Source organism: Martinezella miluonensis (assembly GCF_900094545.1).
Taxonomy (GTDB): Bacteria; Pseudomonadota; Alphaproteobacteria; order Rhizobiales; family Rhizobiaceae; genus Rhizobium; species Rhizobium miluonense.
In genome coordinates, this window is sequence record NZ_FMAH01000009.1 from 56,290 (window position 1) to 113,960 (window position 57,671).

The following is a 57,671-nucleotide window of genomic DNA, read 5'->3' on the forward strand; positions in this document are numbered from 1 at the left end:
TCCGTTGGCAATCCGGTCGCTGACGACGCGCTGGACTGCGACTTTGTTTTCGGCAGGCATATCGGCCCACTGATTGCCAGCCGCTACCCAGGCCTTTCGAAATACATCCAGCGCGCCGGCCTCACTTTTGGATACCCAAAAATGGACGACGTCCACCGACATAGCATTGCTGGCGAATGCTGGTGCAGAGACATCTGCCACCACCAAAGCAATTGCCAACCATGTCCGGATTATTCCCTTCATGTACAGTTCCTTTTTCAATTAATTTGGCTGGATTCGAAACGTCAGCGCTGTCCGGCAATCCGCAGCAGAGGTCGCGATGAGGAGCTCGTGGCCCGTTTAGAAATGCTCAAACGGCTGATGGCCGCACTGGCAGGTTCAGGCTTGGCAAATAGATAGCCCTGGCCGACTTCGCAGCCCGTTCTGAGGAGGAACTCGCGCTGTGTTTCATTTTCAATGCCTTCTGCGACACATCGTTTGCCCAGACTTCGAGCCAGATCGACCATCGCCCTCACGATCTGCTCGGATCGAATATCGCTGCCAAGATGAGCAACGAAACTGCGGTCGATTTTCAGCTCATCAAATGGGAAATCTCGCAAATGCACGAGTGAGGCAAATCCAGTGCCGAAGTCGTCCAACGACACCGACATGCTCTTATTCCTGAAGCGCGTGATTGTCTCCAGTATCTGGCTGGAACCACGATTGAGAAACACATCCTCTGTCACTTCCACGGCAAAATCGCGCCACTCGAGCTCGTTGGTCCCAATGGCCTCGGCAATGAGATCATAGCCGTCGCCACCGACCAGCAGAACTTCCGGAAGGTTGATGGCCACTGATCCAGGGACGAGGCCTGCGGATTTCCACGCCTTAAGGTCGCGCGCAACAGTGTGGACCACGCAGCGCGTCATACTTCTAAGGAAGTGCGAACCTTCCATGAGCGGTAAGAACCGACCCGGAGGTAAGATTCCAAGCCGGGGATGGTTCCAGCGCACCAATGCTTCGAATCCCAGGTGTTCGCCGGTCTCAAGGTTGACCTTCTGCTGGTAATAGACCACGAACTCGTTCCGGTCAGCGGCGAAGGCCAGCGCAGCCACCAGCTGGTTTTCCTCAAGCCGCTGCGCCAGCGATGCTTCATCGAAGATGACGGCCGTATTGCGCTTGGCTTTTGCGGCATAAAGCGCCAGATCGGCAACGCGCATGAGCGCTGTTTCATCGGTTGCATGCGTGGGTACAGCTGCTCCGCCAATGCTGGCCGAGACCGGTAAGGTCCGCCCGTCAAAACGAAATTCCGTCGCGACTACCGCGACCGCACGCTGAGCGAGCGCTTCCAGCGTCTTCAGATCGGTAAGCTCAGGGAGCAGGATGGCGAATTCGTCGCCACCCAGTCTTGCCACGACATCGCCGGACCGAAAGGTTCCTTTAAGCATGCGCGCGACATGGCGCAGAACCGCGTCCCCTGCCGGATGTCCTAAGCTGTCGTTGATGCCCTTGAAATGGTCAAGATCGACCAGCAGCATCGAAAAGCCCGTACCGCTTCGTGCGAGCGATGCGAAAAACTCATTCAGCATTTCGTTGAAGCAGGAACGATTGTTGAGGCCGGTAAGCGCGTCGGTATGCGCCTGATGAGTCAATCTGCTCTCGAAATCGATGGTTCGCCGATGCTCGTTGCGCAGCTTTTTAAGAAGCGGCATAAATAAGATGGTTGTCGCGAGAATGAGGGCGGTCGCTGTTAATGCGAGTAGCACGGCACTAATCAGGCGCGCATGATCTATACTGCCATCGCTGCGATCATGTGCGCTGTCGATTAGGGCACTGAACTGGCGCATCAGCACGCTATCCGAAGAGACCGCAAAATCGATTGGCCCCCAGAAGGAATAACGCTGACGCCGATCCTCCAATTTTGCCGAGAGGACCCTGTCGGCTCTTGTTAGAAAATCCTCCAGTCGCCCTGTAAGATCGGTCCGCATCTTTTCGGATGTGACGTCATGTGGATTGAGCTTCTCCAAAAGGTTCCGCTCTAGTTTTTTATGCAGTTCGTCCAATTGGCCGCTCATAGCGCGGATGTCGCCGATTGCCTTTCGCGCGTCCTCAACCATGGGCTTGACGATGTAATCAGGCATGTTGGGATTGGCCGAGGCGCTCATGATAGCGCGCGTCTGATTGGTAAGTTGTTGGAAGCGAATAAACTGGCGCCCCGTAAGATAGCTAATGTCTTGTTGTAGCGAATGGCGATCAAGTGCGATTTCGACGGTCTGGTAAGTCGCACCGATCAGCATTGTCATGACGACCACAGCAGCCACATAGTGCCTGCCTATGGTACGGATGTATTCTTCTAAGGACGGGTGGCGCCTGCCTGGGGCAGTTGCATCGTTGGTTCTTGTTACGTCGTTCGAAACGAAGTTCGTGCAAACAGACGGACTGGTTATAGTAAGCTCCCCGTCCAGCGTGCGCTCATGCCAAGCCCCGCGTAAAAGCCCCGGCAACTTCATATAGATCCCCTCTAGCTGCAACCGTAACCAGAAGCATCATCATCTGGTCTTCTCATTGGAAAGGCCGCGCAACTCATTCGAGCGGGATTAGGCACGCTCGACGTCATCGAGGTGCGAGTCTCGGTGGTGGCAAGGTGCAGGACAATTAGGCCGAGAGAAGCTTAATGAAATTCTTCGCAAGTTGACCTAATTCACTTTCATTGCGCGATATGGATTAAAGGTGACAAAACTGGATAGTGTTTATTTCTTCGTGGTCCGTCTGCCATCCGATAGGATCCGCTGCCTTTGGAACATACTGAAGATCGGCCTACATGCGGTCAGACGGTGGGACGGCGCATTCGTTGGTGAGTTCGTGGCAGGAATTCTCATAAACGGCGACCTTGTCTGCTTTTGTTCGGGCCCCTGAGACCACTTCAAGGAGAACAGAATTTTCCATACGCTCAAAACCCAGGCCCGTATCAAGTGCCCGGAACCGAGACGGCTCACACTCTGTCGCGATTTGATAGCGGTCCCGCTCTGGCACTCAAAATGATCGCGGCATTACGCGGTGAGCGGTCTCGAGCAGACGATCGACTTCTTCATCCGTGCAGAGCCCTTTAGCAGATGAAATTTCAAAAGCGGCAAGATCGGTCTCCTTGTTTCGACGGACAATCTCACGATCGCCCTGGCGGCAACTTGAATGGCGGGGACATCATTTCCGAGTCGAGGATAAGCCGCCCGTCCAGTTGCCCATTCAAACGCTCGACGAAGCCGGACGCTTCGTCCATGTGCGCGCGCATGAGGTGACGGACTCTTTCAACGTCCCCCTGTCGGGCCGCCTCGAGTATGTCCGTGTGGCATTTGGCGTTGGCGCATCCGAATTCGGCATGCTCTTCGGGTGGCGTGTGGGTGCTAAAGACAACCAGGCGTCGGAGCATTTCATTGGTCATCTGACAGAGGAAGCGCAGAAACGGGTCCGGATTAGCGGAAGCAAGGATGTCGTGGAAGTCGAGATCTGCCTGCCTTTGATATACGAGCCGCGTTTCGTCACGAGAGGTAGGCTGGCAATTCTCAATGTTTTCTTCCAAAGCACGGAAATGCTTTTCGGTGAGATATGGGACAGCGCCTGCGGCGAGTTCAGGCTCCAGCAAACGCCTGGCGGCGTAAATGTCTTTCATCGTCACATCTTGGAAGAACAGGTAGTTCTGTAAAAAAAGCAGTGTGCGCTCCAAGGGGACCTCGATGATGGTGGCGCCGCCGGTCGGACCGGTGCTGATTGTTATCAATCCTTGCACTTCGAGTGACTTCAGCGCCTCGCGAATGGTGCTCTTGCTCACCCCGAACAGTTTTTGCAGTTCCTTCTCCATCGGAAGTTTGTCGCCTGGCCTCAGCTCGTGCTGAGTGACAAGCCGCTTGATGTCCTCAGCGACCAGGTCGCCCCGCTTTTGCTGCCTTACCCGAGACGTCTGTGATCTAACGACATGTTCCATGGTGCGTCCTCTGTATGTGTCCCCAGCTCCCATACCATCCGTAGCCGTGTCTTCAAATCTGTTAATCGCGATGGATTGAATAATACGGTTTATCATGATAAATACAATAAAAAGCATACGAGGGAGCTAATATGACTGCAGAACCCATCGGCATATGGGCAGCCATACCGACGCCGTTTTCACCGTCTCTCGAACTGGACGAGCCTGGCCTGCGTCACAACGCCCGGCACTATGTTGCCCTTGGCTTACGCGGCGTCTTTTGCAACGGCCTGATCGGTGAGGTCTGGGCCATGACCCTCGCCGAAAGAAAAAGAGTCGTGGAAGTCCTCGTCGAGGAAGGCCAAGGAAGGCTCGGCGTATCGACAGTCATCTCGGCCAGTTCGATCCATGAAACGCTTGAGCTTGGGGCTCACGCAAAAGAAGCGGGCGTGGACCACGCCGTGATCATGGTCCCGACGGCCGGACCCAGGTCCCGCGAGCAGCAATTCGAATATGTGAAATTGATCTGCGACAGGCTTGATATGCCGATCGTGCTCTTCAATGCAGCGGGGGCGACTGGAAGCCCATTATCCCCGGAGCTCTTCTCTGACATCTGTACTTTGCCTCAGATCGTCATGCTCAAGACGACCGCTTACGATCACAATAACGCTCTTCGAAAGGCGGCCAACGGCAAGGTGGTCGTATCCGACCCACTGGAAGAGCACTTTCTCGAAAACCGGCTGCAGAGCCAGCAGCCTATCCTTTATGCCGATCCTGAGCCCTACCTCTACCAGTTTCCCGGGGGCTGCCCGATTGCAGACTATGTCGCCCAACTCGACCGCGGAGAGAACGATGCCGCCCGTGCAGCCCGCGAAAGGATCGAACCGCTGCGGCGTGCCTTTAACAAGTGGGTGATGGGACCATTGATCGAAGGCCACATGCCGAATGCGGCCGTCAAGCGCTGGTCTGAGATGATGGGAATGGCCGGTGGAGCTGTGCGGGCGCCGATCCGGCCGCTCAGCCCGATCGAAAAGCAGACCCTTGAACAAGAAGTGCGGCTCGCCTTCGAACAATCCGGCCTCCCAAATCCGGAGACCGTCTACGCGTAACATAAGTGTTCAACCAAGCAAAAAAAGGGGAACTAGAATGAATAAGACCTTTGCAATGAACCGCCGTGCAGTCTTGAAAATAATGGGAGCTGCATGTGCTGTGCCCTATGGGCTGGGCAGAGCGTTCGCGCAGGAAGCGAAGCCTCTCACCGTCGGCGTAATCTACTCCGGTTCGAAGGAAGACTACGGCTATAACAAGTCGCATGCTTCAGCCGCAGCCCAATTGAAGGCATTGCCGGGCGTCACTGTCATCGAGGAGGAGCGTGTTCCTGAGACGGTCGCGGTCCAACGAACCATGGAGGGTATGATCCAGCAGGACGGCGCCAACTTGATCATCGCGACGTCATTTGGCTATTTCAAACCTCACGTACAGCAGATCGCTGCGAAATATCCCAAGATAATGTTTGCGCATTGCGGCGGTGTGTGGGACGAAACGATGCCAACGAACATTGGCACGTTCTATGCTTACATCTATAGTGCGCAGTATATTTCCGGCATCGTCGCGGCTCATATGACGAAGACGAAAAAGCTGGGAGTCGTTGCGGCCAAGCCTACTCCGAACCTTATCCGCAGCATCAACGCTTTCGCGATTGCGGCACGCTCCGTCGATCCAAGCATCACAGTCCAGGTCATCTTTACCGGTGATTGGGTTCTACCGGTGCGCGAGGCCGAGTCGACCAATTCCTTGATTGACCAGGGCGCCGACGTCATTGCCTGCCAGGTCGACAGCCCCAAAGTAGTTGTCGAAACGGCAGAGAAGCGCGGCGTATACTCATGCGGGTATCATTCGAGCCAGGCCGACATCGCGCCGAAGGGTTTCCTGACGGGCGCAGAGTGGAACTGGTTTGCGCCCTACAGCAACTTCGTCGATGCCGCGCGGGGCGGCAAGCCTCCCGTTCACTATCTTCGCGGCGGTTTCGCCGAAAACTTCATCAAGAACACTCCGTTCGGCTCGGCAGTAACAGCAGAGGCCCGCGCGGCGGCAGAAAAGGCCCAAGCGGCACTCGCGTCAGGGGGCCTGTCAATCTATGCTGGTCCCTTGAAAGACAACAACGGCAACGTCGTCATTCCGCAAGGAACGAGCTTTGCCGAAAACGATCATCGACTGGACAAGATTGACTATCTGGTCGACGGCGTGATCGGTCAGAAGTGAGGTCGGTCCGATGGTCGACCTAACACGAGCTCTGACGGCAGTGCCAGCACGAAAATGGAATCCAAATTACGTCGCAGTGACGGCCCCGCTGGGGGCCGTCATCGTTGCCTCGATCATTTTTGCGACGTTTGTCGGACTCTACGGTTTTGACCCCTTGAAGGTTTTCACCTTCATTGTGGAAGGCGGGTTCGGCAGCGGATTCGCCTGGCAGGATACCCTTTCGCGTGCGGCTCCGCTCATTCTCGTTGGGCTCGCAGTGGCGATACCCGCGCAAGCCGGTATGGTCATCATCGGCGGGGAAGGAGCTATCGTTCTCGGAGGGCTTGCGGCCGCCGTCATCACCCTGCCGTTCATGGGTGCTCCACCACTTCCAATGCAGCTATTGATGATCCTGGCGGGATGTATTGTCGGAGCCATCTGGTTTGGGCTTGTTGGTCTTCTACGGCAATGGCGCGGCCTTAACGAAACGATAACAGGCCTCCTCCTCGCTTACATTGGTCTTGCGATCTTCAATCAACTCGTGGAGGGCGTGCTTCGCGATCCGGCCAGTCTCGATAAACCATCAACGCATCCGATCGGCGCCAGCTATATGTTGCCGACTATCCCAGGCACATACATTCATATCGGCCTGGTAATAGCTACGGGCATGGCTCTTATCGCCTTCGTTGTCATTCGCTTTACGAAATGGGGATTCGCTCTTCGCGTGGTTGGCGGCAGTGAGCGGGTTGCGCGAATGATCGGCCTGCGGGTCAACCGCTGGATCATCGGGGCTGCCGCAGCCGGTGGCGCAATGGCGGGTTTGGCTGGCGCTATCGAGGTGGCAGCCGTGCAAGGCACAGCCAATTCCTCGCTACACGTTGGCTATGGCTTCAGTGGTATTCTTGTGGCCTTCCTTTCTCGCCATTATCCCCTCGCCGTTATCCCAGTGTCGATATTGATCGGCGGCGTTCAAGCCAGCGGCAGTCTCCTTCAGCGTCGCCTGGGCCTGCCGGACGCAACGGTGCTGGTCTACCAGGGCATCATCTTCGTTTGCGTTCTGTTGGGCGACGCGATGGTTCGCAAACTCAGCGATAGTGGGAGGAGCTAGCCCATGGAAATGACCTCTCTCGGCTGGACCGTCCTGCCTCTCGCTATCCTAGCGGGTGCGATCCGGGTCTCGACCCCATTTATTTTCGTCAGTCTCGGCGAGAGCATCACTGAGAAGTCCGGGCGCATCAATCTCGGTCTTGAAGGTAACCTCGTTCTGGGAGCGATGTCCGCCTACGCCGTTTCGTTCCTTAGCGGGTCGCCGTGGGCTGGTGTTCTCGCCGCCGGCGCGGTGGGCATGCTCTTTGGCACGTTGCATGGTCTCCTTTGTAGCGTAAGGCGGGTCAACGACACAGCAATCGGTATTAGTCTCATGGTACTTGGCACCGGCTTGGCCTTCTTCTGGGGAAAGCCATTCATCGAACCGAAAGCGCCGTCACTGCCGACAATTCCACTGGGATTTTGGACTGATATCCCTCAGGTTCAGTCCGCTCTCGACGTAAATGTGCTCTTCTTTGTTGGAGTGGCACTGGCGTTCGTGTTGCGCATCTTTTTCAACCGGACCGGTTGGGGCCTTATGCTGCGGACTGTTGGAGACAGCGAGGACGCCGCGCGTTCCTTAGGTTTCCCAGTTCTGAAAGTACGGATTCTCGCGACCAGTGTCGGCGGATTTCTCGCGGGCGTGGGCGGCAGCTTCCTGTCCCTCTCTTATCCCGGTAGTTGGAGCGAAGGCTTGTCCAGTGGGCAGGGGATCATGGCTGTCGCTTTGGTGATTTTTGCGAGGTGGGACCCGGTCAGAGCGCTTTGGGCGTCGCTCCTGTTCGGAGGGGCCGGCGCAATCGGCCCTGCCCTCCAGGGAATGGGAATTACCGGCTTTTACTACCTTTTCAACGCGGCTCCATATGTCCTGACGTTGGCGATCATGATTGCGTCGACCTCTCGAGTTCAGACGTTCACTGACGCACCGGGTGAACTTAGCCTGCACCGATAAGAACGAAAGGAAAGCAGCATGAATGCGATCAGTTTGGACCTGGTGGACATGACCAAGCGGTTCGGCGCGCTCACGGCACTCGACGGTGTTTGCCTGTCCGTCAGGGCTGGAAGCGTCCACGCGCTGCTGGGCGAGAATGGCGCGGGCAAGAGTACGCTCGTCAAATGCCTTGTCGGCTTCTATCAGCCAGACGAAGGTTCGATCCTGGTTGACGGTCGAGGAGCCAATATCGTAACGCCAAAAGACGCTGATGCCCTAGGGATTGGCATGGTGTATCAGCATTTTACCCTAGTTCCGTCCATGACCGTTGCCGAAAATCTTGTGGTGAGCGAAGCGCGGTTGCCGGGCTTGATTGATTGGCACTCGACCAGCGAACGGTTGCAGGCGCTGATGAAGACCATGCCTTTCCACGTTCCTCTCAACGTCCGTGTGTCTCAGTTGTCAGCTGGTGAGAAGCAGAAAGCCGAGTTGATTAAGCAGCTCTATCTCGGTCGCCGTCTCCTGATACTGGACGAGCCCACCTCTGTATTGACGCCCGATGAGGCGAAGGAGGTTCTGGGCTTCGTGCGGCAACTCACCGGGACCGGAGAACTCAGCGCCATCCTCATCACACACAAGTTCGAAGAGGTGACCCGCTACGCCGACGACGCCACGATTTTGCGTAAGGGGCGCGCGGTCCATACGGGCCGCGTGGCGGAAATGACCACTGCAGAGATGGCAGAGGCGATGATCGGCCATGCATTGGAGAAGAAGAGCGTCAAGGCTCGGGTTCCAATACATTCCGAAACGCTTTTGTCAATCCAGGGTCTCAGCGCACTGGGGGATATAGGCTTGCCTGCAGTCAAGGACGTTTCTCTTGATGTTGGAAGGTGCGAGATCGTCGGTGTCGCCGGAGTATCCGGGAATGGCCAGAAGGAATTGGTCGAGGCCCTGATGGGACAGCGAGATCGCTCGGGCGTTGTCAAAGTATGCGGCAGGGCCTTCCGGGGAACCCGGAAAGAAATCGCCGATCTCGGAGTCTACGGTCTCCCACAAGAGCCCTTGAGGAATGCCTGCGTCCCACGCATGTCGCTTCAGGAGAACATGGCGCTTCGAAACTTCGACAGACCGCCGGTCGCCGTGGGCCAGTTCATCAGTAGCAAGGCAATGGCGAAGCAAGCGCTGAACTTTGTTCAGCAGTTCCGCGTAAAGACAACAGGGCTCGATGCCGAAATGACCACACTGTCCGGAGGTAACGTGCAGCGGGCTGTGCTCGCACGCGAACTGACAAATGAGGTGCAGGTTCTCATTGCCTCAAACCCCACTTTCGGCCTGGATTTCAAGGCCTGCGACGAGACCCGTGAAAGGATTGTCAATGCTCGCAACAACGGCGCCGCCGTCCTGCTACTTTCCGAGGATCTCGACGAGCTATTCGATCTTGCCGATCGCATCGTTGTTATAAGCGAAGGCCGGCTTGTTTACGAGGTTGACGTCGCAACCGCGGACAAACAGACCATCGGCCGACATATGGCCGGTGCAGCCTGACGATCTTGCGACAGGATCCGATAGTGCCGGTCAAAGCGGCCGCTTGCTGACCGCGCCAGCGACAGCCTCCCCTATACCGTGTCGCAAATCGCGGCACTGTAAATTGTGTGCCTCGATAAGTCCGTCCTTCTTCCGGGCACCAAACGAAGGGTCAAGCGAGACTCCACAAAGATGGAACTCGGTGGTAACCATGGCCCCTTGCCTCCACTCACAGGCTTTCGACGCCCATTCCGCCACCGATGCAGAGCGCCGCAGGGCCTTTATTGGCCGAGCGGCGCTTCATCTCGAAGAGCAGCGTACTGAGCACGCGGGCACCGGAGGCGCCGATTGGATGCGCGCTCGGGCATACCGTTGATGACGGCGCGCCGAGTTCGTGCGCCGGCGCGTTGCCGAGAGCACCGTTGAAGCATCCGATCGCAGCACGGCCGGCACTGGCGATGACGATGACGATGACGATGACGATGAAAGGGGTGCTCATCCTGTCTCCTTTGGCTGTGATCTTAACTTTGGCGTTTTGACTTGTCCTCGATGAAACGGCAGATCAGTTCACGATCGTTGCGTCCGTCGCCGTGCGCAGTCCGTCGTCCGTCACGCCATCAGCGAGTTCGACGAGCCTCAGGCCACCGTCGACCACATCCATAACGCCGAGGTTGGTGATGATCCGGTCAACCACGCCTTTGCCGGTGAGTGGAAGCGTGCAAGCCTTCAGCACCTTGGATTCACCTGCCTTGTTAGTATGGTCCATGACGACGACGACGCGCTTGACGCCTGCGACAAGGTCCATGGCACCACCCATGCCCTTGACTAGCTTGCCGGGAATCATCCAGTTGGCGAGGTCACCGTTCTCAGCCACTTCCATGGCGCCGAGGATCGCCATGGCGATCTTGCCGCCCCGGATCATCGCGAAGCTTTGCGCCGAGTCGAAAAAGGCCGAATGCGGCAACGCGGTCACCGTCTGCTTGCCCGCGTTGATCAGGTCGGCATCGATCTTGTCTTCGGTCGGAAACGGGCCGATGCCAAGCAAGCCGTTCTCCGACTGCAGCGTCACATGGACACCCTCCGGAATATAATTGGCCACTAGCGTCGGAATGCCGATTCCGAGATTGACGTAAGTGCCGTCTTGAAGTTCGCGGGCAGCTCGTGCTGCCATCTGGTTCCTGTCCCAAGCCATCCTGTCTCTCCCCTACCCTCAAGCCGCCGCACGCGTCGTATGCTGTTCGATACGTTTTTCGTGCTCACCCTGGGTCAGCCGGTGCACGTAGATCCCGGGCAGGTGGATCTGATCGGGATCGAGACTGCCGGCGGACACGATTTCCTCGACTTCGGCGACGCAGATCTTGCCGCAGGTGGCCGCCGGCGGGTTGAAGTTGCGGGCCGTCTTGCGGAAGACAAGGTTGCCTGTCGTATCTGCCTTCCACGCCTTCACGATCGAGAGGTCGGCGACGATGCCGGTTTCGAGCACATAGCTCTCGCCGTTGAAGGTCTTAAGCTCCTTACCTTCGGCAACGACAGTGCCGACGCCAGTCTTGGTGTAGAACCCTCCAATCCCGGCACCGCCTGCCCGCATGCGTTCGGCGAGTGTCCCTTGCGGGTTGAACTCAAGCTCCAGTTCACCGCTCAAGTACTGCCTCATGAACTCGGCGTTCTCGCCGACATAGGACGAGATCATCTTCCTGATCTGCTTGGTCCTCAACAGCACACCGAGGCCGAAGTCATCGACGCCGCAGTTGTTCGAGGCGATGGTTAGGTCTTTAGTACCGGCCGCACGGATTGCATCGATCAACAGCTCCGGAATTCCACAAAGTCCGAAGCCACCAGACGCGATGGACATCCCGTCGAACAGCAGGCCTTCGAGAGCTGCCTGTGGGTTCTCGTACGTCTTATTCATAATCTCCCCTCATTTTATGTGGTTCACAGGATTTCGGCACGCGCATTTTGGTTTGAAGCCAAGTCGGTTGATGGGACTGCGACTCACCCCCGGTTGATGCAGACGACCTTTGGCTGGGTCATGTCCTCGTAGGCGAAACGCACACCTTCGCGGCCCATGCTGCCGTATTTGAAGCCACCGAAGGGCATGGCATCGAAGCGGTAATCGGACGAGTCGTTGATCATCACCCCGCCGGCTTCGATCCGATTGGCTGCGTCGAGCGCGACGTTGAGATCGCTTGTGAAGATACCGGCATGCAGGCTGTAGTCAGGATCGTTTGCCATCTCGACCGCTTCATCGAGCGTGTCGAATGGCGCAAGCATAACCACCGGTGCAAACACTTCCTCATGCCAAAGACGACAGGTCGGGGGCGTGCCTTCCAGTACCGTCGGATAGTAGAGGCTACCTTCACGACGATGGCCGCAGAGCAGCTTGGCACCCGTATTGATGGCTTCGTCGACGGCACTTTCGGTGCGTTCTGCCACCTGTTTGGAAATCATCGGACCGACGTCGGTACCCTCTTGCAATGGATCGCCGGCCTTGAGCTCGTTCGTTGCCGCAACAAAGGCATCGCGGAATCGGTCGTAGAGCTCGGTTTGGATCAGAACACGCTGGGCGCCGATGCAGTTTTGGCCAGCCGCCCAGAACGCGCCGGAGACGCAAGCCTCGACAGCCTTGTCGAAGTCGCAATCGTTCATGACGATTACGGGCGCATTGCCACCAAGCTCCATCGCGAGCTTCTTCAATCCCGCCGCGCGGCTGATCGCTTCGCCGGTGGCAAACCCGCCGGTAAAGGACACCATGCGCACCTCGCGTGCGGTGATCATCGCAGTCACCAGTTCCCTGTCGCCATGGGAGATGGTGATGACATCCTGTGGCAGACCCGACTCACGCAACACTTCGACCAGCTTGATCGCCGAGAACGGTGTTAGGTTCGATGGCTTGAGCAGCACTGCATTGCCGCCGGCAATGGCAGGACCGAGCTTGTGCGCAACGAGGTTCAAAGGGTCGTTGTAAGGCGTGATGGCGGTGATGATGCCGAGCGGTTCGCGGGTGAACCAACCCTGACGTTGTTCCGAGCCGGTATAGGCATCGAAAGGCACGATCTCGCCGGCATTACGCTTGGCCTCTTCCGCCGACAGCTTCAGTGTATTGACGCAGCGGAGCACTTCTTTCCGCGCCTGAACGATAGTCTTACCGGCCTCGCGAACGATGGTCTCGGCGAAATCGTCACGACGGCTTTCGATGATCCGGGCGGCGCCCTCGAGGATGCTCGCCCGTTTGTGCCGCGGCAGATTGCGTGAGATCTCGGCGCCGCGGCCGGCGGTTGCCAGCAGACGATCGATCTCCGCCGGGTCGGTTGCCTCGACCGTCCCAAGCAGCGCCCCATCGTAGGGGCTATGAACAGAGATCGGCGCCGTGCTTGTCGGGATGTGTAGTTTGGCTGCAGTCATTGGCCAGGTTCCCCATTCGTGATGGACCTCCCGTCCAGAGGTCGAGTTTGTTTGCAAGGCAAGCAATCCCCCTGCCCCGTTCCGGCTTCATGCAGCCGTTGGTGACAAGCCTTCGCCAGCCGGCATCACCGGCCGCCATGGCTTGAGTATCGATCAGACCTTCTGGCCGTCGCGAACCAGTTCGTCCATGACGGAGCGAACGGCCCTCTCGGCAATCGAGATGATCTCGTCGACTTCTTCTTTCGTGGTGACAAGCGGTGGGGCAAAGCCCAGGATGTCGCCATGCGGCATGGCGCGGGCAATTAGACCACAGTCACGAGCAGCCTTCGAAACGCGAGCCCCCACCTTCTTTGACGGATCAAAGCGCTTCTTGTTTTCGCGGTCGCTGACGAACTCAATAGCCCCCATCAGGCCGACGCCGCGCACTTCTCCGACGATCGGCAGCTGGGCGAACTTCTCCGTCAGCTGCGCCTGGAAGTAGGCACCAACTTCGCGGGCATTGCCCGGCAGATCTTCCTTCTCGACGATGTCGAGAACGGCATTGGCCGCCGCCGCACCGATCGGATGGCCGGAATAGGTGTAACCATGTGAGAAGGAGCCGACACGATCCGCCCCCTCTTCCATCACCTTGTAGATCTTTTCGCCAACGATCGCAGCAGAAAGCGGGAAGTAAGCCGATGTCAGTCCCTTGGCGACGGTGATCAGGTCCGGTTCGATGCCATAGTGCTGCGAGCCGAACATGGAGCCGGTACGGCCGAAGCCGGTAATGACCTCGTCGGCGATCAGCAGCACGTCGTGCTTCTTCAGCACCGCCTGAATCGCTTCCCAATAGCCCTCCGGCGGCGGCGTAATGCCACCTGTGCCGAGAACCGGTTCGCCGATGAAGGCGCCGACATTGTCCGGGCCGAGCGTCTCGATCAGCTGATCGAGCTCCGCCGCACGGCGGGCAGAGAACTCGCGCTCGGTCTCGCCCGGATTGGCACCCCAATAGTGATGCGGCACGCCGGTATGGACGACTTGCGGTAACGGCAAGTCCATGTGGTCATGGTAGTAGCTCATGCCGGTCATCGAGCCCGACATGATGCTGCAGCCATGATAGCCGCGTTCACGCGAGATGATCTTCTTCTTGTTCGGTTTGCCACGCAGATTGTTGTAGTACCAGACGAGCTTGGCATGGGTCTCGTTGGCATCCGAACCGGACATGCCATAGAACACCTTGCTCATCTTGCCCGGCGCCATCTTCACGAGACGGTCGGAGAGTATCGCCAGCTCGTCGGTCGTGTGGGCCGCGTAGGAGTGATAGTAGGCAAGGCGATAGGCTTGACGCGAAATCGCTTCAGCGACCTCGGTACGACCGTAGCCGACATTGACGCAGTACAGACCTGCAAAGCCATCGATCAGTTGATTGCCATGCGCATCCTGGATGCGGATCCCCTTCCCCGTTTCGACGATCGTCGGCTCGCCAAGCTTGCCCGAGGCGAACTCCTTCAGCTGTGTAAATGGATGCAAGACTGCGTTGCGATCCTTCTCGCTGATGTCTTGGATGTTGATCGTCATAATTTTCCCTTTCGGTGCGCGCCGACGTTTCGGACTACTCGAGGAATATTTGCATCGGAGGTTCTTGACGAAATCGTCAAAAGGAATTTTCCGAACAAGCGGCAGGCTACTTTGCCCGTTCCCACGACGTTTCCTTCTACAATGACAATATGTTGGAGTGCATGCCGATTGACGGCGATTTACATAATTGTTACGCAGGATTTATGCATATTGGACGTACGCACGCAGGAATTTGTCATGATTAAGCTAGATCGCGCAGACGTCGCGCTTCTTGAAGCGCTGCAAGTAAACTGTCGCCTGACTTCCGAAGAACTCTCTGAAATCGCTCATCTGTCCCCAACCGCATGCCAGCGGCGTTTGAAGCGACTTCGAGCCGAAGGCGTCATCGAAGCCGACATCTCCGTCGTCTCGCCAAAAGCTGTTGGTCGTCAGATCACCATGATCGTCCTGGTCTCGCTCGAGCGGGAGCGAGTCGACATTGTTGATCGCTTCAAGGCTGCCATCCGAGACACACGAGAAGTTATGATCGGCTATTACGTCACGGGCGACGCTGACTTCATTCTGGTTATCACGGCCCGTGATATGGAAGGGTATGAGCAATTTACGCGACGCTTCTTTTACGAGAATCCGGACATCAAGGGCTTCAAGACCATGGTTGTTATGGATCGCGTGAAAGCAGGTTTTGCCTTTCCGATTGATGTCGATTGAAACACTATCTCGTCGGCTTACGGCGAAGCGCGAAGAAGAGCCTTGTAGGGCAAACGTGATCGGCAAATGAGAGCACCTCTTGTTCAAGTCGTAACGGCAGTATTTGAAAGCCTTCTAACCTGCAGCCATTGCCAACGGTGGTTTGGCGTCTGGACCTACTGGGCTTCTAAACTCGTTGCTCTCACGAAATCGCCGGTGAGTATCCTTGGCATCAGACAAAAGTTGAGCGTCGGAAAGAAGGTCAGCGGCAATACCCGACATCGCTTTCGCCGCAAAGTCGATGCCCTTGTGGGCGGCCGGAGATTTTCCTTGGGCGACGAGTTGCCAGGAATGCCCCGGTGTTCCAACTGCGAAAGATGCCACTAAGCATTGTACCGTGGGGACCACCCAGCTTACGGTGCCGACATCAGTGGAACCACTTGCTTCAGAAGTGGAGGTATTCAGTGGAAGGATCCGCTGACTCAGCGGTTCTGATCCCATGGGCAAGCCGCACCGCTCGTAAGCAGATAGAAGATCTTCTTTTGCAAGCGTGTCTTGAATCTTCCGGGCAAACGCCATGTCCGACGCATCGAACGAGGGGCCGCCCAGAGCCAGCAGGTTCGAATGCATGGCCTCTTCCAATGGTTTGTTGCTGACCAGGTTTGCTTCGCCCGAAAGCTGCTTAACTTCCACCCTGGTTTCGGTCATTAGGGCTGCACCTTCGGCAATTTTCTTCACGCGTTCGACCAGCCCCCACATTTCATCAAGCCTAAGAGCACGAACGAGATGGCGCACAACTGCGCGCGGCTGGACCACATTGGGCGCAATGCCTCCAGAGTCGACGACAGCATAGTGCACTCGTGCTGAGGTGGGCATATGCTCGCGCATATAGTTCACGCCAACGCTCATGAGCTCGACGGCATCTAGCGCGCTGCGTCCAAGATGCGGCGCGACAGCAGCATGTGCGGCCCGACCGTGGAAGGTAAATTCCAATTCCGCGCAGGCAAGTGAAGTGCCTGTCCATACGCCCGTAAAGGCAGACGGATGCCAACTGATTGCAACATCTACGTCATCGAACACGCCGGCGCGCACTAGAAAGCTTTTTGAGGATCCTCCTTCTTCAGCAGGACAACCATAGTAGCGCACTCGGCCGGGAAGGCCGTTTTGTGCGAGCCAATTCTTGACAGCGACCGCAGCCAAAAGCGACGCCGAGCCAAGCATGTTATGGCCGCAGCCGTGCCCCGATCCGCCCTCAATGAGGGGACGTTCTTCTGCAAGACCTGCCTCTTGGCTCAACGCCGGCAAGGCATCATACTCGCCAAGTATCGCTATCACCGGGCCGCCGTTACCCGCCTCTCCCATGACAGCTGTCGGGATCCCGCCCAAAGCTTCTTTGACCGAGAAGCCCTCAGAATTCAGGACGCGACCATGTTCTTTCACGGCGAAGAACTCTTGGTAATTTAGCTCCGGGTTGTCCCATATGAGATTGCTCAGTTCGCAGAACTTCTCTTTGTGGGCATCAACTTGCTCCCAAACGGGCTTCACGTTCTTCAGCATCAATTTTATCTCCTCAAACGACGTAGTCGCACTTCCACGCATGAACTCTCACGACTGAAGCTGAAGTGCAGGTGTGACCCTCGCGCCAAGCGGCCGAGCTGGTACGGTGCCCAACCATCCACTGCCGCAGAAAGGTCAGGAAGGCACCAAACCGAGTTTGCCCATGCAATATCAATTCGATGAACGCTGGTGCAGTGTCAGGGAGCGACGCGAATAATTCCAATGTTGTCTTCGATTTCGATCACGGTCTCGAACGGCTTGGAAAGCCTCTGGAGCCTCTCCAAAACCGTCTTTGCCTTTGCCGGGGGCGCCAGACACGGAATTCCTCTATTCGCCAGTCTCCTGGAATGGCCAAGTTCAATTGGGAAAAGGCGAACTTCATTGAGCCGGTTATTTTCGAAACGACTAAGCGCGACTATGCTTTCATAGAAGATGGGGTCGGAAAACCCGGGATCCGTACCGTATCCACCCGACATTTCCGCAGCGGTCACTTCGGCGTCCGTATGTACACGAGGATCCTTGCCGTGCGATTCGAACATGTCCGCGCCCACCGGCGATCGAAGGTCGTCCATGATGAAATTTCCTAGGCTATAGAAAATCGGACGACCTCGATAAATCTCAATGCCACGCAACTGGTGCGGCCCATGTCCGATATACGCATCCGCCCCGGCGTCGATCAGCCCGCGCGCAAACGACTGTTCGTAATCAGCGGGCTCCTGGCTCCAGTTTCCTGGTTCATGGCCATGATTGGTTGCAATGCAAAAGTCTGCGAACTGTTTGCCTCGGCGTACGTTCCTGCAAATATTTTCAACATCGCGTGAATTCGGCTCGAAGCTGTAACCGGGCGTGTCACCCGCCCTGAACCGCACACCGGCAACTGAAACCTCGTTCAGGTCGGTGGTGTCGTTTCTGAACCCCGGCAAACCGTTGCGTATCGCTTTCAAACCTTCGAACATGTCGCTGTTGACGACGACAGTGCGTCTCAAGCGGAGGCTGTTTATTCCGGGCCGACCGGGCGCTTCACCAGCAGGATCCGCCGCCCGGGACATCGGTGTGAAGGTGGTCGCAGATGACACCACAGCAACGCGCCCACGCGGCGTGTCCAGGAAACGCGCTGCTCCCGCCTGGGCATGGTTCTCGCCCGCACCGGCATAGACGATCCCCATTTGGTCAAGAACACGGGTCGTCTCCCGCATACCTTCAAGACCCCAATCGAAAGTGTGGTTGTTCGCGTAGCTCACCATATTGAAGCCCATAGCCTTCAAATCGGGCCCAAGTTCGGGGAGGCTGACGTGATACGCTCCGCCATATTCGGCTTGCGGACTTCCATTGAATGAGCGGATGTCAAAAATGTTGGTCTCGAGATTGCCGAAAGTGACATCCGCCGCTCGAAGTAGCTGAACGACTTCGCCGAACCCCGGATGATTGCCATTCGTCAGCGCCCGCGTGACGATAAGATCGCCGACCGACACCATGGTGAAATCGTCCACCACGTTCGTTTCAATCGAACCGACGGCGTCGAATCCGTCAATCTGCTTGTCTTGACGAGAACTGCAACATAGTTGGTTCATTTCAATAGGTCCCTCCGCCGGCCGATCAGACCAGCACTTCTCATGGCTTAGCCGCTTGTCGGTTCTAACAACGATCAGTCTGCAAGCGCGGTCTCAACGAGACGAATCCAGAAGGACACTCCATGCGGAATTGCCTCGTCGTTGAAATCATATGCGGGATGGTGGAGCCCTTCACTGCTTCCGTTGCCGCAAAAGAGGAATGAACCGGGACGAACCTGCAACATGAACGAGAAGTCTTCGCTGGCTATTTCGATAGGTTTTTCGCTCACGTTTTGTTCACCGGCTACTTCACTGGCTACTCTGATAACAAGATCGGTTTCCTTCTTATGGTTGTACGTGACCGGATAACCATCTTCGATCGTGACCTTGATCTTTGCGCCGGTCATTGTTGCCACGCCGGCGGCTATTTCCCGAATGCGGACTCGCACCGCTTCGCGAACCTTTTGGCTCGCGGTCCTGATGCGACCTTCAAGTTCGGCTGTGGGTGGAATGACGCTGCCGGAGACACCGGCCTGGAACACACAAATCGAGATTGTGGCCATCTCTCGTGGATCGACATTGAAGGCCACGATTTGCTGCAGAGCGCTGACAAGGTGAGTTCCGACCAATACCGGATTAATGCACTCATGCGGATTTCCGGAATGTCCGCCCAGCCCTTCAATTGTGATGCGAATAGGATCGGCGGCCCCCAGGACGGGCCCATGGCGGGTGGCGAAAGAGCCAATGGGGAGGCCTGGCAAATTATGCATGCCGTAGACTTCTCGGATGCCGAAACGCTCCATCAGTCCATCTTCAAGCATGGCTGCCGCGCCGGCGCCGGCTTCCTCCGCCGGCTGGAAAATCACAACTGTTGTTCCGCAGAAGTTTCGAGTCTCAGCGAGATACCGGGCTGCGCCAAGCAGCATGGCCGTATGGCCATCGTGACCACAAGCATGCATGGCTCCAGCCGTTCTCGACGCATATGGCAAGCCAGTTGCTTCTTCAATCGGCAGAGCATCCATGTCAGCCCGAAGCCCGATGACAGCCGACCCCTGACCTGCGCCGGGCTTTGCACCCCTTATCACCCCGACGACACCAGTCTGGCCGATGCCGGTCACCACTTCGTCGCATCCGAATTCACGCAAACGGTCGGCGACGAAAGTCGACGTGCGGTGTTGATTGTAGCCCAACTCCGGGTGAGCATGGATTTCCTGACGCCACGCCTGAATCTCGGGGAGAAGATTGACAACTCTATTCACGATAGGCACGGCGTTTTCCTTCATTTGCATCATTTGAACGCTGAAATACGATTGATGTGGACGCCTTTCGCAAATTGGATTGGCGCAGATCGCGCGCGGGGCGGTTCATGACAGGGTGTTCTAGTCCGCTCCGTCACCGGCGGGGGCTACGCAGTCAGCGGTATGGTATTCGAAATTCACCTTTGCCGTTGAAGGAATTAAGGAACCCATGCTCGGCGGAAGTGAACGGTTCGGCAGTTGTCTGGCCCGCTCTGCTTTCCCCAATCCAGACCGAACTGGCCAGATAAGGCGCTGCAAGCTTGGTTTGATTCACAAATGCAGGGTCCGTGGTCGTAACACGCAGGACGTTTCCATTTGGATCGCAAAAAACAGCGTCTTCCGCTCCAAGAGCGATCGGCGTTCCGGCCCTGATGGTGACAAAGCCATTGGACGCCGCGACCTCAGCCATGGTCTCGATCGCGACGGCTGCAGCAAGTTCCGCCACCGCGCCGAACGGATTTATGGAATTGTGCAGCACACCGACAGCACTTCCGGTGACCTGATCTTCGCGTAGCAACGTGGCCACATCCGGGCGGCGTTTAACCCGCTCCGTGTTGCAAACGCCAATCCGTCCGGCGACATCAACGCAGATGAGCCCGCAATCGGCTCCAGGACTCTCGTCGGTCACGCTGTGAGCAGCAGTGACCGCGGACGATCCCGCTTGCATTCGCGTAAGCGCATCCAAATTCATCTGAATCCCGTTCGTTCCTTTCGTCAACGGAATACGGTGGCCTGTTACCAGGCCTACCGCAGGGTTCGTTGGAATCAGTCTCGTGAGATCGCCGGGCCGGTCTGGGCCCGACGATATTACTGCGGCCACTCTGGCCGACGCAAAGTCCGGCCACGGCTCCACCCCAGTTATTTCGCCGTCGGTGAAAGCCGTGGAAGCACCGCCTCGCTGGGTTACAGAATACAGCACGCGGCCGTCTTCGGTGATGGCTGCAAAAGTGGCGAAGCCACCAATAGCTCCGGTGCCGACTTTTTCGGCGGCGCGGAGTGCGCGGTAAACTGCAAGGCCAGCGTTGGGGCCAAAGGCGCCGATCCCGATCGTCAACCGAGTATTCTCCTTCCGGCGTTATTTGAGCCCTTGGACGTTGTTGAACAGTTGCAGGACTCCTGCTTTTGCAAGGTAACCGTTCGTATCGTCCAGCGGCGGCAACTGTATGATCTTATCGTCAGCCGTGTAGAAGGTATTGATATTCTCAGGTGTTAATACCACCTGGGGGCATTTCGTCAGTTTCGGTGGCTGCGCGCCTTCAAGGATGGCGACCGCCATGGCGATCAAGAATTGCCCCCACTGGCTCACGAAGGTACTTCCCTCGGCCACCCAGCTGGGGTTTGTCCGAAGCTCTTTGAGCGCCGCAGAACTCCCGCCCAATCCAGCTACCAGCGTATTTTCGGCTCGGCCTGCCTCCTGCAACGCCCGCCATGCACCGATCGCGGAGTCGTCGTTAACAGCATACACCAAAATCTTGCGATCTTGGGGAAGTGTCTGGATTACATTCTTGACTGCGGTGTAGCTCGCCTCCAGAGCACCCTTGCCATCAACCTGAATGCCGTTCTTGCTGATCGTGGTCGTCAGCGGATTGATGTCTCCGGGCGCTACGGCCGGCATGCCCATCAATTCGGCCGCTGTGATATAGAAGTATCGAACGCAGTCGTTTACCTCATCACCAGCGCCGGCGCTTTGGGCGATGATGACAGTCGTGTCATCCGCGCTCCACCCTTTTTTTTGGGCCACCTTGACAACGGCGCGCGCCGTGTCGGACCCAAGATCCTTGTTGACCAGATTAAACCAGTGTCCACCGGGGACTGTGACGTTGATCGCGATGAAAGGGATTGAAGCTGTCTGGAAGACCCGCTCGAGCGCCGGCCCGATGCCCTCAACTCCGTTGTATTCCAGGATGAGGTTGGGCTGATCCTGAACCATGAGTTGGGCATTACGCAACGTCGTCTGGCTATCAAATTTGTTGTCATACCGACGAAGCTCGATTTTCGCTTTTTCCGCTGCGGCTTCGATCCCATCGCCGAGTTGCACAAAAAGCTCGGCGGCCTCGGTCAGATTAGCAAACGCAATCTTATAGCGCGCATCCTTTGCAAACGCCTTGGAGCCCCAAACACCAGCGATGCTACTCGCCGACGCAGCCGTCAAACCTAAGGCCGCCAGAGACTGCGCGAGTTGCCGACGGGTCATTTCCATACGCTTCTTGGTCATTGAGGGTTCCTTTCCCTGTTCCCCGATGTTGATTATTTTGTTGCGCGTTTTTCACGTAATTTTCCCAGGCCAACCGCAAGCAGCAGAATGCCTCCGTTGGCCATCTGTTGGTAAAATGACGGGACCATCATCAGCGCCATCCCGTTGGCAATCGTTCCTAGGATGAGCACGCCCATGAGCGTGCCACCGACCGTGCCCACTCCACCCATGAGAGAGGCGCCACCAAGAACAACAGCTGTAACGGTGCTCAATGCTAGGTCTGCCCCGACATTGGCGGACCCGACAAGCAGTTGACTGGAAACTACGATCCCTGCAAGAGCAGCAAGGACGGCACTGGCGGTGTATACGGCGATGGAGACACCCTCCACCCTAATGCCGGCCAAGCGACTGGCGTCAGCGTTGCCTCCAACTGCATAAATCATGCGTCCAAGGACGGTGTAGCGCATCAGCACGTGCGCAAAGGCGGAGATAAAAAGGAGGACGATTACGTACCAAGACACCCGGCTGAACGCGAATTCCGAAAGAAAGCCTGCTGCGAGATCGTTCATCGGGATGGTCACCCCTCGCGAAATCGTGAGTGCGAGGCCGCCGGTCACTGACAGTGTGCCTAGCGTTGCGATTAGCGGCGAGATGTCGATTTTGTTGACCAGAATACCGTTGATTACGCCCACAAGCATTCCGAGCGCGAGAACAGATAGAATTGCTGCTGGAATTGGCATTCCCGCATTGCAAAGGATCACATATGCCACCGCCCCTAGGGGAGCTGTGCCGCTGACTGACAAGTCAAAGCCACCTGAAACGATAACAAGCATCTGGCCCAAGGCAACGATGCCGAGCACGGTGATGTTACTGAGAATATTCACGCCGTTGGACCAAGAAAGGAACATTGGCGTTGAAAAGGAGAAGATGACGACCAAGCCGGCGTAGAACGCTGCAAGCCCGAGGAGTTGCGCGTCAATTTTAGGCCAGCGGTAGTTCAAAGATGCCATATGGACCTTACCTTCTGTCACACTGTTCGTCATAGTCTAATCCTCCGTCGCCAAGGAAATGGCATTCGCTTGCGTCATTGAACTGCCGGATAGTTCACCAGCAATTCGACCGTCCTTGATCACAATAAGCCGGTCTGGCACGGTGACGGCCTCTTCCACGTCCGAAGTAACGACGAGTGTTGCGCATCCCTCATCGGCGATACCTGCAAGAAGACGATGTATCTCCACTCTCGCGCCAACATCGACGCCTCGCGTCGGCTCATGCAAGACCAAGTACCTTGGCTTTGCTGCGATACGGCTGGCAAGGAGTATCTTTTGCTGATTGCCTCCGGATAAGCGGCCGACCGGTTGGTCCTCGCCTCGAAATCTAACGTCGAAGCGGCGAATAAGGTCGTCTGAGATCGCCTTTTCGGCTGCAGCGTCGACAAACCCGAAACGGGAGAGAGACCGCAGCAGCGTCAAAGTGATATTGCGCCTTATCGGAAGGCCTAGAACGAGACCATTCCGCTTACGCTCAGCAGGCACGAATGCAACGCCCGCGTTGCCGGCATCATAAGGAGAGGCGAATGGCTGCCGCGTTTTCCCGCCAATTGTAATTTCACCAGACACGGTCTGAGCTAATCCGCCAAGTGCCTCAGCGACAAGGTCTGCTCCGGAACCACGAACCCCGTAAAGTCCGACAATTTCACCTGCCTGCACCTCGAGACTGACATCCTGAAGTGCAGGCAAGCCAGAACTGTGCCAACTGTGCAACTGGATAGCTCCACTGCCACTATGAGCCACAGTTTCCCGGACAAACTCTTCTTTTTCCTGTCCGAGCATGTGAGCAATGAGCTCGCGCGGACTCGTTTCTTGCGGACGAACCGACGCGACACGATTTCCATTACGAAGAACGTCGACTCGATCCGAAAAGCGGTACACCTCATCCATTCGATGGGAGATATAAAGAATGCCGACGCCTTGGTCGTTGAGACGACGCAGGATACCGAAAAGTGTGGTGCTCTCTTGCTCGTTAAGGGCGGCTGTTGGTTCGTCCAGCACGATCATACGCGCCTCTCGCATCAGCGCTTTCACGATCTCAACGAGCTGTCTCTCTGCCAGCTTCAATTGATGCATTTGGGCATCGAGATCAAAGTCAATGCCGTAACGCTCGCATACGTCTCGAGCCCGTGCTCGAATTCGTCCGGGGCTAGTCCAGCCTGATTTGCCGGGCCACTGCCCTAGGACAATGTTTTCGGCAACCGTTAGATGCGGCACATAGGCAAGTTCCTGAGGAATGAATGCCAGGCCTGCGGCCAACGCATCCCGAGGCGCTGTAAACACGACGTCTATTCCATCGAACGCCAGCGTGCCGGTATCCGGCTTGATCACACCCGTGATGATTTTGGCGAAAGTGGACTTACCTGCCCCATTTTCTCCAATCAGAGCTACGGATTGCCCTTTGCCTAGCGTGAAATCCACGTGTGACAAAATGCGGTTTGGCCCATAGGATTTGGTCAGGCCGCGAGCCTCAAAGAGATAATCGCCAACCGTCGTCATCGAAATAACTCGATGTTAAGAGCCGTTCCGGAACTGGCTCCCGGATGACGAAATGGCCGCAGGCGCTTGGTCCCGCGCCCGAGAATGGACAAGGAAGCTTCCATTTTTTTGTTCCCACTCGCACGGTAGATCCGCGTCGCTTTGGTTATGTCTGGCATTGGAAATTTCACGCCGAGGTCGTTTCCGCCTAAGCGCCAGATCGAACTTAGAAAAGTTTCGTCCTGCCTTAATGCCAGTCGATTTCATTAGTATCGCATGGCTCTAGCTGCGCAGCAATTTCGCTGCGTGACGCATAGTGACGCAAAAATTGGGACAGATTGCGCCGTTTTCTCGGTTTGCCTGGAGGATGCGACATGACCCACGGCTGACGAGATCATTTGCATTAACGCGGCCGAATGCCTCGCATTTTGACGAGGCAGGCGGCATCGAAAAAAACGTCAAGAACAGACTTCAGGACAACCTAACGTCTTCGAGCTTCGATCAGTTGAAGTGATCACCTGTGATGGGTGCCGCAGGGTGTGGAGAACCGAGCGAAAGCCGCGATCATCGGGGAGGGTTTCGAGCTTGGCGAAACGGCATCGTTGCCCACTGGCCGTCAGTGGCGTTGCGCCCGACCTTTTCTATCGATGAGCACCGGCCACTGGGCGAGGTCGGCATGGCAGCGGTGGCTTTATACGCGCCCAATATGGGCAATTTGGATGTGCCGGAGTAGAGAGTTACGTCCGCGTATCCGCGCGCGGCCTTTGGGCTGCAAGCCGTTGGCCACTACCGCTCCAATCACAATCACGTCGAAATCTGACGAGCAGGTGGAAGCGACCGGGGTCGCTACCAGAAGGCCGAAGACGCTAGGTTTCGTCTACTTCCAGCACCGACCAGGGGGCGTGCACCTCATTTCCAATTAGGTCGAGGATTTTGGGGTCGATTTCTTCAGGATCAAAAAGACCACATTGTGAAAGGGCAAGCTTAACATCAACTTTTGATCCGAGATATTTTTGCAAGAATCTGGCAGCGCCAGGCTTTCGGCCCCTTTTGACGGGCCCCCCAATATGCACCCCCAGGAGACAATCTATACTGGCTTCGTATGAAGGATATAGCATAATTTGCGAAATAGAGGAGTATTGTAATGCATCATACATGATTACATTAATTCTCTCTCGCAAAAGAAAGGCAGCTCCTTCATATTTGTAGACGTCAAAAGACCTGTTTGGGCCCTTTTCTCTTTCAACAAACTTCCAGAGGTAATCGTAATTCTTTCTGGACAATCTGATAAGTGAGCGGATTACCTTGCCGGGGTTGCTAAATGAATATGAGTACCCGAAGTAAAAGCCACAGTATCTATCCAATGAGCCAGAAAGCTGACGCATTCGTTTGAGCGCCGGGCTTAAGGGGGACGCGTCGAGCGAGTTTTCTGGAGCGCGGCGAACTGACATGATCTCGGCGAAACGTGAGGGCTCCGAAAGTATCTCGGACTCGGTGACACCGAAAAAATTACAGATTTTATGCATGTTGTGCCGAGATGGCCGAATGGTTCCACTTAGATATTTGTTGAATTGTTGGCGATTAATTCCAATCTTGCGACATGCATGCGCAACAGATGGAAAGAGACTGCACGCGTATTCGAGATTATTTTGAAGGTTATCGTTTTCCATGAGGCGCTACTGCAATCTAGTGAAGACAAGATCGCGGTCATAGATCGTACGCCTGCGACCACATCATCTCGCGCGTTTCGAACGCTATCGATGCGTATTTCTCGCACGTTCCTAAAAAATTTCAACTCTTTAGCGCTTGCAGGATGAGTGGTTCCCCGCCCCGCATCCGCGGCGCCGACTTCCGGAGAATGGGCGGCGGCTACTCGCTCGCTTCGTACGCAGTGCGATGTTAGAAGTGCTCGGGCAGCCGTGCGGCCTCCGGGCGGAACGCCGCATGTGTGCTGCTGCCGGCGCTCTCGCCTGAGGCAAGTTGCACGATACCGTCATTCGTCCAGACCGCCTTGACGACATTGATCTTCGGGCTCCCATGAATTCGGCGACACGCAGAACCTGCGACATCTGATGGACCTGATCCGGTGTATCGACCTGCAGGATCTCGCCGCCCATCATGACGGCGATGCGATCCGACATGGTCATCGCCTCGGCTTGGTCATGGGTTACAGTAGATCCCAACTGGCGGTGTAGAGTCGCGATCTCTGCCCCTGCCTGCACCCGCATCTGGGCGTCCAGGTTGGATAGCGGCTCGTCGATCAGGAAGGCGCCCGGTTTGCGCACCATGGCCTGGGCAAGGGCGACACGCTGTCGTTGTCCCAGGAAAGGGCAGCGGGCTTGCGATCTTTCAATGTGGAAATCGGCAGCGCGTCGCAGACTTTGTCGACCTCAGCAGCGATATCCTTTCGCTTTGCTCTGGCGGACGGCAGGACACTGCTGAAAACCGAGCGTTGGAGTGTCGACAAACGGCGCATGCTGAGCGACATGGCGACGTTTTCCGCCACCGTCAGGTGCGGATAAAGCGAAGAGGACTGAAACACCATGGCAAGATCGCGATCTCGTGGGCGCACGGTGTCCAAGACCTCGCCATTGAGAATGGATATGGCCCACCGTCTGCTGCTCAAGACCGGCAACGATACGCAACAGGGTGGACTTGCCGCATCTCGACGGACCGACGAGGGAGATGAACTCACCATCGCGGATCTCGAGTTCGATACGTTTGAGAACGCTCGTCTGCCCGAATTCCTTCACATCCGCTTGAAGCGATATCCCTGCCATAAACTTACCACCTAAATGTTTCGGTGGCGGCTAACTAAACGCGTATCGGCTGACAATAGGCTTGGACAAAGCGAGGATGGAACAACGTAGCGCCCGCCGGCGCTGAGAAAGTCAAACACCGCATTTTATCAGTCGGGAACGCGCTTAAAGTTTGCTTTCCAATCAGGGAGCGTGGCTCTTAGCATGTTGAAGACGCTGTCGTTGACTATGGAACCCGATTCGACGATAGCATCGAGCGCCGCGCCTGCTATCGACGGCAACGCGCTCAATCTAGGATTTGCTGTAGGAATCGTATTCGCGATGGCAGTGATTAGTTCTTCAGTAAGGGGAGAACTCGCGGCCATTAGGACGGATCCAGCTAGGACGACGGGAAAATGGTCTCCCCGGACGTTATATCCAACCGCCTTTGCACATACTGCTGCATAGTCGGCGAGTCCAAGGGCCTGTTCGCGGATAATGGCTCGAGCGACGGGATCCTTTTCGCGCGCGATCTCCAGGACGGCCGGCGCCAGTTGTGCGAGCTCGCTCGCGGGCCGGCGCCCCTCCAGACGCGTGAAGGCGTGCAGTAGAGCTTCTACGCTGCTGGCTTTGAAACTTTCCAGCAGCACTGGTTTAAGCGCCGTTTTGGGACCAAGACCGATTTCGCTCCGGCATACGGCACGCATCGCGGCCCGCCCAATAGACGCGCCTCCGAACGGCTCCTGCAGCCAGAAGGAAAGCGCCGACGTGCGATTACCACTCGCTCGCGCGGCGACGGCTGGACCGGTCCCGACCACGATTGCGACCCCCAAGCCATCCTGCGGACTGGCGCACCGAAGCGGAGCAAACCCGTCGTTTCTGATCGAGACCGAATTTAGACTTGGAAGATGAGAGGCAAGAACGTTCTTCCAGTAAACCTCGTCCTCTGGCCAGTCCACACCTGCGAGGCTAAATACCGATGATTGGACGGTATGCTCATCGGCACCGCTAGTTGCGAACGCGGCCGACACGGCCTCTATGACAGCGGCGACGGCGTGTTCAGGACTCGACGCGCCATAGATGTCGCCGCAGCCACTGACCCCAGTGCCAAGAACCTGACCCAAACCGTTGCACACGATGGCAACGGTCTTGGTATTGCCGCCGTCGACGGCGAGATGCAAGGACCTCATGGAACGAGACGCTCGGGCAGGTACTTGGCATGGGCGTAGGCCATCTCCGTATAGAGCGCCTCGGCAACAGGAAGCGATGGCACCAAGGGATTGGCCGTAAGCGCTCTTATTCCGTCGTTCACATCACCTTTCCAGGCGGCATGAGCTGTCAGAATTTGATATTCAGCAAGCGCATGCACCAGCCCAACCGTCTGATGTGGAAGGCGTGCCTGCGGAATAGGCTTGAACCCGGAACCGTCCACGATCGCTGGCATCTCGACCACGAGCTCGGAAACAAAGCCAGGTACGGCGCCATCCGTGTTGGGCAGGTTCACCGGGAGGACCGCTCTCTCATCGTTGAAATAAGCCGCCATGGCGTCAATCGCTAACTCCAATTCGTGTATACCGCCTCGGGACCGAGCCGGATCTAGAGTTGGCGGCGAGGCTTCAACCTGTTCTCGATAGTGTTGCCAATAGCCAGGAGCAAGGCCCATTATTTCCTCTGCGCGGGTTTTGGGCGCGGCCTGCAAGTGACGGAGGATTTCATCTTTGAAATAGTAATACAAGAAGTAGGAAGATGGGACGCTCTCCATTCGGACGGCCAGTGAAAGAAGGCGGCGGTCGTCTTCAGTCATCTTCAAATCGCTGTTGGCCAAAGCAAACCTCAATTTAGTGATGAAGTCCTCACCGTCATGAATGTGCTTCGTGCTCCAGCAGTTATGATTGACGCCGGACATTTCGACATGCAACTTTTCCGGATCCAGGCTGGCAGCACGGGCAAGGCGTTGCGGAAAAACGATCGGGCCTTCGCAAAATGAAATTGTCGGAATGTCGGTGAAGGACGTCAATGCTTGGGAGACGATGTTCACGGGATTGGTATAATTAAAGATAATTGCTTTTGGGCAAACTTCTGCCATCTCCGCGGCGACCTCTTTCATCACGGCGATTGAGCGAAGCGCCATAAAAAAGCCGCCTGGTCCCTGAGTCTCTTGCCCGATCACGCCATGTTTCAGCGGAATGCGCTCATCAAGCGCGCGCGCCTCGAATCCGCCCGGCCGAAAGCTACTGAGCAAAGCCTGGCAATCGCGAAGCCCCTCGCGCCTATCAGTAGTTGCAGTGATTTTTATGTCGACTCCCGCGTGGAATGCCATGCGTGTGCCAAGACGTTGCACCAGCGCCAGGGAATCATCGTTAAGGTCGATCAAGACGATTTCGGAACCAGCAAATTGATCGCCTTTCTGAATGAACGAGGCCACGGTTCCAACGGCACGGGTCGAGCCTCCACCGAGGTAAGCGACTTTGATGCTAGCCATATCATTTCTCCTTTAGAACGTTGAAGGTTCGTTTGGTGGTATTCGACGCGACAGTGCCACTGCGGGAGCAACGTGGGCTCCTGGCGATAGGTAACCGTTGAGAGAGTCTTGTAAGCCTGCGGAGCAGTACGTCCGCTTTTCAGTTTGCTTAACCCTTGAGCGCGCCAGACATTATGCCTCTGACAAAAGCCCGCTGAGCAAGCAGGTAAATCACAACCACCGGCAGAGCTGTAATAATTGCGGCGCTGGCCAAATAAGCGTAATTGGTCATATGCTGTCCTTGGAAATAGGTCAGAGACATTGGCGCTGTCTGAAGGTCCGATCCCGAAAGCATAACAAGCGGCATGAGGAAATCATTCCACGTCCACGCAAAGATGAGCACGGCAAGGGTCAGCACCATGGGTCGCACCAATGGGAACAGAACACGCCGCAGAATCATGAGAGTGCCGGCCCCATCCATCCGAGCCGCTTCAACTAGCGTTCTTTCGCAATTCAAGAATGCCGCGCGCATCCAGAAGATGCCAAAAGCCAACGAAAGTGCGGTGTTCGGAAGGATGACGGCCCAGTATGAATTAGCGAGTCCCAGGGAATGAAGATCGAAATACAGCGGGACGATCATTCCCTCCAGCGGGATAAGCAAGCCGAGAAGAAACAAATAAAACACGATGCCCGCGCCGCGAAACTGAATCAAGGCGAGAGCGTATCCCGCTGGCACTGATAGCATGACCGTGAGGATCACCGTCGTACCCGTCAGTATCGCACTCGTTCTCATTGACGCTCCAAAATTCGCCGCTTCCCACACCTGTGAAAAGTTCTCGATGTGGTGCGCATCCAGTAGCGAGAGCGATGCAGCGGATCCGTCAGCGGGCTGTAGGGCCATGATTATGACGCCGATTATCGGCACGATCGCAAACAAGGAAGCGACCACGAGCACGGCGTAGCCAGCCAATTTTTCGAGTTTTCCGATCATCTGCTTACCTCCGACCTAATCTGGTGATGACAACGTTCGCAAGGATGACAGCCACAAGCAGCACGATACCAACTGCTGCCGCTGCCCCTACTCTGCCGGCCACGAAAGCTTCATTATAAACCAACCAAGAAGGCACAACCGTTGAGCCACCCGGGCCACCCTGGGTCAGAACGTAGATTGTGTCGAAACTTCTGAGCGCCGCTGTTGTGGTCAACACTAGAACCACCGACACCTCCGCCCTTAGGCCGGGCAATGTTACAGTCATGAATTCGCGAAATGCGGAGGCGCCATCGACGCGCGCCGCATCGTAAAGTTCCTGCGGGATTTTCTGTACACCCGCTAAGAGCATGGAGAGGGCTACCCCCAAAAGCGTCCAGGTGCCGACCAGTCCCACCGCCGGGAGGGCAAACGTGAAGTCCCCAAGCCATGGACGCGCAAGGTTTCCGAGGCCGACAAGGGCAAGGAACGAATTCAAAGGCCCGTCCGGCGACAGGATCCAACGCCAGATCGTTGCGACCGCAGTGGGAGCGATGATGTAGGGAATAAAAAGCAGGGTCTGAAAAATACTCGCTCCGCGCACTCGGCTTCTGGCCAACACCCCAACTAGAAGCAGCGCCAGGCCCGTCGTAAGGATCGAATAGAAGAAGATCAGCACGAAAGCGTGCAAGAATGCCGCGCGAAGCTTATCTGTCTTGGCAAGCGCTACAAAGTTCGCCAGTCCGACGAACCGCCGTTCACCCAACCCGTCCCAAGAATAGAAAGCCAGGCAAAAGGATTGCAGGAAGGGAATGAGGACCAGTGCTGAAAACAGAATTAGTGCCGGGGACACGTAGAGAACGCCGATGTATCGCGTGCCAAATGGACTGAGATCATCCCTGGGCGCTATCGATCTTCCGCCTTGCTTCTTGGCGAGGCGAGCCCAACCTGTTCTTCTGGCACGGTAGTTCGACAGGCCGTCACGAACTTCGTTACCTACGTCCATCACTCAACCTACTCTTTATCTGATTGGAACGCCGCGTAGTCGTCCTGCAGGAGTTGCGTGTACTGCTCGGCGGTAATACGGCCTGTTCCGAGTTCGGCGGCTCCCGAGAGCAAAGCGTTAAGGAACGTAGGGGTCGCCCAATCCGGATAAGGCGCTGGCGTGCCGCCGTTGAGTACCTTGGACCAGCCAAGAATGGCATCCCGCGATGGCCCCTCTAACTTTGCAGCATCGAGCGCTGCTTCGATATTGACAGGGAGGGTGACCGGCACGCCGCCCTTAGCAATCCATCTGTCGGCAATGTCAACGCTCGTCCAAAGGTCGATGTACTCCGCGGCGAGATCCTTGTGAGCGGACTTGGTCGGGATTGACCACGGAAGGTTTCCGGTCGCTATCGCAATTGGTTTCGCGTTTGGATCAACTGAAGGAAAGGTGAGCATCGTGAAATCCTGTGCCCTCGTCTTCTCAGGCAGCGGCAATCGCCAGGAGCCGTTGATTGCAAACAATCCGTCTCCGCCGAGGAATTTGTCGAATGCTTCATCACCTTTGTAAGCGACCCAGTTGGGTGTGAAATAGCCCTTCTCGGCCCACTCTCGAAGGGTTGAAGCGGCTTTCACAACCGGGGCGGATGTAAGGGATATGTCTTTATTGCCTTTGACGATGTCCAGGATGAGATCGGGGTGGCCTTGTGACTGAACCAGCAAAGTTAAAAGATAGTGAGATTGGCCATCTGCCGAGTCGCCAGAGAACTGCATCGGCACGACACCCTTCTCCTTAGCTATTTGCATGTCGTGCTCTAGTTCAGCCAAGGTGGAAGGTGGCGATGTGAAGCCGAGTTGTTGCCCGAGCTTCTTATTCATCCAAAGGCCGACCCACGCGCCTGTGGCTGACATGCCGTATAGCGGCCCTTCGGCGAAGGTCCTTCCATCACTACTGAATCGGCCGTTTACTGCCAGCTGTGCGTTCGCCTGTCGGCTTCCCCAGCCGAACTTATCCGCGTAAGGCGAGAGGTCTTGCAGCAAATTCGCTTTGACCAAGGCGCCCATGGATGCGTAGCCTTGGTTGACTTGTGTGACGTCAGGCACCTTGTCGCCCGAGAGCTGCAGTTTCAATGTCCGTGTCAGGTCGCTGAAACTCTTTGTTTGCAATCGGATTTTAACTCCTGGATGGGCCGCCTCAAATTCCTTATTGACGTGGTCGGTCCATTCGATGAACGGCCCAGACTCAGCCTGAGCCTGGACAACGAGAACGGTCGCTTCCTCCGCTGGCGCTCCAGTGGCACCGAGACCCAAAGCCAGCAAGATCGATGCGATAGAAATCTTGCTGAGCTTCACGCCGGCGGCACGATCCAACTGGCGAGAGATGATATAAAGGGATGTTCGCAATGGATTTGACATGGTTCGCCCTCCCGTGGCGCTTGGTTCATTTTGTCAAAGTGTCAGCAAACTAGCCGCGGACCTCGGTCGATTGTGAGATTAAAGCCGCGGCTTCCTCGTCGGCATAGATCGCTGCCTGTCTGCATACGGCCAACACTGTCGATGGCCAGTCGGGCTCGTAGGACTTGGCTGCCGCAACCCGAGCAACCGCAAGCTGTTTGTCTTGACCATTGGCAACAAGCACAGCCCGCAAAGACAAGGACGCGATCGTGGCTATCCCGATGGTGACGCCATGGCGCGGCACTTCTTGGATGTTCGCAAATCCCGGGAATGTCATGAGGTTGTCCCGTCGAGTCGTTTCAGCCAACTGAACTACACGGGTTTTGCTTTCGCTACTTGTCCCCGGCGGGTTGAATGCCACATGGCCATCAGTAGCGCCGCTCGCTAGAATAAACAGGTCGATTCCGCCCGCGGCCTCAAGGGCTTTATCATAGTCATCGGTCGCTCTGGGATCAGGGATCCAAAGCTGATTAGTGGGAATTTCCTTTCCCTGCGAGGCTGCGGCATTGAGTCGGTCGAAAACCTCTTGGGTTGCGAACCGCCGCAAGCTGCAATGTGAGATTACGGGAACTTCTGTAAATTCACCTTCAGCGGTTACAACGTATTCGTCCATCATCACCAGAACGAGGTGACGAATATCCAAGTCACGCTGTCGGACCTCATCTGCCAAGGCCCGATATGTTGGCAGGGGGCTTCGCCCGCCAGGGCAGCCCAGCAGATAACGTCTGTTAGCTCGGCGAGCATCCTCGATGCCGTCAGCAATCTCCCTAGCCAAGACGCGACCCGCCTCATCCGCGCCGCCAAACACCTCTATTTTCATCCACGCGACTCCAGTTCCCTTTCGCTAGGGACGTTCGCCCGAGCTTCGTACGGACCTGAAGGAAGCCCACAATGGACCAGATGTCAACAACTGGTCTGTATTAAAAACCACTTTTAATATTTTTAGACCAAAATATCGGGCTGAGGATGACTTTGACGCCGTTCACGAAAGGCGGAGCGGACCTGCGAACATATGCCGTTGAACTTCACTGACACTGCTCGTGATGGCCTGCGGGAAGCGCTGTCGGTGCCACTTTAACTGCCACTTTAATCCACTCCACCCCTAGGTGGCCTTGAGCTCTCGGAAATGTAGAGAGACGTGCGGAACCGATAGGCGTTCCCGCGATAGATGGTCTGGCCGGTGAGGATTGGCCGCTCGTGCTGGTCGTAAGTAATCTCGGCGCCAATGAGCACTGGCGAACCCGGCTGTATTCCCAGCAATTCGGCTGTCTCATCATCTGCAGAATCCGCTCTTAACTGATAATCACATCTCGTGGGGAAAACGTTGAAGCGCTCTCGCAACGTTTCAAACAAAGATTTGTCAGTCAGATCGATAGTTTCGAGACCCGGAACAATTTGCTCGGGAAGATGAGCGATCGTGAGGCCAACGAGAATGTTGTCCATGCCCCGAAGGCGCCGCAGCTCGATAATTGGAGCGGTGGGCGGAATACAAAGCGTTTCGGCCTCGTCTAGCGTTGCCGGTCGGACGCGCTGAACTAGGGTTCTGCTGGTTGGTTTAAGTCCTTTTTCGAGAACTTCGAGGCTGAAGCTCCGCAGTATGTTCTGCCCTTCGCTGTAAGTCCGCAGACTGACAAACCAGCCACGGTTCGGTAACGTATAGAGCATGCCTTTTCGAGCCAGCGAAGCTAACACCTGACGTATGGTGGTTCTGCTGACACCGAGAGCACCGGACAATGTCCGCTCACTTGGGAGCTTGGATTCAGGGCGAAATCTACCATCTTGCAGGGCGCTCAGCATGCTTCCATACGCCTGCAATGTGGGATTTCCCAAGTCAGGATCAATCGGGGTTAGCCAACCGGCTTTCGAATTCAATTGCATTGCTCCTAGTGTTTCCTTACCGCCCTGCCCGCCGGCGGCGGGCACCCGAGCGATCTTCAGGAGTCTGCGAGGACGCTGCCGTCGCACAATGCGCATGCGTCCAGCGCCAACCAGCAAAATCCCAGTCTCCTAAAGCACTAGACCAAATCGCATCCCGCCTCAACATCGTAGACAGATCAAAAAGCGTGGGCTATGATGCAGACCAATGGTCTTGCATACATACCACATCGGCACCGATGGAATGTCTGCGGTTGTCGGCGTCCTAGAAAAGGCAGGCAAAATTGCCCCCGCGATTGCAGAAAATACTGCTCAGAAACAGGGGAAACAAACCCGTTCTACTAAGACTGGCTATCCGGGATCAGCGAGGGGAGCGCAGCCCTGATCCAGGCACTCCTTCGGCAATATGCCGCCCGGACGGAGTATCGTTCCCTCTTAAAAGGAAAGGCGAGGAGAGATAATGAATCGACTGCAACTGAAACATCTAACCAAGCGCTTCGGGTGCTTGGAAGTTTTGCACGACGTTAACCTCGAGATCGCGAATGGCGAGTTTGTGGTTTTCGTGGGACCTTCCGGGTGCGGAAAATCAACGCTGCTGCGTTCGATCGCGGGTCTCGAAAATGTCACGAGCGGCGAGATTATCATTGATGGCATGAGGGTCAATGGCGTGCCGCCCGTCCGCCGGGGCATTGCTATGGTTTTCCAGTCCTATGCGCTGTATCCGCATTTGAATGTCTTCGAAAATATAGCCTTTCCTTTGCGGGTCGAACATCGACCTGATTCAGACGTAAAGAAAAGAGTGGCCGCAGCCGCCGAGATTCTCCATCTTCAAGAACGGCTATATCACAAGCCTGGTGAACTTTCTGGCGGTCAGCGCCAACGCGTGGCAATAGGGCGCGCGATTGTGCGCGAGCCCAAAATCTTTTTGTTCGATGAGCCTCTATCTAATCTTGATGCCGCATTGCGCAGTAACATGCGCTTCGAACTGACGAAGCTGCATGCCGAATTGGGCGCAACCATGATCTACGTCACCCATGATCAGACCGAAGCTATGACCATGGCCGATAAGATCGTGGTGATGAACTCTGGCAAGGTCGAGCAGATTGGCGGTCCAATTGAGCTCTACCAGCGCCCCGCAAACGAATTTGTCGCCTCGTTCATTGGTTCGCCGAAGATGAATCTCTTGAAGGGCCGGTGTCTGTCTGCAGGTGGCGCCCAAACCGAGGTTGAGATTGAGATGGCTGGGCGTGTAGTTCTGCCGGTTTCGGCACCAGGAGCACTCTCTGGTAGTAATGTCACTGTCGGTATTCGTCCCGAGCAACTCAGGCTTGGGCCGGGGGAACACACCATCTCGATGAATGCTACCGTTGTCGAACGACTAGGCCTGCATACAGTTATTCATGACACATTTGACGCGGAGGCAATACGTCGCGCGATGTTTACCAGTCTCTTCACAGGTAATCTTAAGATCTCGTCTGGCGACAAATTGAGAGTTAGTTTCGATCCGGGCGATTGCCTGTTGTTCGATGCAAACGGTATTCGAATGAATGGGCACGTGTGTAACTGACGCTCGACGGCTGCCGTCTCCTAACAAGTCCGATGCAGCCCGGTGGCATCTCTCCACCGGGCCTCGCCTCACCATTGTGGCCTGTCCCGCTGCACTAGGCTGCGAAGCGTTTTCAAGGCATCGATGGCGTGTGTCGTCCCGATTGAGCACCGCTTCCCGTCGCCAGCAGATGGTGGCGATCCCTTGTCCGGCGTCTGGACTGCCGTTGCGTATCGCACTGCAAAGCACTCTTCGTCATGGCCTTGGAGGTTGGAAGGACGTAGCCCGCGCGAAGCGGGCTGGATATTGTCATTCGGCAACGTTTTCAGTCTTCGGCTTACTTGTCCGTTTTAGGCTTGTTTGCTCTCGCAAGTGGCTTTGCGCGCACAGCCTTCGTGGGAGCCTTTGCTAAAGCAGGCTTGGTTGTAGTGGGCCGCGACTTTGCTGCATTCAATAACGCGGCGCGACGCCCGCGATTGTCCTCGATCGCTTTCTGGAAGCCGAGATCGTGCTCAGCGAGGTGATCGAGAAACTCGGCGACGTCTTTCAAGGTCTCAACGATGACGTAGTTCAATCCTTCGCCTGCGCTGATCGCGTCGCGGCCAATGCTAACGCCAAAACCGCCGGGGACACGCTGAAACCACGTCGAACGCCGTTTCTTAAAGCCTGCGGTGTCGCGCTCATACTCTTCTAGATATTTCTTCCGTTCTTCGATCCTTAAACGAAAGGTATCGATCGCATTCTTCGCGCCAGCCTTTGGCTTATCGGCCTTCTTGGGAGACCACTTCTCAATTAGAATACTCTCATTCGCGATCTCACCTCTCGTGCCCCCTCCACTTGAGCAAACGCGAGGTCTGACCGATTCCGGGGTTGAAGCAGTTGCAGGGATCGAGGGATTGGTAGTGCTCGACGACATCCGTCGGTGCGGCGTAAAGGTGACCGAAGTTGTGTTCGGCCGGATATTTCGCGCCGCGAGCAGCTAGAAGCCGGAGAAGTTCGTGTTCCACGTCAAGCCAGTCATGGCTGGGACACACAATATAGTCCTGATGGAAGACGTGACAGAGGAAGTGACCATAGTAGAGGCGCTTGAGAGTCTTCGCCTGCGTGACCGCGGGGAGTTGCTCGAACCACTCGACCGTGTTGCGAGGAAGCGCGACATCCAGTGCTACGATGCCTCCAGCCTTCTTGTGACGTGTGATGTTATAGCGAACCGCGGCTCCGGCGGTCGCGAAGCGATGTAGAAAGGCTGCATTGCCCTCCTTCGGCGTGCATAGGAAGAAATCGCCGTCGCGGCCCGCTAGCGTCTTTTGCAGTAGCGTTTGAGTCGCAGCGGCAGCCGAAGCCGACACCTTCAGCATCAGATGGTGCTCGTACCGGTCGCGGCAGTTCCGGAGCCGTTCAGGCAAGTGCCTCGGAAGCAGGCTGCTGCACCATTGCAGCATTCGATCCGTCATATTGTGAGGAAGAAACGACACGCGCTCCAGGAGTGCGTCGATGCGGCTTTTTGCTTCAAAGAAGTACGGAAGCCGGCGCGTCCCCAGCCGCTTCACCATCAGATAGGTGTCCTTGCCATAGGTCTCCGCTATGTCGAATGCGTCCCGATGGATATACTCTCCGGCGATAGGAAGCTCGCCCGAACCACCCAGAATGGACCGCCTGATGTCCGACAGGATCTCCGGCTGATTGGTGCCGACGTAGAACACCTTTGCATCCTTCTCCGCCTCGAATGTATCGAGACGGACGGCAAAGACCGCTAGCTTACCTGCGGAGCCGGACGCGCCATGAAGCTTCCGGACGTCAGCATTGTATCGCGCAGGCGTCTCGGCTTCGATGTCTCTTACATGATCCCGGTATTCGTGGTCGGAGCCTACGCCCGTCCATTCGACCGCGGCTTCCTCGAATCTCCCCCGCTCAATTGCATTCAAAACCTCTTCAGGTTCGCCTGAGAGCACGATGCCCAGATCGTTTACCAGGCACAGGCGTCCATCATCGTCAAGTTGGGCGTATAGCGCCATTTCGGTGTAGGACGGCCCCCTCCTGACGAGCGATCCTCCGGAGTTGTTGCAGACTCCCCCAATGACGGAAGCTCCAAGGCACGACGAACCAATCACCGAATGTGGCTCGCGACCGAGTGGCTCCAGCGCGATTTCCAGCTCATTCAGCGTCGTCCCTGGAAACGCCACGACCTGCCGGCCATTGCCAAGAAGGTGTTGCCCTTTGATGCGCATTGTGTTCACGACCACAACGGGACGGTCGTAGTCGGAACCGAATGGTGTCGAACCTCCGGTCAAGCCGGTATTGGCCGCCTGCGAAATCACGATGGCGCCTGCTTTGACGCATGTCTCAACAACCCGCCAATACTCGACTAGCGAGCCCGGCCGCGCCACGGCCACAGCGTAACCGTTGCCGTAACGAAAGCCACGCAAATGCCGCCGCATTGCCGAAGCGCTTATGAGTACTTGCCGCCTGCCGACAACGCGCCTGAGCTCGTCAATAAGCTTGGGCGATGAGCGGCTGGATATAGAACCTTTCATAGCTGATCGCCTCCAAATCGCCGCGCTAATAGTTAGTCCCACCGGCCTCACTAGAAGCGAGGCCCAGAACACCCTGGCCGGTGCGCCGTTCTTCAACCGTCTTGGAGAATTGGGCGATCGAACCTTCGAAAGCCAGTTCGACCGGGAATCCAGGTGGCACTTAGCTATCTCCTTCCTCTCATTCACTGCAGGGGTATCTGCAATTGACGGTGACCATCGCCACTCCGAAAACTGTCTGTCAGCTATCCCGGCCGCTAGCTGTTTCAGGTCCTCGCCGATGCGTCGGATTTTCCGCTGGTTCCCACCGCAGATTGGCACGGGGCGAATCCTTTTGTGCCAGGTTGTCGCCCTTTGAGCCTCGACGTCAGATTTTCACCACCTCCATCGGCGGGCGGATCTTCGAACCGATGGAGAAGGCCAGTATCGAAGACAAAATCATGACAGCACCGACGATATACATCGGGATTTCGTAGCCCCCGGTCGCATCCTTCACCACACCGGTGACGTAGGGCGCTGCAAAGCCGGCGGCGTTGCCTATCGAGTTAATGAGCGCGATACCTGCTGCAGCACCTGCTCCGGAAAGAAATCTGCTTGGCAGGGCCCAGAAGTTGGGAAGCACGCAGAATATCGAGCATGCTGTGATGGTTACAACAGCGATTGTCGTCTCCGGTGAAGTCATGAGCAATGCTACCGGAACGCTGACTGCGCCTATCAGTGCCGGTATACCGATATGCCAAGCCCGAACACCGCGCTTCGTGGCGTCGGCGCTCCAGAAATACAGTGCGATGGCAGCTGCCAGATACGGAATGGCGATGATCAGGCCTTTCTCAAAGACATCGAACTTTGTGCCGAATTTTGTCTCGAAACCGGCGATGACGGTCGGCAGAAAGAAGGCGAGCGCATAGAGACTATAAACCATACCGAAATAAATGGCAGACAGCAGCCATACGCGCCCATTGATCAGCGCACTCATGACGCGATGGCTTTCCGGATCATGAGATTTGGACTTGCTTTCGGCCTTGAGCTGACCATCGAGCCAATTCCGTTCCTCATCCGTGAGCCAATGGGCATCCTTCGAGGAATCGGGAAGGTAGAACAGGGTGGCGATGCCTACTATAATCGCCGGAACACCGACGCCGAAGAACATGATACGCCAGCCTTCGAGGCCGAAGAGCCCATGCGCTTCAATCAGTAGCGACGCGAGCGGTGCGCCGATCACCGTGGTTAGCGGTTGGGAGAGATAGAATAGCGACAGGATCTTGGTGCGCTGCGAGGATGGCACCCAGGTGCTGAGATAAAGAATGGCACCAGGGAAGAAACCGGCTTCCGCAATACCCAGGAAAAACCGCAGCCAGTAAAGGCCGGAAATGCTGCTAACCCAGGTAAAGAGCACCGCGACCATGCCCCACGTAATCATAATACGAGCCAGCCAAATGCGTGCGCCGAATTTCTGAAGCGCCAGATTGCTCGGAACTTCCAAGAAGATGTACCCAATAAAGAAGATGCCTGAGGCAAAGCCGAACTGCGCGGCGGTCATGCCAAGGTCCTGCGTCATGCCGTTGGGACCAGCGAACGAGATCGCGGTGCGGTCGAGGAAGTTGATGAAGAACATCAGCGCGATGAAAGGCACCAGCCGCCGGCAAATCTTGCGAATGGTTCTCGATTCAATCACACTTGGTTTCGCGAGCGCGTCTGTTTTCATGTTCATTAGTCATCCTCCCCATTAATAAGAATGTTCACCCAGCTTCCTCAGAAAACACAACGCAGCGCTTTCCAACCGGCAGGCAGGTTTACAATATCCTCGCACGCTATCGGACGCCGAGAGCCTTGCTGCCGCCACCGCGGAAACCCGTTACAAGCGATGCTTCCAGAAGCGATCGAGAACTTCATCAGCGCGACACAGCGGCGAGCAACAGCTAAACGCTCGACAGGGCCCTCACGCGCTCCCGCCGTAGTCGAGATCTGCGCCCGTATGAGGAGGCCGGCCAGTCCAACCCTCTTATGTCACGGCACGCCGCTCTGCCGGTGCCTGAGCATCGAGAGGCGCTCCGGATGCGGTAGAATCTGCACCTTCAGGCAAGTTCGGGTCTGACCGATCCGCAGATGCCGAACGGCGGTGAATAATCGGCACTCCGCTGGCCAAGAAGAGAACCGCCAGCACGAAGAAGCCCTTGAGGACATTTTGTCCGGCATAGTTCCAGCCGATGAGATTCAACAGGCCGTCCAGCAGGATAAAGAACAGGGCCCCACCCCAGATACCGGCCGGCTCGGATCTGCCCCCCGTGATAAGCGTGCCACCTATCACGACCACTGCAATAGAATCGAGGAGGTAATCGTTACCCAATTCGACATTCGGCGCCGAAAACGAGGCCCGCAAGGCGCCCGCAAGCGCCGCGAGCACACCGCTGGTCAAATAGACGATTGTCAGAGTTTTCGTAGCGCTGACACCTGCATATTCCGATGCTCGACGCGCCTGTCCGAAAGCAAGAGTGTGCGCGCCCAAAGTCGTCCTTTTAAGCATAAGTGAGACAAAGATAGTGAAGAGCAAGACGACCAGCGCAAACGCCGGAACGCCCATCGGAGCCCATCCAAGGAAGCTTTTGAGAACCGGATCCGCCGATCCCTGGAACCCTTGAGCGAGTGTCAGCGAGATGGCAGACGTCAGCAGGCTCGTCGCGAGTGTCGCAACGATGGGTGGGATACGAATAAGAATGATTGATGCTAGGCTGACGCAGGATAGTGCAAAGCCAGCGGTCATGGCGGCCGCCAACCCCAGAACCCAGGACCCAGTGGCATCGCCCACCGCGATCGAGAGAAGGCCGCCGAGCGAAAACACCTTCGCGACCGAGACATCGATATTGCCCGGTCCGGTGCTCATGACAAGCATTTGCCCGATCCCCACGAGCACAAGGTAGGGAGCGATCGTAAATGCAAGTGTCAGCGTCTTGGTCCCGCCTCCGGCAACCAGGAAGGTCAGTATCAGAACCACGAACGCAGCGAGAAATGACCACGTCCAGGCGGGAATTGTCAGATTGCGAAACTTCATCATTTCACCACTCGCTCAACGACCAGCCGTCCAGCGAGAACGGCAATAACGATGGCGCCTTGGACCGCGGGCTGCAAGTTCGACGACAAGTTCAAAAGTGTGAGCAGGACCGTCAGAAGGCCAAGCGTGACAGCACCGAACAGGGTTCCCCAGGCAACGGCACGCCCCCCTGTGAATACCCCTCCACCGAGGATCACAGCAGCGATCGAACTGAGCGTGTAGCCGGGCACGGCATCGATGTCGCCCCCGCCGATCTCGGCAGACAATGTAATTCCGGACAGTACGCCTAAAATGCCAACAGTCGCGTAGGTCAACATTCTAGTTCGCAGTACCGACCCTCCCGAACGGATGAGGGCATAGGGGTTGCTCCCAAGGCTGCGAAACTGGACGCCAAGCCAAGTCCGCTGCATAACTAACCAAGTGATGACAGTGGCTGTGAGCATCGTGATCACGGGGGCCGGTATCGACAGCGGCGGCGTCCAGAATGCGTAGCTGCTCAGCCAGTCCGGCACTGAGCCACCTGGAACAGGAAGGGCGAAAAGCCCAAGGCCCAGCCAGATGAACGACCCGCCCAGCGTGGCGATGAGGGAAGGAACTTCGCGGAGTTGGACGAGGGCGCCCATCAGGGTGTAGCCAAGAACGCTAGCACCCAGGGCAAGAAGACCAAGGGTCGGGGTGTTCGGAAGAAGCGTTGCAACGATGGTGGTGACCATGCCGATAAAGAAGCCAATGCTGAGGTCAATATCTCCAATACTCATCATGACCATTTGCGCCTGCGAGGCGATGACCAGCGCCACGATGGGCGATAAAATGAGAGTTATGCCGGATTGCGACCAAATTCGAGGCTGAATGGTCCCGCAGACGATCAGGATCACGATCATCGCCGCAAGCGTAATGGCACCGGGGAATATGCGGCGGACGAGCCCCCTTGGCAAAGCGTTTCGGGGTCGGATGGGGTTCATACTAGTCATGCAGCGTTGGTCTCCGATTCCGCGAACGACATCGCGATGATCCGATTGTCGGTAATTTCGGTTCCGTGCAACACGCCGGCAATGCGGCCAGCCCTTAGGACATAGACGCGGTCGCAATGCTGCATTTCGGAGTTTTCGCTTGAGAACCAGACAATTGTCCGACCCTTCGCGGCTTCGTCCCGAATAAGTTGATAGAGTTCTGCTTTGGTATGCACGTCGACACCGCGGAAGGGATCATCCAACAGGATCGTCTTTGCATTCGACGCGAAAGCTCTCGCGGCAATGACCTTCTGTTGATTTCCACCTGACAGGCCGGTGATGGCCGCGCGTGCGCCACCACGGATTTTCAGCTTCTTCACCCATTTATCGACCAGCAATTCCTCTGCATCAAATTGGCGAATACCGCGCCGTGAGAGGCTGGAAAGCGCAGATATTGTCAGGTTCCGGTCGACATTCCACAACGGCAGGATGCCAGAACGCTGCCGGTCACCCGGCACATAGGCGCACGTCGCGTCGACTTTGATATCGCCGCGCTTTCCGTGCCAGATTCGATCAAGTACCTCTTCCTGGCCCTGGCCGACTATCCCAGCCAAGCCGATGACCTCTCCCTCGCTAGCCATGATCTCGGTCGCCTCGCCGCTAACTGTCGTCATCGGGACGCGTACCACAACACTCCGGCTACCGGCGGCGGAGGGTCCAAACGGTGTCGCCCTTGCTTCCATGACGAGTACCTCACCGCCCATGGCCAGCAACAGATCGTGTTCCGAAACGTCACTGGCCCTGTGGATCGAGACGACAGCGCCATCCTTCATCACTGCTACCCGGTCAGAAACTGCCAAAATCTCCCGGATCCGATGCGAGACGAGGATCGTGGCAACACCCTTGGCCTTGAGCTTGCGCACATAGTCGTAGAGATGGTCGACCGCGCTGCCCGAAAGCGATTCCGTCGGCTCGTCGAGGATCAGAAGTTTAAGATCGTCGGTGATCGTCGCCCGTGCGATCTCTACCCGCTGACGGTCGGCTATCGGCAGATCATCAATGTACTCATTCGGCCCGATACCGTGACCGGGAAAGATCTCACCCAAACGCGCAGTGGCGGATTCGGCCGCAGCCTTGTGCCAGCGCCAGCGTGGCAACCAACGGGCGCTGGAAAGATAGATATTGTCCCGTACCGTAAGCTCGGGGGCAAGCGAACTTTCCTGGTATGCCATGCGAACGCCAGAAAAACCAAAGGCTCCCGGCGTAGTCATCCCGCCGATGTCGACCGTTCCGCTGTCAAGCCGCTCGAGCCCACAGAGGAGCCGCATCAAGGTGCTTTTCCCAGCTCCATTGTGGCCAACGAGGCCGAGAACCTCGCCAGCATTGACTTGTAATTCTACACCGGAAAGGGCGCGTGTGTGCCCATAAGTCTTGACAGCCTGACTAACCCGAACGAGCGGTCGATGGCCTGTGTTGGTGGTCTTCATTGTCATGGCCGCGGTATCCACCCCTAGTTCACCTTAATTTGAGGGGGACCAGCGCCCTGATCGGGCGCTGGTCGCTGGTATGCTCAGTGGATTGGAACCGGCGGAAGAGCAGCTTCGCCGACGGTGCCAGCGATATTCGCTTGGATCTGCTTGTCGACAAGCTCCTTAGTCCACTGCCACGAAGCGATTTGGTCGTCGCCGACGGCAGCGATCCACGCATCACGCGCCTTGTCGCTGACGACGACAGGCGGGAAGACCGTGACCCTAGGGACGTCCTGACCGTTGTAGATGTCGATGGCCGCGAAGAGCGCTGCAACACCCTGCCCCGGATCGGACATGACCGCAACCGAACCCGGCCCCCCGTTGCCTTCGCCCCAGAATTTCAGGGCACGACCGCTCGGTGCAAAAGCAACAACCGGGGCCTTACGTCCTGCCGCCAGGAATGCCTGGACTGCGCCCAAACCTTCGCCACAGCCAACCACTCCGTTGACCTCCGGTAGGCTTGCAATGATGCCCAACAGAGCCTCTTGCGCTTTGGAGGCGTCGCAAAAAGTGAAGACCTCTCCAACGACTTTGATGCCCGGCTGTGCATCCAGCAGTTTTTTCTGGACAGCGTACATCTCCTTCTCGGGCGGCGACCCCTGGACACCGCGTGCTATGAGGACATTGCCTTTGCCACCGATGCCATCAATGATTGCCTGCGTCGACAACCGAGCCCAATCGCTAAAGCTGTTGGACACGACATGCGCACACTTCAGATCTGTGGAGCTGTCGAAAATGACGACGACAGTACCCTGGTTGCATGCCTGCTGCAGCGTGGGATTCAGCGCTTCCGCACTCGCAGGGTTGACGATCAGGATATCGGGCTTGTCAAGCAGCAGAGCCTTGAGCTGTGCGATCTGCTCGGTCGCCGAGTTTTCACCCGGGGCGTTCGACACCTGCCAAGAGCTGATGAGCCCATCATCTTTGGCCTTGGCGCCGGCTTTCTCGAATGCCGCGACCATAGAGCGGCGCCACGCGTTGCCCAGATAGGCATTACTCAAAGCCACGCGTGGCGCGGGCTTCTTCTCTTGTGCCGCGCCCACTGAAGGCATTGTGACAGCCGACATTGCCAAAATGGCCAAGAGCGCAAGGCATTTGAAAATTCGCATTTGTTCCTCCCTATTTTGTGAACTGAGTAGCCCTGTTCCATGGATCAGGCGCAGGGCGCGGTTGCTCCTACCCCGGAACTATCAGGCGACGCGTTCAAGTCGTGGTTCTGTTGCATAGCCTCCTCCCAGGGCTTGTGTTTTGCTGCGGTTCAGCGGCGCGCCTTTTGGGCGCTCTTTGCCAGTTGTTGCGCGCAAGCGGCCGTAACACCAGGCCACCGCTGGTATAGAGAAATGTCTCCCAACGTGGCAAACGACTTTTCCGCGTCTATACGTGACTTTTTCTCCTAAAGGCGCCGCGCCAGACAAGGGAAAGGAGCACATATGAGTGCGCTTCCATCATTGAGCGCATTGCGTGCTTTCAGTGGCTGTGACGCGTCACAGATGTATCTTTGCTTCCGGCTGCCGAACCCGACGTCACGCACGGGGGGTAAGCCGGCAGGTCAAGGTCCTGAACGTGCCATTGATTGTTTGCAAGATGCGCTCGACGAAGGTCACCTCCGAAGGAGCAACTCTCGCTGAGGGGTTGGCAGCGGCCTTACTACGATCCATGCGACAGTCGAAGTTCATGCAGCCAGGACGGCTTTCGCTGTCCTGTTACACCTCCAGAGGGATGCGCTGGTTGATACCCCCGAGCGCTGGAGCCGAAGAACCTCGCGCTTGGCCATATCGGCTTTCATCTACTGGGGACAAGATGGGCACTGCCGTATCGAAAGCCGGGGCCTTGCTGGGTCGGGCCGATGACGGCTCGAGCCATGCCGTGCACCTTCAGACTACGTAGCTTTGTGACGACGGGCTGCGCTAGCAGGATGATGACGCGTGGCGGCTTCCTGCGATCCGGGTGCGTTGACCACCATAGTGTTCGACATTCGCTTTGGGTTCACGCAGCCTCCGCTAGGCAAGGACTTTTGGTATGGCAGCGAGACGGTCGGAAGCAGCCATCCATACGGCCTTTGATGGCGGCCGATCGATGCTGCTGACCCTGATGAGGGTCGCAGATCTGGTCCCATTCACTCCTACGCGCTCTTGAGCGCATCACCCCAATGGCGGGCTTCCAAATCCGGCTCGACCGTTCGCATCCGCAGATGCCTTGACGCATCACAATCCCAAACTCAGCAAGATGCGCTCGCAAAGCATTGATCAGCATCGTCCACTGTTACGCTAGCAGTCCCGAGTACGATGGAGCATCAGGATGCCTTGCGGCTCTTCAATTTTACCCGACCACGAAGCGCATTGTCGGCCAAGTCGCCGCCATCAGGACGCGAGCCTTGGGCAGTTGCACGAGCCTTTATTCTCCGTAGCTTGCGCTGTAGTATTGCCGTCTCGATCGACCCCGTAAACCTAGGCTCACGACCTATTAATTTGGTTTGACTTGTGATTCAGAACTTTCTTTCGAGGAGGCTGTGAATGGGTGATCTGTTTCTGCTGAGCGAGCGTCAGATTGCGCGGGTCTCGCCGTACTTCCCGGTGGCTCACGGCGTATCACGCGTGGACGAACGGCGGGTGGTCAGCGGGATTGTTTATGTCATCCGCAACGGCCTGCAGTGGAAGGACGCGCCCAAAGAGTACGGGCCTCACAAAACGCTCTACAACCGGTTCATCCGTTGGAGCCGACTGAGCGTGTTCGACCGGATCCTTGCGGCTCTGGCAAGTGAGGGGCCTAAGCCCGATCGGATCATGATTGACGCAACTCACCTAAAGGCGCACCACACGGCAGCCAGCCTGCTCAAAAAGGGGATGTTCCCCGTCGTATCGGGCGCACGAAGGGCGGCCCAAACTCCAAGCTCCACGCTGTCTGTGATGCGGCGAGTCGGCCCATCATCCTGCCGCTGTCGGAGGGCCAGATGAGTGACCATAAGGGTGCCAGGCTCGTGCTCGAGGCTTTGCCTTCCGGCTCCACGCTGATTGCCGACCGAGGCTACGACAGCAACTGGTTCCGGGAGGCACTCGCGGAGAAGGGCATCGAGCCCTGCATTCCGCCAACCAGAAACCGGAAAACTCCCATCGCCTATGACAAGGCGCTGTACAGTCAGCGTCACAAAGTCGAAAACATGTTCGCCAAGCTCAAGGACTTGCGTCGGATTGCCACCCGCTATGATCGTTGCGCCGACACCTTCTTCTCAGCGATCTGCATCGCGGCAACAATGATTTTTTGGCTTTGATCCACAAGAGCCGCCCTCACGCTTTCATGGCGGAAAAGAATAGAAATCGCGGCTTGGTTGTCAGGTTATGATATGCCTCTGGGAAGCGCGAGCGGGCCCCGGGATCGGGCTGAGGTTCGTTCAGTAACTCGAGTTGGAATCCTGCCGACTTCAACGCATCAAGCATGGAGTGAAGTGGGCGATGCCAGAAGCGCATTGTCATGGACTTCCCGCCACGCTGCCACGTTTCGCTGAAGCTATAGGTCTCGAAATAGTTTTCGTGGCCCTCCAGCTGGTGATCCATAAACGGGTGATGCGTGGAGAAAACCAAGCGGCCGCCTTGGGGCAGCAGACGGGCGAATTCCGAAAGGGGGGGTGCCCAGTCTGGCAGATAGTGCATGACAAGGGAGGCGAGGATCAAATCGAAGCAGCCATCGTCGAAGGGCATTGGTTCGTTCAGATCCGCCACCAACAATCGCGCCCGACCCTCCAGGCGACGTTCTGCGATCTCGAGTAATCCCGCACTTGAGTCGATACCAGTTAGAATTGCCCCTCGGTCGAGGAGTGCCGCAGCATGGGCTCCGCCGCCGCACCCTGCGTCAAGCACCCGAAGCCCAGTGACATCTCCAACCATCGAAAGAATGGCTGGGCGTTCGTAATAGGCATTCCAGGAATTGTTCTCGTTGTCAGCGTCATAGGCCGCTGCAAACGCATCATAATCATTCTCCGGCAATACTTGCTCCTGTGCCAAAGATCTCGTCCGAAGACGAGTACTTATCGGCTTCTGATACCATTGATATATCGGTCATGTCGAACGACTGACCCACTGACAAGGCCATGCGTTCGGCTTTGATCAATGAGATGCTGTAACGGGGCCTGCGCCGTGCACCATCGGCTCAAGCATCTTGCAATTGCTCGCGGCAAGCTGTCGCTGTTCCCGTATCAGTCTCAATCGGAGGAATACGGGATGAAGCTGTTTATCGGACTGGATGTATCACTGGCGAAGACCGCCGTCTGTGTGATCAATGAGCATGGCAAGATCGCAAAGGAAGCGCAGGTTCCCAGTGATCCCCAGGCGATCGTGGACTTTGCAAACACCCTGGAGGGAGCGGTCGCCATCATAGGGCTGGAAGCCGGACCGCTGTCCCAGTGGCTGCATCGCGGTCTGGCCGATGCCCGACTGGACGTCGTTCTGATGGAAACCTGACAAGTGAAGGGCGCACTGAAGGCAATGCCGATCAAAACGGATCGGCGCGACGCTGAAGGGATTGCCCGACTGCTTCATCTGGGCTGGTTCAGGCCTGTACATTGCAAATCCGTGTTGGCACAGGAGGTTCGCGCGCTTTTGGCCGCCCGCAAGGCGATTCAGCAGGGCATGATCGCGCTGGAGCTATCGCTGCGCGGACTGCTGAGAAACTTTGGCCTGAAGGTTGGCGCCATCTCACGCGGCCAGTTCGACGCCCGGATCAGGGAATTGGTGGAAGGCAATTCCATGCTGCAAGCAGCCGCCGGGCCGATGTTACGTGCGCGCACCAGCCTGCGCCATGAACTAGCCGGGCTCGAACGTCAGGTCCGTCTGCTTGCAAAGGACGATGCGGTGTGCCGGCTGTTGATGACGATGCCAGGTATCGGGGCGGTCGTCGCCTTAACTTTCCGATCCGCTGTCGATGATCCCGCGCGGTTCTCATCGTCCAAGAAAGTTGGTCCATGGGTTGGCCTTACACCGTCGCGCAACCAGTCCGGGGAGCGCGACGTGATCGGCGGCGTTACGCGGGCTGGGGACGCCAATCTGCGAAGAGCCTTATGTCAAGCGGCTACCGTCATGATACATCGGGGGCGCTCGACATGGCCGAGAAGCTGGGCTGCGCAAGTTGCCAAACGCCGAGGTGCGAAGCGTGCGATGGTGGCTTTGGCAAGGCGCATCGGCACGATCCTTCACCGGATGTGGAAGGGTGGTACAGAATTCTCCACAGTCCCGTTGATCGCCAAGTCGGCCAGAGCGTTACAGCAGAACCATATCGTTGACGTCGGCCTGAGCGCAGACCTTCGAGGTCCCAACCGGGACGCGGTTCCGATAATGCCGTGGTCAGGACTGTCGCCGGCCTCGGGTCGAGCACGCCAATGAGATGGGCACATCGGAATTGCCGCACTGAACCAGCATCATGTTGGCAGCCATCGCGCTGACCACGGACCGAAGCATGAACCCGGGGCGACCTCAAACGAAGGGCGAAGCGAGCTAGGTATCGGCGATAGGGAATCTATAGGAATTATTTGCCGCACTGGCAGCATGACTGCGCTGCTGCGGTCGTCACTTTTTGCTTGACTGGAACGGTCCCGTTACCGAAGTCCTGGCCCTAAAGATGGGCTTGGCGATTTCCGGGCCGACTGTGATGGACGGTTCTCCCGATTGTGACCTTGGCCACAGTATGGCACAACAGCGCCGAGTGCGGACGCCGTCCCTTCTTCACTCCATAACCGGCTCAGCTCTGCGCGAAAATCAATATTTATGGGCTTCCAGCAATGCCGAACCTAGGGTGACGAAGGCCGCTGGTGTTCCTTCAACGCCCCTTTGGAGTTCCGCCCGCACGTCACATCGGGATTTCGCCCAGGCGCCAAGTCTTGCCGACAATCCGGTCATGGGCCTTTGCTACGATGTCGGTAATAGCACTGCACCACTCCACCGCGCATACGGCGAGTATGGCAAGACGGCGCCACGGCTACCGCAGAGATGTCCTCGAGCGCCCGTCGCCGGCCATCTCCAGAGCCGCATCGACGATGCTCATGCCTTGGAGCTATCACGAAGTCCCGGCCAAATCATCGGCACACCGCTTACTCTGGAGCCCCGTTGTGCAGCGGGAGGCCAGCAATCCCAACCTCAAATTTCTGCAACGTACCAGTTTCAGTTTCGGTCACGTAGACAGCCGTCTCGTCTCCAGCACCGAAAACGAGGTTTGTCGGCTGGTTACCATCTGTCGCGATCCGCTGTTTGACACGCCCGGACGGATCCAGCACCACGACCTCGCCCTGAGCATAGACAGCCACATAGAGATCACCATTCTGGGCAAATTTCATTCCATCCGGTCCATGGAAGGTGAGCAGAGGCTCGTCCGGATCGGTGTTGGCCCATAGCTCAAGCGGACCGACGCGCTCGGGCGACCACTCACATCGCCAGATATTTCCGCCTAGCGTCTCCGCGATATAAAGATGCTGATCCCGCGGGCCGAAGGCGATTCCGTTGGTGAAGCGGATCCCAGTGAACAGTTGTTTCATTTCGCCGGTTTTCGGGTCAAGGCGATACACGGCGCCTTTATATTCCACCTCATTCCAGTCCCGGCGCACGAACCCGTCGGGCGAAAGCTCCGTCACACTGATGCCGCTGTCGGTGAAATAGAGCATGCCGTCAGGTCCGAAGCATAAATCGTTGGGGAAAAGCAAAGGCGAACCGAGATAGCTGGTGCAAACGACTTCTATATTTCCGGACATGTCCATCTTCAGGACAGCCGGCGGATTGGTTTCTGCTATCCAGATCGCTCCATCCGCGTCAGTGGCGAGACCGTTTGGCCTGCCGGTACGCGCAATCTCTCTGCGTTGCTGCGCGTTCTCCGTCAAATGGCTGACACACCCACGTTCCGCTCCCATCTCGACCACAAGAAACTCGCCTTTCGCCAGGGCAACGGGGCCTTCGGGCGCGCTCAGGCCTGTACAATATTCCATTCTTGCCTCCCAAATTTGTCTGCCGCGCAAGCATCACCGCGATGCGCTGCGATCTTTGTTTTCAGTTACTCATTACGAATTCACGCAGAGCGGATATCCTTCGAAATAGATGGTCGCCGATCTGCAAACCCTCGATCACTTCACGCTCGCCACCCAGGGCGCCTGCCGGCTTCAGGTTGACTTTGAAGCTGCCACCGGACAGTTCGTCGATCTTGGCGGCAAAAGCCTTGGCCCCGTCGTCACAGTGCGACTCGAGCGGCGCAGTGGAGGCAAGGTTGAACTCTTCCGCCATGGCAGCAAAGTTGAAAATCTCTGCTGCGAGAATGATGCTGGCTATAGTTCCAGTGACAATGCGTCATTTGGTTTTCCTCCTGATGCGCATAGAGATGAGTTGCCAGCTAGTTGGTTGCGAATGGATTTTCGCAGATCTTGAAATCAGGAGCTTCGGTCAGCGGCGGTCATTGTTGGTGGATACTTCGCCAGCGTTTCCGAAAGCGGCGACCCGGGCTTAACGCCCCGCGCCTGCGCAGCCTTGTTGGCGAAACTGATCACACCATGCTGCAACATGTCGCGAGGATCGCCTATTCGACCGGTCATGCAGTCGATGGCAGCTGCGGCCAAGCCTTCAGCATCCATCCGGGTCAGCGCGGCGATTCCTGCGCGGTCGCAACCGACCCCCGCATCGTTGAAGACCGTAAGGCCTGGACGGAACCGAATGGCATATTCACCCGCGGGGATACCGCCATGCGATCCGGTCACGACGATCTTGTCGGCGTCCCCCGGAGTCAGCATTGATACGGAGTCCAGCACAACAATATCGTTGTCACCGCAGGTGGCACCGCATCGCAACAGGGTAGAGACGTTATCGTCTTCGATTTCTCGTTCCACCGGTGCGTCCCCGTACAGAAGCTCAGCTGCTTCCAACAGTTTCTGGTCGCTGCGAACACCAAGGGCGGTGGCGGCAGGATTTGCATGGCTAATGCGGCCATGCACCCACATGTGTTCGCCATTACCGATTCGCGCTGAGGTGCAACCAATCGTAGCTGCGGGCAGTCCCGCGCGCTCCAGCACGTCCAACCCCGCAATGCCGGCCCCGTCCTTGCCACCTCCGGCGTCGTTGAAGATCACTCCGAGAAGGCCCTTGCCAAGAACGAATTTGGCCGAAGACAGTCCACCGTGCGATCCCGAAACCACCACCGACCCTGCATGACCTTCGGAAATGATCGTGATCGTGTCACACACGAAAATCTTGCAGTCGCTACTGGTCTTCGGCCAAACGTTCATGTTTCAAACCGCCTGCGTTATCGACTTGATCGACTTGACCATTTCGTCTTTTTCGAAGACCTGACGCCACTCGGGGTTCAGAAGTTTCGGCTTGGCGTCCTCGATTGCCTTCAGGCACCCGTCCGACATCGCCGTCCCCTTGATGTGCCCGAAGATGATGGCGGATTCCGCGTAGATGTGTCCCAGTGTGAAGTCGCGAGCCATCACATAGGGAACACCGCGCTTCTCCGCTTCGAGAATGGCTTCGTTGATGAGAGTCAAGCATGTAGCGACGACCGTTTCCGACAACACGGGCTCAAGAATGGCCATCTGTTCGACGGTCGCACGATGCACCTGCGATACCGGAGCATAGAAGCAACTGGCTAGATCGGCACCAAACGCGAAATGCTCTTCCGGGCCCTGCATCAGGGCGCAGACGATCGCCTGTCTTGCTCCAGCGCCGCCGAATGTATCGCGTGCTGCAGTCTCGTCGGCTTCCCAGTTGAACATCGACGGATGGCAGGGATGCGCAATGAAATAGCTCAGATCCGAACGATCGGGCATGTCCCCGGCGTAGGGTGCCGCAGCATCCAGAACGATAACCACCGTGCCGGCGCGCAGTTCGGGCGCGATCTGCGCGGCGATGCGACCGATGGCGTTGTCCGGGACCGCGAGGATCACCGCATCGCAATCGGAGAAGTTGACGTCTCCGGTGCAGGTCCGCCCCAATTCGGCTTCGAAAGCGGCCCGACGCTCGGCGTTCACTTCGGCATAGATAACTTCATAGGCGGACCGGGACAGATTGCGAGCCAGCCGCATTCCCATTTTTCCGCCCGCTCCCAACAGGATGACCTTGTTCATTTCCTATTCTCACCTCCGAGTTGTTCAGAACCGGGTTCTGAAATTGAGCTTTTCTGGATGAAAAACCGCGATTTTTGCGTTCAGCCGCAACACTTTGAATGCTGAGGAATTTCGACTGTCTGACTGTGGCATCAGGCGGCCCTCCCCCCGTTGCGAACGATAGAGAAGAATTCCGGTGGCCCCATCTGGCCCCCTTTGAGTGCGACCTCGTAGTTGGACTCATGCGAATCTGAGGAATGCGCGCGGCACAGCGGCACGCCCGGCGCGATCGGAGCGAGGAACGTCAATGCCTGGATACCCAGCTTCAGGGCCGCATGGCCCGATGTGTCGCCGCCGGCAATTGCTGCGCGCGCGACTTTTCCGTCGTGCATGACGCGAAAAACCGTCTCGCCCAGCCCTGCGCCGATGCGTTCGTTTGCTATCTCGGTCGAGGTGCCACTTGTCCGGATTGCATCCTTCATGCGGACAAGTGCCGGATCATCCGGTCCGACTGCAGTATACATCAGCGGCGAGCGCCCCGCACCCAGCGCTACCAAAGCCAGATCCCCCGCGCGACCAAGCTCGCTTTGCCATGCTTCAGGATCAACAGCGAGCGCCGCATCAAGCCGGATCAGCTCGAAACCTGCTTCTTCGGCATGCGCGATCTGTTTTGCCGTGACAGGCGAGCAGGAACCCGATGCGCAAACAATTTCTTGGGCCATGCCTGCGTGAAACTTCTGAGCGGGATCGGTGGGCAGCAGGCCCTCTGATCTCCAGTAGGCAATCAGGGCATGTTCCAGACCTTGCGAGCCGACAGCAAACTGCCGTGCGCCGCGGTAGGTCCAGATCAGTCGGCCAGCCTCAGTCAGCGTGTCGTTGTCGATCACATCAAGCGCGACGATCTCCGCACCGCGATCACGTTCCACACACAGGGCTTCATCCGATCTGCCGTGCTTCATGGCGACGAAGTCTATCAGACCGATCAGGCGATCTGTCTGCCTGGCTAGGTGAAGGCGCACATCGGCCTCGCTCATCGGAGTGACCGGATGGTGAGCCATGGTAGGGTGACGATCCAGCCGATGAACCCTGTCGCCTGCGAGAGCAAACAGATTGCCGAACGTCTGGTAGCGCCCGATATCCGGCGAAGCCACGACGAGCGGGATCCAACCGCTGCTAAAGATCGGGGCCGCCAAGTCGATCGCGTGACCGATCGAGCCAAGCTCAGCGGATGAATCAAAGGTCGAGCAGACCTTGTAATGCGTGATCGCAGCGCCCAGGTCGGCAAGGACGTGATAGATGGACGGCAGATGCTGGCTCATCCAGGCCCGGTTCTGAGAGCGGGCAATCCCCGCAATCCCGATCGCACGGCAATCGCTGAAGTGGGAAAGCAGCTCGGCATCAGGCGCTTGCAGGAACAGCACCGCAGGCAAACCCGCGAGGGTCATCGCCTCAAGAACGGCGGTTGACCCCGTGAAGTCGTCACCATAGAACCCGAGCAACGGGCCGCTGGGTAAACCGGGCGCTGTCATGCCGCTTGGCCCATCAAGGACCGCGCCAATGCGGGATGGTCCCGTGCGGCCTCTTCAAGGCTGATCCCAGCAATGGACGCTTCATAAGCCCGACGCAAGCTGCTCACGCCCGCGGCTGGTCCGTCCGGATGAGCCATGATTCCGCCGCCGGCGGCCACCATGAGGTCCGCACTACCCAATCCCGCATAGGTTGCGGGAGCTTGAAGAGCCGTTTGCGCGGAAGAGAAGACCGGCATGGCGATACACGACTTGGCGTCGAACATCGGCGTCAGGCACGTTTTTGCCGACGCGATGACACTGTCGTCGTTTTCGGAGAACTTGCTCTGCAGACCGTTCACATGCATGTGGTCCGCCCCTGCCAGACGCCACAACTTCTGCCAGGCGACGTAGGACCAGCCTAGCATGGGATGACGGGTAAGATAACCCCAACCGTTGCGATGGGCGTGGATCGGCAGTGCGTTGTGCCGACCCAGCTCGATCATTCCGACCAAGCCAACCGAGTTGAGGCTCGCCATGACGCAGGTACCGCCGTGTTCGACCACCACATCGTGACGACGGCGCATTTGATCAAGATCCCCCGTCAGGTTGAAGGCAAACATCACCTTCTTGCCAGTCCGGTCGGCGTGGCGGTTGATGGTGGCCATAACGGCGCGAACACGATCGTTGAATGGGCAAGTCGGACCGTCCGCTTGCAGCTCGTCATCCTTAATGAAGTCGATGTCGGCCTCGCACAGTGTCTGCACGAGATCCGCGGTTTCCTCAGGACTGAAACCAACAGACGGCTTCACGATAGATCCGATCAGCGGTCCTTGCGTCACCCCAGTCAATTCCCGCGTCCCCGCGACGCCGAAACGCGGACCTGGGTAGGCCGAGGCAAAGGCTTCGGGCAGGCGCATGTCAAGCAGGCGCAAGCCGGAAAAGTCACGCAATTCGAAAAGATTACCAGCCACGGTCGCGACAAGGTTGGGCAGGGATGGCCCAATATTGTCGATCGGCCACGACAGCGTGACGCGGGCTCTCTTGATCGGTGCGCTGTCATAACCCGCCGCCCCCGGAAGCGAAGGCAGATCGGCTTCGGAAATGACCTCGACGGACTCGACCCGGGCTGCGGCGCGCGCTTTCAGCTCAGGCGTCTCGCCGGGGACCTTGGCAAAGGTGCCACTGGACTGTTCACCCGCCATCACCTCCGCGGCCTTGTGCGGATTGTTCGCGGTTTCGATGATGTAATCGGCTTCGATGCGTTGAAGGGCCATTCTCTTGTCCTTGTGCGTAGCCGCCTTTCAGGCGACGGATCTGCTGCCAGTCGACGGAGACCGGTAAGTCACCGCCCCACCGTCGTTCGGTCGGACCGAAGACAGTCTGACGTGATGATTGATTGGTTTGCCCATGCCCTGAGGATTACGGCCGATGCAACCAAGGCATCTAACCCGCGCTCGGCCGAACGCACGGCGGCGGTTGTCAGGCACGTGACGACACAGACTGGATGTGTGCAATGCTTCTGCAGAAGTCTTTTATCATAGCCCCTCCCAAGGTCCGTGTCTCACGGGTTCGAGCACCGCACATGCGCCGTTCAGTTCCGGTTAATGCGTGCAGCCCACCAGTCCTGAGGCGATATTGACGGGCGACGATGCGGGTGACAAACGACTTATGTTCGTCTATATATGATTTATTGTCACGCGTGAGCCCGGACGGTCTGTGGAAATCTGATGAGTGTGCTTCCATCACTGAATGCCCTGCGAGCCTTCGAGGCTACTGCGCGGCACAAGAGCATTTCTCTTGCGGCAGCCGAACTCAACGTCACACACGGAGCTGTGAGCCGGCACGTCAAGTCACTGGAAGCGGCGCTGGCCCAACCGTTGATTATCCGCAAGGTGCGCTCGATCGACATCACACCTGAAGGGGTCATACTCGCTGAGGGGTTGGCGGCGGCATTCAAGACTATCTATGCCACACTCGAAGACATGCGGCCGGGACCGCTCTCGCTTTCCTGCTCCTCCTCCATGGCGATGTGCTGGTTAGTTCCGCGAATGAGCCTGTTTTACAAACAGCACCCCGAAGTCGAGGTTAAGCTCGACATGAACCACGACCGGATAGACTTTGGTCGTGACAACACCAGCATTGCCATCCGGAATAGCACGATCAAGCCCCAGAGGAATATCATAGTCCGCGACCTTGGTGTGGAATGGATCGGCCTTGTCTGCTCGCCTGAACTTGCTCAATCGCTAGATATCCGGAACCTATCAGATATTCCGAAAGCACGACTACTCAGGACACAGACCAGGCCGACGGCCTGGCTCGAGTGGCTCGAGAGTTCTGATGCTGGGGAAGCATATCTGCCTCCTCAGACGGAATTTGCGCATTTCTATCTCATGCTTCAGGCAGCCTCCTCCGGTCTGGGCCTCGCTGTTGCGCCTTACATGCTCGCACTTCAGGACTTGTCACTTGGACGCCTCGTCGCGCCGTTCGGATTTGTTCCAGGGCCGCGAAAGACAAGCTTGTGG

General features: G+C 57.0%; 49 protein-coding genes and 4 pseudogenes (2 of these 53 only partly in view). 11 read left to right on the top strand and 42 right to left on the bottom strand.

All coding sequences use genetic code 11. The features are described from left to right. The 4 genes from GA0061102_RS10755 to GA0061102_RS10770 form a co-directional block, all read right to left on the bottom strand. Window positions 1–243, bottom strand: partial view of an ABC transporter substrate-binding protein gene (locus GA0061102_RS10755; protein ID WP_092846705.1) — the start only. The gene continues 1,005 nt to the left of window position 1, outside the view; the window shows 243 of its 1,248 coding nt (coding positions 1–243); the start codon lies at window positions 241–243; its stop codon lies beyond the left edge, outside the window. Window positions 244–284: 41 nt separating this feature from the next. Then, window positions 285–2,282 (bottom strand): putative bifunctional diguanylate cyclase/phosphodiesterase, encoded by a 1,998-nt coding sequence (locus GA0061102_RS10760; protein WP_342588033.1) that lies wholly within the window; start codon window positions 2,280–2,282, stop codon window positions 285–287. Between the two features lie 514 nt (window positions 2,283–2,796). Continuing rightward, window positions 2,797–3,012: a tautomerase family protein gene (locus tag GA0061102_RS34040; protein ID WP_092846709.1), complete on the bottom strand. Its 216-nt coding sequence runs from the start codon at window positions 3,010–3,012 to the stop codon at window positions 2,797–2,799. A 130-nt stretch (window positions 3,013–3,142) separates the two neighbouring features. Beyond that, a complete protein-coding gene (locus GA0061102_RS10770; protein ID WP_342588032.1) occupies window positions 3,143–4,075 on the bottom strand; it encodes a FadR/GntR family transcriptional regulator in 933 nt (310 codons plus the stop codon). A gap of 14 nt (window positions 4,076–4,089) precedes the next feature. Here GA0061102_RS10770 and GA0061102_RS10775 point away from each other — a divergent pair, with 14 nt between their 5' ends. From GA0061102_RS10775 to GA0061102_RS10795, 5 genes are read left to right on the top strand one after another with little or no spacing between them, the layout of a single operon-like run. After that, window positions 4,090–5,046, top strand: a complete 957-nt coding sequence (locus tag GA0061102_RS10775; protein WP_092846711.1) for a dihydrodipicolinate synthase family protein — start codon at window positions 4,090–4,092, stop codon at window positions 5,044–5,046. 37 nt (window positions 5,047–5,083) lie between these two features. Then, a complete protein-coding gene (locus tag GA0061102_RS10780) occupies window positions 5,084–6,199 on the top strand; it encodes a BMP family ABC transporter substrate-binding protein (protein WP_167667961.1) in 1,116 nt (371 codons plus the stop codon). A gap of 10 nt (window positions 6,200–6,209) precedes the next feature. Beyond that, window positions 6,210–7,286: an ABC transporter permease gene (locus GA0061102_RS10785; RefSeq protein ID WP_092846713.1), complete on the top strand. Its 1,077-nt coding sequence runs from the start codon at window positions 6,210–6,212 to the stop codon at window positions 7,284–7,286. Between the two features lie 3 nt (window positions 7,287–7,289). Then, window positions 7,290–8,216, top strand: a complete 927-nt coding sequence (locus GA0061102_RS10790) for an ABC transporter permease (RefSeq protein WP_092846715.1) — start codon at window positions 7,290–7,292, stop codon at window positions 8,214–8,216. 18 nt (window positions 8,217–8,234) lie between these two features. Next, window positions 8,235–9,740, top strand: a complete 1,506-nt coding sequence (locus GA0061102_RS10795; RefSeq protein WP_092846717.1) for an ABC transporter ATP-binding protein — start codon at window positions 8,235–8,237, stop codon at window positions 9,738–9,740. A gap of 208 nt (window positions 9,741–9,948) precedes the next feature. On the opposite strand, the pseudogene GA0061102_RS10800 reads toward GA0061102_RS10795, so the two are convergent. The 5 genes and pseudogenes from GA0061102_RS10800 to GA0061102_RS10820 all read right to left on the bottom strand — a co-directional run. Further along, window positions 9,949–10,074, bottom strand: a pseudogene (locus GA0061102_RS10800) (hypothetical protein); the annotation flags it as partial. Window positions 10,075–10,281: 207 nt separating this feature from the next. Beyond that, the gene (locus GA0061102_RS10805; RefSeq protein ID WP_092846719.1) at window positions 10,282–10,911 is read right to left on the bottom strand and encodes a 3-oxoacid CoA-transferase subunit B; all 630 of its coding nucleotides are present in this window, start codon (window positions 10,909–10,911) and stop codon (window positions 10,282–10,284) included. A gap of 18 nt (window positions 10,912–10,929) precedes the next feature. Further along, a complete protein-coding gene (locus GA0061102_RS10810) occupies window positions 10,930–11,628 on the bottom strand; it encodes a CoA transferase subunit A (protein ID WP_092846721.1) in 699 nt (232 codons plus the stop codon). Between the two features lie 83 nt (window positions 11,629–11,711). After that, window positions 11,712–13,121 (bottom strand): aldehyde dehydrogenase family protein, encoded by a 1,410-nt coding sequence (locus tag GA0061102_RS10815; RefSeq protein ID WP_092846723.1) that lies wholly within the window; start codon window positions 13,119–13,121, stop codon window positions 11,712–11,714. 153 nt (window positions 13,122–13,274) lie between these two features. Next, a complete protein-coding gene (locus GA0061102_RS10820) occupies window positions 13,275–14,678 on the bottom strand; it encodes an aspartate aminotransferase family protein (RefSeq protein WP_092846725.1) in 1,404 nt (467 codons plus the stop codon). A 237-nt stretch (window positions 14,679–14,915) separates the two neighbouring features. On the opposite strand from GA0061102_RS10820, the gene GA0061102_RS10825 reads away from it, so the two are divergent. After that, a complete protein-coding gene (locus GA0061102_RS10825; RefSeq protein ID WP_092846727.1) occupies window positions 14,916–15,386 on the top strand; it encodes an Lrp/AsnC family transcriptional regulator in 471 nt (156 codons plus the stop codon). 114 nt (window positions 15,387–15,500) lie between these two features. On the opposite strand, the gene GA0061102_RS10830 is transcribed toward GA0061102_RS10825, so the two are convergent. From GA0061102_RS10830 to GA0061102_RS33475, 9 genes are all read right to left on the bottom strand, one after another. Then, complete coding sequence (locus tag GA0061102_RS10830) at window positions 15,501–16,919, bottom strand: M20 family metallopeptidase (protein WP_208858640.1); 1,419 nt, start codon at window positions 16,917–16,919, stop codon at window positions 15,501–15,503. Window positions 16,920–17,119: 200 nt separating this feature from the next. After that, window positions 17,120–18,493, bottom strand: coding sequence for a CapA family protein (locus tag GA0061102_RS10835; RefSeq protein WP_092846731.1), 1,374 nt, complete (start codon window positions 18,491–18,493; stop codon window positions 17,120–17,122). Window positions 18,494–18,567: 74 nt separating this feature from the next. Continuing rightward, complete coding sequence (locus tag GA0061102_RS10840; protein ID WP_092846888.1) at window positions 18,568–19,740, bottom strand: M20 aminoacylase family protein; 1,173 nt, start codon at window positions 19,738–19,740, stop codon at window positions 18,568–18,570. A gap of 145 nt (window positions 19,741–19,885) precedes the next feature. After that, window positions 19,886–20,824 carry a DUF6963 family protein gene (locus tag GA0061102_RS10845; RefSeq protein ID WP_092846733.1) on the bottom strand — a complete coding sequence of 313 codons (939 nt, stop codon included), beginning with the start codon at window positions 20,822–20,824 and terminating at the stop codon, window positions 19,886–19,888. 21 nt (window positions 20,825–20,845) lie between these two features. Continuing rightward, entirely contained in the window at window positions 20,846–21,985 is a 1,140-nt protein-coding gene (locus GA0061102_RS10850) for a sugar ABC transporter substrate-binding protein (RefSeq protein ID WP_092846735.1), read from the bottom strand. A gap of 32 nt (window positions 21,986–22,017) precedes the next feature. Then, window positions 22,018–23,007, bottom strand: a complete 990-nt coding sequence (locus tag GA0061102_RS10855) for an ABC transporter permease (RefSeq protein WP_092846737.1) — start codon at window positions 23,005–23,007, stop codon at window positions 22,018–22,020. Between the two features lie 3 nt (window positions 23,008–23,010). Beyond that, on the bottom strand, window positions 23,011–24,513 hold the full coding sequence (locus GA0061102_RS10860; protein ID WP_092846739.1) for a sugar ABC transporter ATP-binding protein: 1,503 nt from the start codon (window positions 24,511–24,513) through the stop codon (window positions 23,011–23,013). An 845-nt stretch (window positions 24,514–25,358) separates the two neighbouring features. Then, the gene (locus tag GA0061102_RS10865) at window positions 25,359–26,162 is read right to left on the bottom strand and encodes a helix-turn-helix domain-containing protein (RefSeq protein WP_092846741.1); all 804 of its coding nucleotides are present in this window, start codon (window positions 26,160–26,162) and stop codon (window positions 25,359–25,361) included. A 720-nt stretch (window positions 26,163–26,882) separates the two neighbouring features. Continuing rightward, complete coding sequence (locus tag GA0061102_RS33475; protein WP_245297980.1) at window positions 26,883–27,179, bottom strand: ATP-binding cassette domain-containing protein; 297 nt, start codon at window positions 27,177–27,179, stop codon at window positions 26,883–26,885. On the opposite strand from GA0061102_RS33475, the gene GA0061102_RS33480 reads away from it, so the two are divergent. Further along, window positions 27,096–27,287, top strand: coding sequence for a hypothetical protein (locus GA0061102_RS33480; protein ID WP_245297984.1), 192 nt, complete (start codon window positions 27,096–27,098; stop codon window positions 27,285–27,287). The genes GA0061102_RS33475 and GA0061102_RS33480 overlap by 84 nt on opposite strands. A 113-nt stretch (window positions 27,288–27,400) precedes the next feature. Here GA0061102_RS33480 and GA0061102_RS10875 read toward each other — a convergent pair whose 3' ends face one another. From GA0061102_RS10875 to GA0061102_RS10905, 7 genes are all read right to left on the bottom strand, one after another. Beyond that, window positions 27,401–28,411 carry an N-acetylglucosamine kinase gene (locus GA0061102_RS10875; protein ID WP_159432153.1) on the bottom strand — a complete coding sequence of 337 codons (1,011 nt, stop codon included), beginning with the start codon at window positions 28,409–28,411 and terminating at the stop codon, window positions 27,401–27,403. A 5-nt stretch (window positions 28,412–28,416) separates the two neighbouring features. Further along, window positions 28,417–29,712, bottom strand: coding sequence for a family 4 glycosyl hydrolase (locus GA0061102_RS10880; RefSeq protein ID WP_092846745.1), 1,296 nt, complete (start codon window positions 29,710–29,712; stop codon window positions 28,417–28,419). A 148-nt stretch (window positions 29,713–29,860) separates the two neighbouring features. Beyond that, complete coding sequence (locus GA0061102_RS10885) at window positions 29,861–30,682, bottom strand: carbohydrate ABC transporter permease (RefSeq protein WP_092846747.1); 822 nt, start codon at window positions 30,680–30,682, stop codon at window positions 29,861–29,863. Window positions 30,683–30,686: 4 nt separating this feature from the next. Continuing rightward, complete coding sequence (locus GA0061102_RS10890) at window positions 30,687–31,664, bottom strand: carbohydrate ABC transporter permease (RefSeq protein ID WP_092846749.1); 978 nt, start codon at window positions 31,662–31,664, stop codon at window positions 30,687–30,689. 8 nt (window positions 31,665–31,672) lie between these two features. Next, window positions 31,673–33,058 (bottom strand): ABC transporter substrate-binding protein, encoded by a 1,386-nt coding sequence (locus GA0061102_RS10895; protein ID WP_092846751.1) that lies wholly within the window; start codon window positions 33,056–33,058, stop codon window positions 31,673–31,675. Window positions 33,059–33,107: 49 nt separating this feature from the next. Then, window positions 33,108–33,917 carry a 6-phosphogluconolactonase gene (locus GA0061102_RS10900; RefSeq protein WP_092846753.1) on the bottom strand — a complete coding sequence of 270 codons (810 nt, stop codon included), beginning with the start codon at window positions 33,915–33,917 and terminating at the stop codon, window positions 33,108–33,110. Between the two features lie 266 nt (window positions 33,918–34,183). After that, window positions 34,184–35,092: a GntR family transcriptional regulator gene (locus tag GA0061102_RS10905; protein ID WP_139115046.1), complete on the bottom strand. Its 909-nt coding sequence runs from the start codon at window positions 35,090–35,092 to the stop codon at window positions 34,184–34,186. Window positions 35,093–35,432: 340 nt separating this feature from the next. On the opposite strand from GA0061102_RS10905, the gene GA0061102_RS10910 reads away from it, so the two are divergent. Further along, window positions 35,433–36,539, top strand: coding sequence for an ABC transporter ATP-binding protein (locus GA0061102_RS10910; protein WP_092846757.1), 1,107 nt, complete (start codon window positions 35,433–35,435; stop codon window positions 36,537–36,539). Window positions 36,540–36,855: 316 nt separating this feature from the next. Here GA0061102_RS10910 and GA0061102_RS33485 read toward each other — a convergent pair whose 3' ends face one another. The 9 genes and pseudogenes from GA0061102_RS33485 to GA0061102_RS32580 form a co-directional block, all read right to left on the bottom strand. Further along, window positions 36,856–37,092, bottom strand: a complete 237-nt coding sequence (locus GA0061102_RS33485; protein WP_245297973.1) for a hypothetical protein — start codon at window positions 37,090–37,092, stop codon at window positions 36,856–36,858. Window positions 37,093–37,333: 241 nt separating this feature from the next. Continuing rightward, window positions 37,334–39,052: a D-lactate dehydrogenase gene (gene dld, locus GA0061102_RS10920; protein WP_092846759.1), complete on the bottom strand. Its 1,719-nt coding sequence runs from the start codon at window positions 39,050–39,052 to the stop codon at window positions 37,334–37,336. A 25-nt stretch (window positions 39,053–39,077) separates the two neighbouring features. Further along, a complete protein-coding gene (locus GA0061102_RS34045; RefSeq protein ID WP_425348526.1) occupies window positions 39,078–39,212 on the bottom strand; it encodes a hypothetical protein in 135 nt (44 codons plus the stop codon). Window positions 39,213–39,416: 204 nt separating this feature from the next. Further along, window positions 39,417–40,754: an MFS transporter gene (locus GA0061102_RS10925; protein WP_092846892.1), complete on the bottom strand. Its 1,338-nt coding sequence runs from the start codon at window positions 40,752–40,754 to the stop codon at window positions 39,417–39,419. 297 nt (window positions 40,755–41,051) lie between these two features. Next, on the bottom strand, window positions 41,052–42,101 hold the full coding sequence (locus GA0061102_RS10930) for an ABC transporter permease (RefSeq protein ID WP_092846761.1): 1,050 nt from the start codon (window positions 42,099–42,101) through the stop codon (window positions 41,052–41,054). Beyond that, window positions 42,098–42,979, bottom strand: a complete 882-nt coding sequence (locus GA0061102_RS10935) for an ABC transporter permease (RefSeq protein WP_208858637.1) — start codon at window positions 42,977–42,979, stop codon at window positions 42,098–42,100. The genes GA0061102_RS10930 and GA0061102_RS10935 overlap by 4 nt, the downstream gene beginning before the upstream one ends. Before the next feature lie 86 nt (window positions 42,980–43,065). Continuing rightward, window positions 43,066–44,541, bottom strand: coding sequence for an ATP-binding cassette domain-containing protein (locus tag GA0061102_RS10940; protein WP_092846765.1), 1,476 nt, complete (start codon window positions 44,539–44,541; stop codon window positions 43,066–43,068). Window positions 44,542–44,618: 77 nt separating this feature from the next. Then, window positions 44,619–45,686, bottom strand: a complete 1,068-nt coding sequence (locus tag GA0061102_RS10945; protein ID WP_092846767.1) for a substrate-binding domain-containing protein — start codon at window positions 45,684–45,686, stop codon at window positions 44,619–44,621. Between the two features lie 1,075 nt (window positions 45,687–46,761). Further along, window positions 46,762–46,883, bottom strand: a pseudogene (locus tag GA0061102_RS32580) (IS110 family transposase); the annotation flags it as partial. A gap of 207 nt (window positions 46,884–47,090) precedes the next feature. On the opposite strand from GA0061102_RS32580, the gene GA0061102_RS10950 reads away from it, so the two are divergent. Continuing rightward, window positions 47,091–47,845, top strand: a protein-coding gene (locus GA0061102_RS10950) for an IS5 family transposase (protein WP_092846769.1) whose coding sequence is annotated in 2 segments (ribosomal slippage) — window positions 47,091–47,424 and window positions 47,424–47,845 — 756 coding nt in all. Because the reading frame shifts where the segments join, the coding sequence is not laid out codon by codon here. A gap of 16 nt (window positions 47,846–47,861) precedes the next feature. Here the strand turns inward: GA0061102_RS10950 and GA0061102_RS10955 are convergent. Next, complete coding sequence (locus tag GA0061102_RS10955) at window positions 47,862–48,557, bottom strand: class I SAM-dependent methyltransferase (RefSeq protein ID WP_092846771.1); 696 nt, start codon at window positions 48,555–48,557, stop codon at window positions 47,862–47,864. 234 nt (window positions 48,558–48,791) lie between these two features. On the opposite strand from GA0061102_RS10955, the pseudogene GA0061102_RS10960 reads away from it, so the two are divergent. Next, window positions 48,792–49,790, top strand: a pseudogene (locus GA0061102_RS10960) (IS110 family RNA-guided transposase); the annotation flags it as partial. 537 nt (window positions 49,791–50,327) lie between these two features. Here the strand turns inward: GA0061102_RS10960 and GA0061102_RS33495 are convergent. From GA0061102_RS33495 to GA0061102_RS10990, 7 genes and pseudogenes are all read right to left on the bottom strand, one after another. After that, window positions 50,328–50,535, bottom strand: a pseudogene (locus GA0061102_RS33495) (hypothetical protein); the annotation flags it as partial. A 118-nt stretch (window positions 50,536–50,653) separates the two neighbouring features. After that, window positions 50,654–51,538: an SMP-30/gluconolactonase/LRE family protein gene (locus tag GA0061102_RS10965; RefSeq protein WP_092846773.1), complete on the bottom strand. Its 885-nt coding sequence runs from the start codon at window positions 51,536–51,538 to the stop codon at window positions 50,654–50,656. Between the two features lie 61 nt (window positions 51,539–51,599). Further along, the gene (locus GA0061102_RS10970) at window positions 51,600–51,830 is read right to left on the bottom strand and encodes a hypothetical protein (RefSeq protein WP_092846775.1); all 231 of its coding nucleotides are present in this window, start codon (window positions 51,828–51,830) and stop codon (window positions 51,600–51,602) included. A gap of 143 nt (window positions 51,831–51,973) precedes the next feature. Next, window positions 51,974–52,822 carry a hypothetical protein gene (locus GA0061102_RS10975; protein ID WP_092846777.1) on the bottom strand — a complete coding sequence of 283 codons (849 nt, stop codon included), beginning with the start codon at window positions 52,820–52,822 and terminating at the stop codon, window positions 51,974–51,976. A gap of 3 nt (window positions 52,823–52,825) precedes the next feature. After that, the gene (locus GA0061102_RS10980) at window positions 52,826–53,662 is read right to left on the bottom strand and encodes a phosphogluconate dehydrogenase C-terminal domain-containing protein (protein ID WP_092846779.1); all 837 of its coding nucleotides are present in this window, start codon (window positions 53,660–53,662) and stop codon (window positions 52,826–52,828) included. Window positions 53,663–53,793: 131 nt separating this feature from the next. Beyond that, window positions 53,794–55,170 (bottom strand): four-carbon acid sugar kinase family protein, encoded by a 1,377-nt coding sequence (locus GA0061102_RS10985; protein WP_092846781.1) that lies wholly within the window; start codon window positions 55,168–55,170, stop codon window positions 53,794–53,796. Beyond that, on the bottom strand, window positions 55,167–56,423 hold the full coding sequence (locus tag GA0061102_RS10990; RefSeq protein WP_092846784.1) for a ribulose-bisphosphate carboxylase large subunit family protein: 1,257 nt from the start codon (window positions 56,421–56,423) through the stop codon (window positions 55,167–55,169). Before GA0061102_RS10990 ends, GA0061102_RS10985 begins: the two co-directional genes overlap by 4 nt. Window positions 56,424–56,876: 453 nt before the next feature. Between GA0061102_RS10990 and GA0061102_RS10995 the strand changes: the two genes are divergently transcribed. Continuing rightward, window positions 56,877–57,671, top strand: partial view of a LysR substrate-binding domain-containing protein gene (locus GA0061102_RS10995; protein ID WP_092846786.1) — the 5' portion only. The gene runs 105 nt beyond the window's last position; only the first 795 of its 900 coding nucleotides appear in the window; the start codon lies at window positions 56,877–56,879; its stop codon lies off the right edge, out of view.

Excerpts from the sequence above, each read along its gene's own strand:
- GA0061102_RS10760 (WP_342588033.1), bottom strand. The coding sequence starts at position 2,282 with ATGACAATGCTGATCGGTGCGACTTACCAGACCGTCGAAATCGCACTT.
- GA0061102_RS10770 (WP_342588032.1), bottom strand. The coding sequence starts at position 4,075 with ATGCTTTTTATTGTATTTATCATGATAAACCGTATTATTCAATCCATC.
- GA0061102_RS10775 (WP_092846711.1), top strand. The coding sequence starts at position 4,090 with ATGACTGCAGAACCCATCGGCATATGGGCAGCCATACCGACGCCGTTT.
- GA0061102_RS10780 (WP_167667961.1), top strand. The coding sequence starts at position 5,084 with ATGAATAAGACCTTTGCAATGAACCGCCGTGCAGTCTTGAAAATAATG.
- GA0061102_RS10785 (WP_092846713.1), top strand. The coding sequence starts at position 6,210 with ATGGTCGACCTAACACGAGCTCTGACGGCAGTGCCAGCACGAAAATGG.
- GA0061102_RS10790 (WP_092846715.1), top strand. The coding sequence starts at position 7,290 with ATGGAAATGACCTCTCTCGGCTGGACCGTCCTGCCTCTCGCTATCCTA.
- GA0061102_RS10795 (WP_092846717.1), top strand. The coding sequence starts at position 8,235 with ATGAATGCGATCAGTTTGGACCTGGTGGACATGACCAAGCGGTTCGGC.
- GA0061102_RS10805 (WP_092846719.1), bottom strand. The coding sequence starts at position 10,911 with ATGGCTTGGGACAGGAACCAGATGGCAGCACGAGCTGCCCGCGAACTT.
- GA0061102_RS10810 (WP_092846721.1), bottom strand. The coding sequence starts at position 11,628 with ATGAATAAGACGTACGAGAACCCACAGGCAGCTCTCGAAGGCCTGCTG.
- GA0061102_RS10815 (WP_092846723.1), bottom strand. The coding sequence starts at position 13,121 with ATGACTGCAGCCAAACTACACATCCCGACAAGCACGGCGCCGATCTCT.
- GA0061102_RS10820 (WP_092846725.1), bottom strand. The coding sequence starts at position 14,678 with ATGACGATCAACATCCAAGACATCAGCGAGAAGGATCGCAACGCAGTC.
- GA0061102_RS10825 (WP_092846727.1), top strand. The coding sequence starts at position 14,916 with ATGATTAAGCTAGATCGCGCAGACGTCGCGCTTCTTGAAGCGCTGCAA.
- GA0061102_RS10835 (WP_092846731.1), bottom strand. The coding sequence starts at position 18,493 with ATGAACCAACTATGTTGCAGTTCTCGTCAAGACAAGCAGATTGACGGA.
- GA0061102_RS10850 (WP_092846735.1), bottom strand. The coding sequence starts at position 21,985 with ATGACCAAGAAGCGTATGGAAATGACCCGTCGGCAACTCGCGCAGTCT.
- GA0061102_RS10855 (WP_092846737.1), bottom strand. The coding sequence starts at position 23,007 with ATGACGAACAGTGTGACAGAAGGTAAGGTCCATATGGCATCTTTGAAC.
- GA0061102_RS10860 (WP_092846739.1), bottom strand. The coding sequence starts at position 24,513 with ATGACGACGGTTGGCGATTATCTCTTTGAGGCTCGCGGCCTGACCAAA.
- GA0061102_RS10865 (WP_092846741.1), bottom strand. The coding sequence starts at position 26,162 with ATGGAAAACGATAACCTTCAAAATAATCTCGAATACGCGTGCAGTCTC.
- GA0061102_RS33480 (WP_245297984.1), top strand. The coding sequence starts at position 27,096 with ATGGCCCACCGTCTGCTGCTCAAGACCGGCAACGATACGCAACAGGGT.
- GA0061102_RS10880 (WP_092846745.1), bottom strand. The coding sequence starts at position 29,712 with ATGGCTAGCATCAAAGTCGCTTACCTCGGTGGAGGCTCGACCCGTGCC.
- GA0061102_RS10885 (WP_092846747.1), bottom strand. The coding sequence starts at position 30,682 with ATGATCGGAAAACTCGAAAAATTGGCTGGCTACGCCGTGCTCGTGGTC.
- GA0061102_RS10890 (WP_092846749.1), bottom strand. The coding sequence starts at position 31,664 with ATGGACGTAGGTAACGAAGTTCGTGACGGCCTGTCGAACTACCGTGCC.
- GA0061102_RS10895 (WP_092846751.1), bottom strand. The coding sequence starts at position 33,058 with ATGTCAAATCCATTGCGAACATCCCTTTATATCATCTCTCGCCAGTTG.
- GA0061102_RS10900 (WP_092846753.1), bottom strand. The coding sequence starts at position 33,917 with ATGAAAATAGAGGTGTTTGGCGGCGCGGATGAGGCGGGTCGCGTCTTG.
- GA0061102_RS10910 (WP_092846757.1), top strand. The coding sequence starts at position 35,433 with ATGAATCGACTGCAACTGAAACATCTAACCAAGCGCTTCGGGTGCTTG.
- dld (WP_092846759.1), bottom strand. The coding sequence starts at position 39,052 with ATGAAAGGTTCTATATCCAGCCGCTCATCGCCCAAGCTTATTGACGAG.
- GA0061102_RS10925 (WP_092846892.1), bottom strand. The coding sequence starts at position 40,754 with ATGAAAACAGACGCGCTCGCGAAACCAAGTGTGATTGAATCGAGAACC.
- GA0061102_RS10930 (WP_092846761.1), bottom strand. The coding sequence starts at position 42,101 with ATGATGAAGTTTCGCAATCTGACAATTCCCGCCTGGACGTGGTCATTT.
- GA0061102_RS10935 (WP_208858637.1), bottom strand. The coding sequence starts at position 42,979 with ATGATCGTGATCCTGATCGTCTGCGGGACCATTCAGCCTCGAATTTGG.
- GA0061102_RS10940 (WP_092846765.1), bottom strand. The coding sequence starts at position 44,541 with ATGACAATGAAGACCACCAACACAGGCCATCGACCGCTCGTTCGGGTT.
- GA0061102_RS10945 (WP_092846767.1), bottom strand. The coding sequence starts at position 45,686 with ATGCGAATTTTCAAATGCCTTGCGCTCTTGGCCATTTTGGCAATGTCG.
- GA0061102_RS10965 (WP_092846773.1), bottom strand. The coding sequence starts at position 51,538 with ATGGAATATTGTACAGGCCTGAGCGCGCCCGAAGGCCCCGTTGCCCTG.
- GA0061102_RS10970 (WP_092846775.1), bottom strand. The coding sequence starts at position 51,830 with ATGGCGGAAGAGTTCAACCTTGCCTCCACTGCGCCGCTCGAGTCGCAC.
- GA0061102_RS10975 (WP_092846777.1), bottom strand. The coding sequence starts at position 52,822 with ATGAACGTTTGGCCGAAGACCAGTAGCGACTGCAAGATTTTCGTGTGT.
- GA0061102_RS10980 (WP_092846779.1), bottom strand. The coding sequence starts at position 53,662 with ATGAACAAGGTCATCCTGTTGGGAGCGGGCGGAAAAATGGGAATGCGG.
- GA0061102_RS10985 (WP_092846781.1), bottom strand. The coding sequence starts at position 55,170 with ATGACAGCGCCCGGTTTACCCAGCGGCCCGTTGCTCGGGTTCTATGGT.
- GA0061102_RS10990 (WP_092846784.1), bottom strand. The coding sequence starts at position 56,423 with ATGGCCCTTCAACGCATCGAAGCCGATTACATCATCGAAACCGCGAAC.